The sequence below is a fragment of the Bacillus cereus group sp. MYBK101-2 genome (assembly GCF_051918845.1).
GTDB classification, from domain to species: domain Bacteria; phylum Bacillota; class Bacilli; order Bacillales; family Bacillaceae_G; genus Bacillus_A; species Bacillus_A paranthracis.
This window is the reverse complement of record NZ_JBQAIE010000007.1, coordinates 172,567-230,237: the sequence shown is the minus strand read 5'-3', so window position 1 is coordinate 230,237 and position 57,671 is coordinate 172,567. Positions and strand designations below refer to the sequence as shown.

Sequence of the window (57,671 nt, the reverse complement as noted above, 5' to 3'; positions counted from 1 at the left end):
TTTTTCCAATTGATATATCACATGAAGTATCCATACATACAATACTTTCACATATTCATACAGAAACAATATATGTAAGCATTGATAAAGATGTTTTAGATCCAAAAGTTACTATTACCAATTGGGATCAAGGGCACATGAAATTATCTAGACTTTTACAATTTATTCATTCTCTAATTATGAATAAATCTATTTATGGTATTGATATTTGCGGTGAACTCCCAGTTTATCCTTCTCAACTTTTCTTACCTAAATATAAAAATGCTATTCAGAAAAATGAACAAGCAAACTTACAAATTTTAAAAACAATTTATGAAACGAACTTACATATTCAATATGCATAAAAAGAACGAGTACCTTATAAGGTACTCGTTCTTTTTATGCGCGATTTTCTTTTAACCACTTCGTAATCGCATCTAATCTCGAAACATCAAAACGACTCTCTTCACACACATGTAAACTGTTTAAGTTATTTACAATTTCTAGTTCATTCGTTTTTACACTTTTCGCTTCAATTATTTTGCAGTACCCGTCTGTAATGGCATTTAAATTTTCATAATAACGTTGAAACGATTTTGATATATGTAAATGTTTTTCAAAGTTTCTTCTTCTTTTTGTCTCGTCAAATTCTTTCCGTTTTCTAAGTTCTTCATCATTCGTATATAAATAAAAATATTGATCAGGAAAACCAATTTCCCTATTAATCAGTTTTTCTTTATAAAAGTTTTCTATTAAAGATAATGGCTGATCAAATATTTCAAAATGGAAACACCAATTATAACTAAGCGGCTGATAAATGTCTCCATCAAGTATTATTAATTTATATTGCTCTGACTTCTGCATTGCTATTTTCCAGCGCTCTACTTGTTTTTCAAAATACCATGTTCTATGTTCATTTTTTGGTCTTTCAAATAATAAATTCACTTCAGGTATAATATAAGCACCATAATTCTTTTCTAACTCACGACACGTTGTGCTCTTACCAACCGCACTCGCTCCTTCAAACGCTATAATCCCCATAGTTTCTCCCTCTTTCATTAACTAAAATCTCGTTGTTTCGATTTTCTCCCCCATAACTGTTTCCATAAAACAATTGAAGCGATGGAGAGCATTATTGTTGTAATGATACTCCCCTCAATTCCGAATGAGCCTCCATGAAAGAGCTCCGATCCGTTTGCTACAGGTCTAAAAAGTGGTGTAGAATACATCTCCATTCCACTAACCGCAAAACCGAATACGTTATATTGTGCCCAATTCCAAATGGAATGCCACGCACATATACCCCAAAGACTACTGTCTTTCAAAACGTAAAAAGCTGCAAACACACCAACTAATATTATATTCGATATTGAAAGAATTGTAATACCTGGATTTAGTAAATGAAGAAAACCAAATAAAAAAGAAGTTACAACAATACCGACCCATATACGGCTTCTAACAGAAAGAACCGGAAATAACCAACCTCGAACAACAATTTCTTCTGTCGCACCTTGTATTAAAAAAGCAACTAAAGAACCCACAATTCCAAGCATAGCGGTTGGTGTAATTTGTTGCATTTGTAGTTGTACATTTCCAGTTAATAAAAGTAGCAAGACTGGTATTGAAATGAAAACAAAACCTATTAATGCACCTTTCAAATATTTTCTTATCCATTGATTCCTCCAAAAGCCAATAGATGCAATTGATCTTTTTTCTACGAATCTAATCCATAAAAAAACAAAAAATATAGCACCCCCAAATGTCAATATCATCTCAATATTGCTATAAATCGCCTTCATTAAAAGTGTTTCTGCTTTCGGTAAAAACAACATAAATAACATAAACAATTCACCTAAAGTTAAAAATAAAATTGCAAGTATAACAGCGAATACTGGATGAACTTTTCTTCTTCCTTCTTTGGCTGCTTCCAATATTTTGAATTGAGTAGACTGCAATATTCTCGCCTCCTTAATAAATCAACAATATTCTTGTACTCTATATCGTTTCCTTAATACAAATCCTCAATAAAAATGTTCTCAGTTTAGCATAAACCAAAATTAGGAATAATATATAAATAAAAGAGATGTTTTTGTGTCTTTTACCATCCTATTTTAGACTGGTATTACCAGCACTTGCTATTTCCCACCATTTGTTGTAAGATAGTAATTAAGGTCAATTTAACAGTATATTTTCTTTGCATATTATCAAGTATCAATCAGGAACATTTTATATTCCTTATGGGTTTTTGATAATATGTGAAATTTTATTTTTCATTCAAATAAGGCCGAACATATTGTAATCTTTTTAATTTTTAGGAGGCATTACCATGACATTAACAGGTAAAGTAAAATGGTTTAACAGCGAAAAAGGTTTCGGTTTCATCGAAGTTGAAGGTGGCAACGACGTATTCGTTCACTTCTCAGCTATCACTGGCGACGGCTTCAAATCTCTTGACGAAGGTCAAGAAGTTAGCTTCGAAGTTGAAGACGGTAACCGTGGACCTCAAGCTAAAAACGTTGTAAAGCTATAATTCAAACAATAAAAAGGTTGTTACCAGCACGGTTAACAACCTTTTTAATATATAACTAAAATTTTTTACATAAAAGGAGTGGTTACATGTATCGCAATCGAAAGAACGATGTAGCAGAAGTACCACCAGAACAAACCCCTGTCTGGGAATGTGAAGCAGAGGATTGTTTAGGATGGATGAGAAAGAACTTTTCATTTGAAGAAGAGCCTAAATGCCCTTTATGTAAAAGTAGCATGAAAAGCGGAGAACGTTTATTACCTAAGTTAGGTTAATTTTTTACTTAACCCCTCTTATTTAAGAGGGGTTTTTTATTATAAATTTATATCTTCAACATCCGTTCGAACTATAGAATACAATAATGCATCATGTTGCTTATTTCCTTGATGAATATATCCACGTAATAATCCTTCTTTATGAAAGCCTATTTTAGATAACATTTTACAAGAAGTAACATTTTCAGGGTATGTAATAGCACCAATTCTAAATAAGCCTAAATCTTGAAATCCATAACGAATAATTTCCCTGGCTGCTTCTGACGCATAACCATTCCCCCAATAACGAGGATGTAAGTCATATCCAATTTCAGATCGTTTACTCCATAATTGTAAATTATTTAATCCAATTGTACCTATTAAAGTATTTGTTTCTTTTAATACAATCCCCCATCGTATTGCCTTTTTCTCAAAGTAATTTTTTGAAAAAGATTCAATCATACGTGAAGCTTGTCCAAACTCTGTAAAAGAATTCATACCGTAATAACACGTTACCTCATCCAATGAAAAGATTTCATATATTTTTTGACAATAAGATTGTTCTATTTCAACTAAACGCAAACGTTCTGTTTCTAATATAGGAAATGTCATAGGATCACTCCTTTCTTTCTACTTATTCATTATAGCAGAAAAAATATTTATAATTAGGAAAGTCCTCAATGTCCCATTAATCAAATATTTCAAGAGTAGCCTCCCCTCTTAATTCAATACGAACTAAGAGTAACCCTTCTTGCATTTACATGATGCGAAAAATAAAGAGATGATTATAGTACACTGATCATCTCTTTATTCCATACTCACTTTTCCCTTCTAAAGCAACACCCTACCCCATACATTTATGGTGAAATATAGTCAATACATTATTTTATTGTGGAGGTGTAAATTTCCTTTGTATATATTCATCGGTTTATCCCTCTTACTCATATTACTCATATTTTTATTCGCAAAAAAGTTCACTCCAAACTCATTTATGATGACTAGTTTTAAAGGCAATAGCTTTAAAACATTTTTAATCAGCATTTTAATCGCCGCTACTCTTTCTCTTTCATATGGAATCTATCACGCAGCAACATATCAACCTAAACATCTAGATATCACATTACAAAATCAAAACTTTACTGTTTTCGGTAACGTTGGAGAGCTTGGATATTTCTCAGAAGAATTACTAAAAAAAGATACAGAAGTTAAGCTACATTTTGCCTCTTGGAAACCAATGCAATTAAATAATCCAGAAATAATAGTAAACTATCCTTCAGGTAAACAGGAAACATGGAAACCGAACATAACATTACTTCCTGCCAATAAATTAAAAGAGAAACATGGTATAAAAGAGCTTTATCAACTCTCATCATATTCATTTAAAGAATCCGGTAACATAACATTAATGATTACTGAGAATCATACAACGAATAAAAAGATCTCAATTCAAGTGAAATAAATAAAATGTCCCTCCAGCATAACGGAGGGACATTTTATTTATATATGTATGCTATATTAATTTGTCGGTTCATTTAATGTTGCAATTATCTTATTTGCAGTGTTCTTTCCATTTCCAATACACGCACCAATACCGACACCGTAATATGAGGCACCCGCTAAGTATACATTAGGATATAGATCCGTCATTTTTTCTTGTAATGTTTGAACTGCTTGATTATGTTCTAAATGATATTTCGGCATTAAATCTTTCCATTTTGTCACTTCAACTACTTCTGGTTCACCTTTAATTCCGAGACTCTTTTCAATATCATATAAAGCGACTCGTACTAGTTCTTCTTCATTATAATTTTTAATCGTTTCATATACCGGATTCGTACTCTTATAAAACATTCTCACTAATAGCTTTTGGTTTCCAGATGTATGTTTCCACTTCCGGCTTGTCCATGTACAAGCATCACAATGTAAATCACTGTTTTCTGTTACGATAAATCCTGTGCCGTCCGCTGGTAATTGTTCATCTAGTATGTCAAATCCTAAGTAAATACTTATAAGTGATGAATTTTTAAATGTATGAAACTGCTCGTTTAACTCATTAGACTGTAATAAAGTTTCTGCGATATCATGCGGAGTTGCTAAAACAACATAATCAGCTTGGATTGATTCTTGATTTGCAAAGGAGACTTCATAGCGATTACCTTGTTTACTTACAGCTGTCGTTACAACACCCTTCTTAACAACCGTCTCAGTCAGCACTTCTTCTAAACGATCAATAATCGTAGATAATCCACCTTTAAATGATACGAACTTTTTATTTCCTGCTGATTGAAACTGCTTTTTATTCTCTTCAAAACCTTTAATAATACTTCCATATTTATTTTTATAATCCAGTAAATACGGTAGTGTAGACGCCATAGTAAGCTCATTCAATTTACCAGAATATACACCTGAAAGCACCGGAGCAATTTGTCTTTCTACTAACTCTTTCCCTAAAAAGCTTTCTAAAAATACAGCAAGAGAAGTATCTTTTGTAAACTCTTTATTTTTCGTTATGAAATCTTTTAAAGCAACAATTTTCCCTTTCGTTGATACTAGCGTACTGCTAAACAACGACTCGACACTCATCGGTATCCCAAATATAGTGTCAGAAGGAATTGGATGTAAAATATTATCAGAATATATGTAAGAAATACCCGTTTCATTATACACCATTTCTTCTTCTAAATTTAAATCTTTTATAAGCGGCATGACATGTTCATTACGAGCAACGATAGAATCTGCTCCGGATTCCATAATAAAATCCTTTTCTTCTACACTATGGATTTTCCCACCTAAGTACTCTTCTTTTTCTACAAGGATTAAATTTAAATCTATATTATAATCCTTTTTTAATTTTTCTAAATAAAACATAGTAGAAAGTCCCGTTATACCTCCACCGATGACAACAACTGTTTTCATATGTATTGCGCTCCTAACCGATACAATTAATAATTCCTTTATTATTATACCCAAAAGTCCTTATATTCGACTAGCAACTTGCGCATTCTGTAAGAAATTAGACAATATATCTGAATAAATTTTCGGTTGATCATTATGTACTAAATGACCGGCAAACGGAATAACGGCAATATGAATATTTCCGTTTAATTGTTTGAACGTTGTAGCAGCTGTAACTTCATCTTCTGAATCTCCCCCAACAATACAGAGTGTAGGTATTTGAAGATTCGCTACATCACCAGTTTCATCGAAAGGATACCAATCTTTAACTTGCCACGATTCAAGCAATGCTTTCCAATCACTTTTTTCATGAATTTTATTCATATACGTTATAACTTCTTCATTTTTCATCAATTGCTGATGACACTTCGCTTCATACTCCAGAGACTCTTCCCAATTATCCCTCTTAACTGGAAATATACCTGAAAAAGTTAATGTTCTCACTTTCTCTGGATACTTTTTTGCAAATAATAAAGCGACTAATCCTCCTAGTGAAACACCAGCTATATGACATCTATCAATTTGTAGATGCTCTAACGTATCATATAAGTCCTTTACAGAACGTAGGAAATAGTTCTCCAATGTCCCCCCTGATTTTCCATGCCCTCTTAAATCAGGGCGAATGACTTGATAATTTTGTTCTCCAAAAAGTGCTGCCTGCTCTTCATATTCTACTAAACCTGTCATACCTCCAGAGTGTAAAAGTACAATTGGTTCTCCTTCACCTGAAATGTGTGCATGTAATATCATATATTCCCCTCTCATAAAACAGAATATTCCATCTATTATTAGTATATAGAATATACATCTGAATTTCCAAATAAAAAAGAACTATAACATTTTCACATCATGTCATAGTTCTTCCTATTTTAAAAACATAAAGTAATTAATTAATTTGTCTATTTCTTGACTTAATGCCAATACTTTTTCATGTTGAATTCCGTAATCTGATACTAAATATAAAAGTTCTTCTTTCTTTATTTCAATTACTTTTTCCAATTTTACTAATTCCATGTCGTTTTATTTCTCTCTCCAATACTAAAATGTATGTATTTTAGTATAGCCTATTTACATAATTAGTAAAAGTAAAATACTCATGTAAAATCTTACATATTTTAAAATAATATACTAACAACAAATAAATTTATATTTTGTACCTTAATACAGACCATTAGGCTTCATTACGTCTTCATAACAAATCGGAATTTCTCTAAAGTTATATCTTTATATTTTGGAGCCCTCTTAATATGATCAAAGTAACTATATGAGAATTTAAAGACATGTCCAAAATCCCAATCAATTGACAAGCCACCTTTTAAAACAGTTTTATTTTCCATCTTTTTATCCCCCGTAATAAAAATCACTTTATACTCATCCTAAAGATGGCGTCAATACAAATAAAATATGATTGGATTCATCACTTTTATTCAAAAAACGATGTTTCACATTTGGTGGGATACGTACAACATCTCCTTCTTCTAAGAAGTACTCTTTTCCTTCTAACTCCACATAAACTTCTCCTTTCATAACAACAGCAATTTCTTCTTTATCTTCATGTGAATAGTGATTTTCCGTTGTATTTGCTTGTTTATTTAGGTCCATCATTAACATTTCAATACGCGCTTTCATAAAATCAGGTGTTAATACATCGTATACGATGTGATCGTTATTTTCTCGATATACTTTCTTTCTATCTTTCTTCTTAGAAATGAGTGAATCTGTATCAATCTCATTAATAAATAGTGTAAATAGCGGTACATTTAACGCTTTCGCTATTAATTCCAATACACTTAACGAGGGATTTGCATGTCCTCGTTCAATTTGACTAATTAATGAAGTACTAATTCCTGCATAATCCGCAAATTCGCGAATTGTCATCTTATTTTTCTTACGATAACTTAATACAGTTTGTCCAAGCCTATCATGTATCATAGTAAATCCTTCCTTCGTCCATCATAATATATATTTTATCGCTTTTGTGCTGACTTACTAAACAAAGGCAAATAATCCTTTTCTATCGTCTCCGAGACTTATATACTTACCTTTGTACATTTTATCATATTTAGTTTATTATATTAGACAATCTATCGGAGGGACAAACTTTGAAATCACCTATTCTTTCATATTGCATCTTATTTTTCGGTGTATTCGCCTTATCAACTTCAGCGATTTTTGTAAAATTGGCAGATGCTCCTGCAACTATCATTGCTTTTTATCGATTATTTTTCGCTGCATTAATTCTGTTACCATTATTACTTTTTAATCGAAACAATCGAAACGAACTAAAAACAATAACAAGAAGACAATGGGGATTCGGATTCATTTCTGGGCTATTTTTAGCTGCACATTATGTACTATGGTTTGAATCGTTACAATATACTTCTGTAGCAAGCTCTACTGTTATCGTAACGTTACAACCTTTATTCTCAATGATTGGTGGTTATTTTTTATTCAAGGAGAAGTTTGCGAGAGGCGCGATTATCGGTTGTCTCATTGCTATTTCAGGAAGTATCGTTATCGGATGGCAAGACTTCCAAATTAGTGGAGAAGCTTTATACGGAGATATTTTAGCGTTTATTGCGGCCGGAATTATTACCGCATACTTTTTCATTAGCCAATATGTTCGTAAAGATTTATCACTTATACCGTATTCGATAATTAGTTATGGGAGTAGTGCCTGTTTTCTTGGTGTATTCTCTTACATGCAAAACGAATCTTTCATCCACTACTCTACACAAACTTGGCTGTGCTTTATTGGCTTAGCATTTATTGCTACGATTTTAGGGCAAACGATTTTTAATTGGTTATTAAAATGGATGAGTGCTACTGTAATCTCCATGAGCATTTTAGGAGAAACAATTGGGACTTGTATACTAGCGTACTTTATATTAAATGAGACTATTTCTTTACAACAAGGACTAGGCATTACAGTTATTTTTATTGGTCTTGCATTATTTTTATTACAACCAAATTCTAATAAAAAAGCATGACATTATACTGTCATGCTTTCACTATCCATTATGTACAATTAAACCATCAGGTCTAAAACGACTCATCATAATTTCATTAATAAACTTTCCGTGAGCTTTCAAATTTCCTATCTTTACTCCCTCTTCTACAAATCCGAATTTTTCATATAGAGTTTTCGCTTTAGGATTCGTTTCTAAAACACCTAGTTCTACTCTCTCTAACATTAACCAATTATCAGCCAAATCAAGCATTTTTGTAAGAAGAGCTTTTCCAATGCCTTTATTATGATATTCACTATCTACCCCGATAAACAAATCACCCGAATGAGATCTACGTCCAGGACTTTGGGTTAACCCAACAAATCCTACAACTTCCCCATCATACTCTGCGACAAATTCAAATTGATTTGGTGCTAAATTTCGAATTCTATTTTCCATCGCATCTACACGCATGCTAGGTAAGAAAACCATATAAGGTAAAACGTCATCTTGTATGCATATACGGTGAATCGCTCTGGCATCTTGTATTTCTACTGCTCTTACTTTGATCGTCATATTTTCTTCCCTCCGTATTCTTAACAATACATATATTCATTCTAGCCTCCTGCATGAAATCCCTTCTCTCCTTTATTTCTTTATGTTATTTTTATATAATTATTTCGGCATAATATTAGCTTTACGAACAAACTTATCTACATTAAACCGGTTAACTTTTTACTTTATTATATAATGCAAGCAGCTTTTCCATTGGAATACCATTTACTTTCATACCGGCTATATCACAATTTTCTATTTCAATATTCTTCAAGTTACTATTATGTATTACACTACCTTGTAAATCACAATTATCAAATAAAATAGGTTCCTTCTCATCTCCAAGACTTGTATCTTTAAATTGAACTCCACCTAAAGTCACCAAACTAAATTTACTGCCAGAAAGATTTAAATCTGCATATGAAGAACTTCTAAAATTAATATTTCTAAACTTGGATTGACTTACATTACAATTGCTCATATTCATATTCCTTATATTACTACCAATAAATGAACTATTTTTTAAATTTACTTGATAATACTCGGTATTTTCCAAGTTACAGTTTTCATATTGGCTATTTTTCATGTCTTCATTTTTAAATACACTTTCTTTGTTTGAGCTCGTCCCTATTCTTTTCACGTAACAATGCTCATCTTCTGATTCAAAAATTGTTTGGTAACCCATCTTTTTATAAAAATGATGATTATTAAGTTGTCTACTAGATGTTTCAAGATCCCAAATCCTTATGCTTGGATACTCCGCTTCTATTAATTTAATAACATTTGATCCAATTCCTTTTCCTTGATAAACAGGCTCTACAAAAATACGATCAATCCGGCCATATGACTTACCTGAGATCGTAACTATAATTCCCCCGATTATTTTTCCATCCATTATCACTTTGTAACAGTTCAATTTTCCTTGCTTTCACCATAATTGTTCACTCCTAACAGTTTACATTTCACCCTAATTGTTTATTTAATTATATTACATCTATAAGAATCAATTCACATATTTCTGGAAATCAATCCACATACTATAGATAAATCAAATGAAATTTGGAGGATTCACACATGAATAACAAAAATGTAAATAAAAAAGAAAATGTTATCGAAAACGCTACTTCTATTCAAAATAATAATACTGCAAATCTTACTATCGAAGAACAAGCAATGAACGGCTTATATGGAATGCCAGAAACCGATATTGAAGATGCTGATCATGCTGCATCTGATGATTTGACTTCAAAAAATTAATTACATTGAAAAAGCCAAGGAAAGTATCCTTGGCTTTTTCAACTACGCATCCACTTTTTGTATCTCTTCACTCTTCCTTGAAAGTTTTCCTGGCCAAAAAGCAAAGCGGCCTAAAACGACTGTGATTGCCGGTACAAGTAGTGGTCTTACAATAAACGTATCTAGTAATACACCAATTGCTGTTACAATACCAAATTGAACGAGCACTTGAATTGGAAGTGTTCCTAATACAGCAAAAGTTCCGGCTAAAATTAAACCTGCAGATGTAATGACACTACCTGTTTGTATAACGCCATTTTTTACTGCATCCAAATGATTTTGTGTCTTTCTGTTTTTCCATATTTCTGAAACCATAAAGATATTATAATCTTCACCTAAAGCAACTAGAAATACAAATGCGTATAACGGTATTGCACCTTGAATGGCCGGTGCTCCCATACCGAAGTGAAGTAATATCCATCCGGCTCCTAATGCAGAGAAAAATGATAAAACAACAGTTACAATTAAATAAATCATCGCGACAATTGATCGTAGGTAAACAAGTAATAATAAAGCTATAATACTAATCATTACTGGAATAATAACCGCTTCATCACGTTCTGTAATTTGCTTTGTATCATATAATGAAGCCGTTTCTCCGCCAATCCATAGTCGATCTTCTGCATTACTAAGTCCAGCGTCTTTTAATACTTTTTCTACACGAGTTTTCAATTTAGGGATTTGATCTAATGCTTCAATTGAGTATGGATTTTCAGCTAAAGAAACCTCATACATTTTAATTTGCTTATTTTCTTTCCCCTCTTTTGGGTCTTTCACTGTTTTTACGAAAGAAAATTTCTCTAGTTCTTGTTTAATAGGAAGCTCTTTTCCTTTCGTGTCAACAACAACTTTTACTGGCGCTAGTTCCCCAGCTGAAAAATGATCACTAATTAACGTAAACCCTTCGCGTGAAGGCATATCTTTAGGAAACGATTCTAATAAGTCATACGTGTATTGAATACGTGGTACAAATGATGCCAATCCACCTAATACAAATACAGTAAGCATAATGATTGTCCACGGTCTACGTACTACAACATCTCCAAGTTTTTTACTAAAGGCACCTTTTGATTTTTTAACTTTTACTACTTTCTTTTTCCTTCTTGCTAATTCCTCATTCATCGAAGTTGTTCTCGGTACAAACGGGAAGAATGCAGCTCTACCGAAAATTAATAATAACGCTGGTAAAATTGTTAAAGCAGCGATTCCCATAATAAATACAGCAACACTAAATGGTACTGCAAATCGATGGAAGGCACCATAATGAGCAAGTAATAATGTTCCTAATCCAAGTACAACTGTTAACGCACTCATTATTATTGCCCCGCCAGAAGCTTTAATTGCAAGTTGCAGCGCCTTATATTTGCTTTCTTTTTCTAACAAGTACTCCCGATATCTCGAAATTAAAAATAAGCAATAGTCCGTTCCAGCACCAAACAATAACACTGTCATGATTGATATCGCTTGGGCATCGACTTTAATCCATCCGTGATCAGCTAAAAAACCGAGTGTAGGACTAATAATACCGTATGCAAAGCCAACAACAAGTAAAGGTAAAATTGCTAAAATTGGTGAACGGTATAGCAAAATTAATAGGACTAATACAAGTAATACAGTAGCAACTAACAATTTCACATCTGCTTGACTAAATAAACTAACTGCATCTGTTTGAATGCCTACTGGTCCAGATAATCGAACATGTAATCCAGAATCACTTATTTTTTGTTTAAATGGATCTACATCCACCTTACTATTCACTATCTTTCTTAAATCATCAAGATTTCCTTTTAATATATCTGTTCCAGCTGACTTGTTAAAGAATACTGGTGTAACAAATGATGTACCATCTTTTGATGCACTTTTTGATAATACTTGTTCCGGGATTGTATCAAATGGTGGTAACGTTGATTGTTCCTTTAAAGGACTAGCTTTTAACTCTTTATAAACGTCTTGTATGAGTTTATAATCCTGCGACTGTAATCCACCATCTCTATACCATACTACTAATAAAGGATTCCCTGCATTATTCGGAAACTCTTTTTTCATAAGTGCTTCCGCTTGCTGCGACATAGCTGTTTCGGGTAAATTTTTCGGGTTCGGTTCTTTCGTACTATTTACTTGTGGTAACGTAAATGAAAGTAATAATGTAATAAGAATCCATACCGATAAAGTGATCCATTGCGTATTTTTCCCTGCTACAAGCCTCCCTAACATATGTAACGGGTGCTTTTTCATAAAAAACCCACCTTCCTTTTTTCCTCCACTATTAATTATATATACTGGTCGGTTAATTAATCAAGAATGAATAAAAATTATGTTATAATTATCTAAACAATACATGTCAGGAGCGAATGGATTTGGAACAAAAACAACGCCCTCTTGGAAGGCCTCGTCAAAATAAAAATATAAAATCTACAAAAGAAACCATTTTAGAAGTTGCAACTCGGTTATTTCTTACTCAAAATTATCAAGTCGTTTCTATGGAGGAAGTAGCAAAAGTTTGTGGTGTTACGAAAGCAACCGTCTACTATTACTATTCAACAAAAGCAGATTTATTTACCGCTACTATGATTCAAATGATGGTACGTATACGTGAGAATATGTCGCAAATCCTTTCTACAAATAAGACTTTAAAAGAAAGATTATTGGACTTTGCTAAAGTTTACTTACATGCCACAATGGATATCGATATGAAAAATTTTATGAAAGATGCAAAACTATCTTTATCTGAAGAACAATTAAAAGAATTAAAAAAAGCTGAAGATAGCATGTATGAAGTATTAGAAAAAACACTCGATAAAGCGATGCAACTTGGAGAAATCCAAAAAGGAAACCCTAAATTTGCCGCTCATGCATTCGTATCTTTATTATCAATTGGGAATTTTAAAGATGAAAATGACAATCCTATTCTTACAAATATAGATGAATTAGCACAAGAAATCGTTTCTTTTTATTGGAACGGATTAGGACGTTAAAATTACATGGGTTTCCTTTAATAAAAAAGCATGTTTGTATTTCTTCAAACATGCTTTTTTATCATTTAAGTATTTTATTTATATACCAACAATTAGACTACACTTTAGCATCCATTATTAAAAAATTATTATCTTCGACTTTTACAAATTTTGAAGTTGAATCTTTATATTCCCCTTACTTAATCCCCCATGGTAACAAACTACAGATTTAATATCTAGATTTAAATACTTCTTCAAAGACTCCTGCGCTTCTTTAATATTTAAAGTTGTTGGGGCGTGAATTCCTCCTAACTTTCCATTCACACTATACATCGAGTCTCCTGCAATAAGAGTTTTACTTTGTTTCAAATATAAACTAATATGCCCCGGAGTATGCCCTGGAGTATGGAGAATTAGTATTCCACCACAATACGGAAGTTCTTGCCCGTCAATCACTGTGTCACTCACTTTTCCTTTTGGTGGATTCTCTACATGTACATCTTTCAATAAAGGTAAATCTCCCTCAATATATGGCTTATCTAACTCATGCGCATATACTTTAATATCGCTTACACCATTCTCCAATACATCAGGAAGGCTACCTATATGATCTATATCCTGGTGTGTCAAAATCACAACTTTTAGCTTATCAACAGATACCCCAACTCTCTCCATCTCTACTTGTATATCTTCGAATTGTCCAGGAAAACCAGTATCTATTAAAACTGCCATTTCATCATTCCATAAAAGAATTGGGTGAATGATAAATTCTTGAAATTTAAGTTGTAACATTTCTACCCCTTTAGCAATCTCCATACAGCAATTCTCCTTTATAACTGAAGTTTGAAAATATGTACGAGTAAACTGAAAATATAAAGCACCGCTATCTCATAATATGTTTTGTCATCCCAATAGAGAATGCTTCAAACCCTATAGATTCATAATAAGATTGCAATTTTTCCACACACATAAGTTGCGGAATAACCTTGTTTTGTTCGCAGTGATGGATTAATCGTTTCACTATGTCTTTTCCAATACCAATATACTGATACTCCGGCATTACACATACACCGCAAATAACACCTGTTATTACACCATCTGATATAACACGCCCCATACCAATTAATTGTTGCTCTTTAAATGCGTATATTGCATACCAACTTTGTTTACACATTTGTTCTAATTCATTCACTGTTAATTTAAGAGAATTCCATCCTAAAGATTCATATAAAGCTAATAATTCATTAAATTTTGTAGGATGTTCACTTGTGTAATGTATACTATTTTTCATGTAAATACTCCCTATTCTATAGTTTGTTAATGTTCCATAAAATTCCCCTTATGAAAATTGCGATTGACGTGAAAATAACTAGAACAAACTTCAATAAGAAAGATAGAATTCCTTCTCAACCTAAAATAAAAAGAAGTTACCTCACTTGAGATAACTTCTTTTATGTAAGACTCTCATTATATTATTAACCAAAAATTATACAACTACATACGATAAGCACAAACAAAACTAATAAACCATTTGAGAAATAACCCATAGAATACTGCCCCTTTATTAAATTATGTAAAAGATTTTATCATAAAATGATTTACAACATAATAACTGAAAAAGACATTCTATTCATTAGTTACGTATATTTAGTAATATTTTAATTTCTAGTCATATTCTCATTGTTTTTTATTGTACTAGAAACTAAAAAGAATTCTCTTCTCCTTTTCATCCCTCACCTAAAAGTCCTTACTAGACGCTTCTATTCTATAGAAAATTACACTTTTATAAATCCAAAAAGATTAATATATGGTAAAATGGATTAAACAGCTCTACACTTTACTTTCAACAATAAGGAGACCTGCTTATGAAGGCGAATCTAAGTACAATAAAAAAATACTTAAACAGTGAGGAAAATATTCTTTCTACACTCTACTGCGTAATAAATTTTGGTTATATGAGCCGATCTGGTATTTTAGCTGCTACAAATAAAAGATTATTGTTCTGTTCTGATGCTATGTTTGGAAAAGGACTAAAATGGGAATTCAAATACACTGAAATAGAAGATTTCAGTCATACGGATGGGGTTGTATTAGAGATGTCTGCAATCCCTTTTATCAAAAAAATAACTATGAACCATGGAGACGATTTTATTGTATTTGATAATTTTTCAAGCCCACAAAACGTACAATCCTTTTTTAAGTTGGTTCAATCCAAGCAATAAACATATCAAGACTCTTACATATACCATATTCCTTGGCATGGTAAAGCTTATAGAATGTATAAAGAGGGTTGCATTTGCACCCCTCTTTGTACATATCACTGTTTTACTTTAAAATCTCTTTTTCACACATAGCTCTACTTATATTTTTTCTTTTGACTCATAATACCTTCTTAATTTTCATAATGTTTTCACCTAACTAAGCGTATGATTTAGATTATCTTCATTATGCATGCTACAATCTTTCAATAGATCACATTTAATATTATATAATTTTTATAGTTAGATAATACAAATTTATTTACGCTACTTTTACAGCTTTATTCTTCAAAATAAACTTTGCAAATAAGAAACGCACAAGTGGCCCCATAATAATTAATTGTAATGGATATGCCATTATGAAATTTTTAATAAAAATCGAAAAATAAATTGAAACAAATGAATCTCCTTGTAGTCCACCATGTAAATGCATCATAGCCATACCGAAAAATGACATAAAGAACACCATTCCGATTACCATAGTTGTCGCCATTGCAACGATAATATTTATTTTCTTAGATTTATCAAATGGAAACATGAATACAATTTTTTTCGCACAAGGTCCAACGATACATATTTCAATTAATAGCGCAATAATAAATGCAATTAGTAGTTCTAATGCGATCTCCTTAATATGAATTGGCCCTCCTGATCCATTCGTTAGTAAATTGTAAAACGTCATTACGATAACCATCCCAAGGCACATCATCATACCAAATTGGAGGTTTTCCTTTCTTGTTGTTGGCAAAATTCATCATCCTTTCTCTTTGAGTCTTTGTCATTATATCGATATTGGAAACCTCTTCGTAAGTGAACATTTTGTGAACAAATTTAAAACGTTTTCATATATTTTCTTTACTTTCAACACAAATTCTCACTTTTACTTATAAAGGTTTTATATATTTCAATGTTGAATTACTAAATTTGAACATTACTACTAGGAGGAGAACCATGAATGAACAAGGATTTTTCGTATATCATATCGTAACAAGGAAAAAAATGAAGATTGGACAAAGCATTCAATTTAATAAAAATCAAACGAATACGCTATTCCACTTCTTTTTTGAAAGAAAACATTTAAATTCTAGTGGTGAAGATTCTATACAAATTTTAAAAGAACATTATACAAATGAAGAATTACATATAAAAAATGAAAATGCTACAGTAGTTATGAATTACATGGATCAAACAATTAGAGCCATTAGAGAAACGATTGTAGAAATGGTTAGGCTGCAAGAATATCCTAATTATCCATCAAGATTGTCTTGTTTATATGCTGCTAAAAGCTATGAAGATGCTTTAAAATGGAAAGCATTATTTGATTCTTACAATCGAGAAGTTTTGCAGATTGTTAAACTACGAGTAATCGGAAGTTCTTTTGAAGGTGACGGGAATCTTTTACCGAAAGAAGATGCTATTCCTTTTTCTCAAAAAATGGAACAAGCTAGAGAATATTGGAAAGGAAATGTGAATAACGAACTCCCTGAGCTACTCATTAATGGCGAAATTGAAGTAGTCGAAATTATTGATGACTTTTCCTCAATTCATGTTTAATTTCTAACTAAATCAAATAGGATGGAGATTACAATGATGAAAAAAGTGTACTTCAATCATGATGGTGGTGTAGATGATTTAATTTCACTATTTTTATTACTTCAGATTTAACTATTGAAAAGAGTATTGAATTAAAGTTCAATACTCTTTTTGTGCAATTTAATTATATTGGATTCATGTCGTGTCTTATTGATTATTCATTTCATAACCATTTACAAAAAACGTTATTGTTTCTAGTTCATCTTCATTTAATTCTCTATCTATGTCTCGTTTATACGCTTCCTTTATCTTCCCTTCATCGCCTTTATGTATTTCAGTATAAGTTCCTACTGTTTTTAACATACGAATCTCTTGTAAAAACTCCTCTCGATTTATCGCTTCCCCATGAGAGAGAATATATGTCTCAGCATCAAATTTTTCTAATTCATCTATTAATGCAAACGTTCTTTTCGTCGTGTAGTTCCACTTCGAGGAAAAAATATCTGCATATATACAGTCTCCTAAAAACAATATCTTTTCTTCTTTTATGTACATAACAATTGAATCATGTGCATGATCTCCGCCCACATGTTTTAACACGCAGGTCACCTCACCAAGGTCTAATTCAATTTGATCCTGGAACGTTAAGGTTGGAAGAATAATTTTAATATTTCTCGCTTTTTCTTCAAACTCTTTTTTGATGCAATCCGCACAAAATGCAATTTCCGTACCCTCTTTTACGCGTGCGTCCAACGCTTCATCTGTCCATTCATAAGATACTATTGCCTGCATTTCTTTTTTCGTTTCAGCGTGTGAAATAGTTAATGCATTCTGTAATACAGATAATCCAAAAATATGATCCCAATGCCAATGCGTTAGTGCTACAAAATCAGGATTCGATACATTTTTTTCTTTTAACATTTCTAAAAATAATTGTGCATGTTCCTCTGAATTCCCTGCATCGATCATTAAAGTTTTTTCTTTTCCAATGACCATTCCTAATATAGGTCTATCTGTTTCGGAAACGGGTGTCATATACCAAAATGAGTTTCCTATTTTTTTAATTTGTTGCATCATTTGTTCCTCCATTTACTATTACTCTCTTGAATTATTATCTGTAGAACCTTTATCAAGCACATAGGGTGAAATTATATTGCTTTCTTTAAAACGTAATAACTTTTTCTATCCATTTAAATAAGTATCCCAATCATAGTCTTCAATCTTATAAAAACTACCTTTATCATTTCTTTCATATGCACATAAAGGTGGTTCCTCAAGAAATTTCAAAATAGTATCATCTATATTCAATATGACTCCAATTGAAATAATTTGAAAGTTTTTAGGATCATTCACATAGTCATCACTTTCATAGCCACTTAAAATTGACCAACCAGAGTCACCTTCTTCTCTTGAATCTTCTTTAAGCATAAAGTTAAATTCTCTTTTTTCAAGTACATCATTACTAACAATTACCTTCGTATCAAAATAAAAATCCCAATCTTTTGAAGATGGATCGTCATATTCCGTATCACATATATTTTCAATCCCAAATGAAATTTTATCACCTATCTTTAAATCTAAGCGATATGGTTCATTGCTCAGTTCCCCTACAAACTTCTTCTCATTTCTTTCAATGATTTCAACCCACATTCTTTCACCATTAAATCCATCTTCTTCCTCATTTTTAGATACAAAAATTAGCTTTACCAAATCCCCAACCTTTAATTTCTCCAAAACTTCTGAGCTAGGAAGGTAGAATGTATAGGGCGCTTCTTTATTTAATTCATAAACATTATCTAAGTACCAAGTCATTTTTTCCTCTCCTTAAAGGCTTTTCACATTCATATTTTTAAAATAATACTATTTTTTCTTCCGGCAGACTACTACCATAGAATAGCAATCTTCTCCCAACTCATTGCCTTCCCAATCATTATATATATGTAATAATTCTAAACCATTCGCTACTAATAATCTTTCTAACTCCTGCGGATATGTATAGCGAAGATCAATCGTTGTTTTTAGTTCATCTACTAGCGTATCCCCCTCATAAAACTTTCTTGTTGTTATGTAGTGCTGTATTTGCTGAATTGAATCATATGTCATTTCAGTATATAGATCACATTTCCTCCCCTTTTCATCACTAATTGTTGTCCAATATTCTTCTGTAGATGGCTGTATTAATTCTTCTTTTGAAGGAAAACGTGTATCGAATATAAATATACCATTCTCTGCTAACACATGATGAATAGATGTTAATAACTTATTTTGATCTGTATTCGTAAGGAAATGCTGGAACCCGTGCCCCACCATAAATGCAAACGGAATCGTTTCATTCATGCTTAATTGTAAACAGTCTTGTTGTAACCATTTTACCTTCTTACAATCCGTAATTTTTTTCTTCGCTTCAGCAAGCATGCCTTCATGTATATCTACACCAATCATTTGATATCCATTTTCTATAAATGGAATTGTAACCCTTCCTGTACCACAGGCAAGATCTAAAATCCATTCATTTTGTATATGTAGTTTTTGTGCCCATGATAGTAAAAACGGAAAATCTGATAAACTTTTATTTTCTATATCATATCGTTTTGGATTTTCACATTCCGATAGACTCCACTTTGTTTGCAAAATTATTCCTCATTTCATATTTACACTTAAATTTAATATATAAATTATAACGAATTATTAGTTTTTTCTCTATAATCAAACACAATTACTTGGACTAATCTAACTTTCCTTTTCGTAAGCTAAAAATAAGGTGGAAGAATCGGAGTGTGATACGATGGAACGATTATGGATTCCTATGATAGTTACATTTTTTTCATTTGGTGGCTTATTATTAGGCGGTGCTGTTGGCATTGCTACGCGCCAGCTAATTGAAGAAAAAATGCATCGTTTATATGCATTATGTGGCGGAATTTTACTTGGGCTTTTATCCCTTGAAATTATTCCTGAAACATTTTCAAGCTATGAAATGATTGGACCTATACTTGGTATAGCTATCGGTATTTTAATTATGAGCTTATTAGACAACTATTGTCACCATCCAATGATACATAAAAAAGATCAACAAGCATGGCAAACCTTCCTTTTTCTCTCTTTCGCTATATTTATTCATAATTTGCCGAGTGGATTTGCTTTAGGTACTGCTTTTATTAATCATGCTGACTCTGCCATACCTTTTTTAATAGCAATCGTCGTTCACCATATTCCTGAAGGCTTAGCATTAATTATCCCCTTTCTCTTTACAAAACATAAATATATTTCCTTTTTATTAACAACTTTATTACTATCTCTTATTCTCGGTACCGGTACAGTTTTTGGCATTTTAATGGAAGGAAAAGCGCTTCATTTACAAGGACTCATTATGGGAAGTGCTATCGGTTCACTTGGCTATGTCACAATTCATGAAATGCTTTGGAAAGCAAAGAAGCAGCTCTCTTTCCTTTCATTTTTAACATGGGCATCTAGTGGATTTTTACTAATAACAGTATTTACACTATTCGCTGGTCATCATTAAAGATAATAATATTATCATTTGTATATTTTTCCTTTTTCTCCAAAACATAATAGTATCTACCTGATTATAAGGAGGAAAAATTATGTTTGGGAAAACAGCCGGTGAAGCACTAGTTGACCTATTAATTGACTGGGGCGTAGAACACATATACGGTATGCCTGGAGATTCCATCAATTCTATCATTGAAGCTTTAAGAAAAAAACAAGATAAAATTAAATTCATTCAAGTTCGCCACGAAGAAGCTGGTGCATTAGCAGCGGCTGCCTATGCGAAATTAACAGGAAAACTTGGCGTTTGTATGGCAATTGCAGGACCTGGTGCTATTCATTTATTAAATGGTTTATATGATGCGAAACTCGATAAAGCCCCTGTTCTAGCAATTTCAGGTCAAGTAGAAACCGATTTACTCGGAACGGATTTTTTCCAAGAAGTAAATTTAGAAAGAATGTTTGATGATGTCGCGGTTTATAACCAGCGTATTATGTCAGCAGAGCAACTACCTGCCGTAGTGAATCAAGCAATTCGAATGGCTTATACGAAAAAAGGTGTATCCGTTCTTACAATTCCAGATGATGTCCCGAAATTCGAAGTAAAAAATGGTGCTCGTATTACAAATACTTCTTTTACTTTGCCTGAGTTGTTTCCACAAAAAGAAGATTTAGATGCAGCGAAATTCGCAATAAATGAAGCGAAAAAGCCTGTGATTTTAGCTGGAAAAGGAACAAAACATGCGAGAGAATCTTTACTTGCATTGGCAGAACATATTGGTGCTCCAATCGTACTTACATTACCAGCTAAAGGAATTATTCCTGATGAACACCCTCTTTGTATTGGTGGATTAGGATTAATTGGAACGAAACCTTCTTATGAAGCAATGAAGCATGCAGATACTTTAATTATGGTCGGTACTTCTTATCCGTTCACAGGCTTCTTACCTGAAAAAGCAAAAACAATTCATATCGATACAGATCCTGCCCAAATCGGAAAACGTTATGCGACAGATATTGGTTTAGCTGGTGATGCTGATAAAACATTACGATGGTTAATTGAAAATGTTGAAGAACACACAGACCATTCCTTCTTAGAACATCACCAAGACATGATGAAAAAGTGGGAAGAAAAATTACACGATCAAGAAGAAGACTCTTCCATTCCAATTAAACCACAACGCGTTATGCATGCTCTGCAGCAAGTGGCACATGATGACGCAATTCTATCAGTCGATGTCGGAAATGTAACAGTATGGACCGCAAGGCACTTCCGTATGACAAACCAGCAATTTGTCATTTCTAGCTGGCTCGCAACACTTGGTTGCGGTTTACCTGGTGCTCTTGCTGGAAAAATTGCATTCCCGGATAAACAAGTATTTGCAGTTTGTGGTGATGGCGGATTTGGAATGACGATGAATGACTTCGTAACAGCTGTTAAATATAAACTACCAATCGTTGTCGTCGTATTAAACAATAATAAAATTGCGATGATTAAATTCGAACAAGAAGTGATGGGTAATATCGAATTCGAAACAGACTTAACGAACCCTGATTTTGCAAAATATGCAGAGGTATGCGGAGGTATTGGATACCGTGTTGAGAATTTAGATGAACTACTTCCCGCTTTCGAAAATGCAGTAAAACAAAATAAACCGTGCATTATTGATGTAGTTGTAGATGCTAACGAAGCACCAATGCCAGCAAAAATCACATTTGGTCAAGCCGCTGGTTATACGAAGCATATGATAAAAGAATTATTTGAAGAAGGTAAGATTGATTTACCACCACTATAAACAGAAAAAGATAGCTGAAAACAAGTTGCTTTCAGCTATCTTTTTATTTTTGTATCTCTCTATAAAAAGAAAAGTCATTCGTAGTTGGTTGTACTTGTTTCTCTGCTTGCACTTCTCTACCTTTCCGCTCTGGCCTTCTCGTATTTCCTAATTTAATCGCATCTTGCATACTATTACTAACTAGGTTTCCTGCGAGAATTGTCATACTATAAAAAGCAATCGGTATAAGTACAATCCATGTATGTGTAGTTAAATGGCGGAAGTTTTGACCAATTAGGCCAGTCCATTCTTTTGTTACACTATCTGGATCCATTCCACTGAAGGTTATTGTTCCGCCAAAAAATAATTGTAACAAACCAAGATGTAAAAGAAGTAATAACGTACTTACAAATTGTTGTGCTACTAATAAAAGAAATGGTGGTAACATATGAGGCCATATATGGCGCTTCAACCTCTGCCACTTACTACCGCCGAGCACAGTGGCTGCCAACATAAATTCTTCTTTCTTAATACGTTTTACTTCTTGCGCTACATACAACATCACTGTTGGTACAGCGAGACATACAAGAACTATAATTTGAAATGCCACACGCAAATATAACGGCACAACTTCTGCTCCACTATCAAACGTTAATACTTCATTTAACATAAAATAAGAAATCATAACCATCGGTACAATACTAAAAGGGTCAAAAAAGGATGAAATAACTGGAAAAGAACGTTTACCATACATACCAAGAAGTAAACCAATTCCCCCTCCAACTATAACTCGTAAAATCGCTATAATTATACTTGCACCAACTGTCCATTTTGCACCTTCTATTATTAATTGAACAAGGTCACGACCTTTCACATCACTTCCAAACCAAAATTTACTTGATGGTGCAAATGGAGCTGCCTCTAGTTCCCCTTTTTCGTTATACATCATCGTAAGTTCACGAATATTCCCATCAAAAAACAACGTATATCCAATACTAACAATCATTAGTACACTCAAAAAAGTAATACCTATCCAAAATCTCACATCTCTTTTTACAACTTGCCACATGTTACACACGCTCCTTTATAATATTTTGTAAGAACGTATGTAATAAACGAAACAGTATAAAAAGCGGTACGTATAATATTACTAGACTCACTGTAAATATTTCTAATTTCGAATTTTCTTTTACAAAAACAAACATACCGTACGTATTAAATATCCATTCAATAATATATAAATTTGATAACATAAATAAAATATTTGTTTTTGCATAATAGATCGTTGTTAACAAAACATTTCTTGAAATATGATGTGTTAAAATATGTCTTAAACTAAGCCCTTTACTTTTAGCAAATAAACTATAATCTTTCTCTAATTCTTCTTTAAACCGTAATAACAACAGTTTAATAAACAATAATGTTGTTGGTATTGTAAGACATATAATTGGTAACAAGCGTATCCTTTCTTCCCCTAATCCAGCCAGTTTGATCGGCATAAATCCTGTTTTTTGAAACATAATTACGACAAAAAGTTGCGATAATAAAATAAGTAATATATCTGGTATACTCTCAAGCGTAAGAAAAATCCCGTTCCACATTTTCTGTTTCATATGAGAACGCTGTAATACCCAAATGACAAGTATATACGCTATAAGCAAAGAGAGTAAAAAAGCTGAAAGAAATACAATCATCGTTTCAATATAATGAATCCATATTTGCGGAAATAATTTTCTTGAATCCCGAAATCCATATGTAATTTCACCCGGTTGAAGTAACTTCCCTCCAAGAAATACAATCGTATTCCAAAAACCGATTAAATCAATTTGTAATCCCTTAAATAAACGTGGTAGCGCTCCTAGGCAGATTATACATAAAATTGCAGCTACTAGTTGTAAACAAGTAATCCCACACCATTTAACAATTCGCATCAACATAACAATTCCCCCTTACCATACAATAGAATATTCAGAAATAGAAAAACTAAATATATCACATCTCTTTAGCTACTGTATGTACTTGCTTTTGCCCACTTGGTAAAATAGCTTGATATAAACATGTAACAAACAATAATAAACCAAATAAAATAATATACAATGTATCTGCACGAATCCATTTTGGGAATAACATCGCTATCGCACCGAGAGATAAAAGCTGGAATCCTGTCGTTAATGGACTAAGTAAGCTTTGTACGCGCCCCATGAATGACTCTTCTACAATTTCATACATCCAGCCCATGATTGCAACATTAATAAACGGTAAAAAGAATGTCGCAAAAGCGATACATACGTAAAAAGACCATACGTGGTTTACAAAGTAACACATACCGAAAAAGACCCCTGATCCCGCCATACCAAATACAATAATAGGTTTGGGTGCATATTTCTTACCTACACTTGTTGCTACTATACTTCCAATTAGTAATGAAATCCCTCCAACCACACCGCCTACCATTGCTAAACTTTCATACGTTGCTGGTGCTAATTTATATTTTAATATGTAAGTTGTGGATACGCTTAAAATACCATTTAATAGTCCAAACACGATAAATCCTAAAAGTAATTTTTTTAAAGTGTCATTTTGATATATATACTTGATCCCTTCTTGAAACTCTGTTATTAACATTTTCAAATTAACTTCTTTCCATTTTGTTATACCGTTTGGCAAACGCACTTTTTCTGGAATGGAGATTGTTTGAATTAAAATACCACTCATAATAAAAGTGAGCGTATTTACTAAAATACTCCCGTATATTCCAAAAGTCCAGTACACCATCGTTGCAATTCCTACACCAAACAAAGCATACAAACTATTCACCATTTGATTCACACCTGCTGCTGCACCGTATTGGTCGGATTCAACTACACCCTGTATCATCGACTGTTCTGATGGAGAGAAAAATTGTATACATGCATTTTCCAAAAATAAAAATATAAAGACGAGTATAATCATCCCGTAATAAAGCGAAATTAGAATTCCAATATTACAGAGCGAACAACATATGTTACTTACCGTGCATATACGCTGTCTATCAAAACGATCCACTACTGTCCCTACTAATAGAAAAAAGATTAATGCAGGTAATGCCATCATAATTTGTGTCATCGTTGCGTAAACTGGTTGTTTTCCATATTGATCTAGCAAATAAAACATTAAAGAAACTCCAGCAATCATAGAACCGAGTCGCTCTAAAATATTTGCTAGAAAAAAACGTGCATACACTTTGTTGCGAAATAACTGTAGCATTTCTTTCATACTTCGTATCCTTTCTCTCGACAAAATTTTATTATTCTAGTCATTTCTTGGAAGTTATATTATATTTTTCGACTATTATCCAATCTTTTCCTTCTGTATAGAGAACATTATAAAAAAGACTCTTATTTTTTATACAAGAGTCCTTTTTATTTGATTTCGCTTTATGTAACGATACATCTCGCTAACGTTTTTAATTCTCTATAGTTCGGATACACTTTATTTATTTACGAATGTATCGCACATCCACTCATAAAACTTTTCCTTCTCTTCAAATTGCGGATAATGTGCGGATTTTTCAAAAGTAATAAATTCTTTTTGCTCTGCTTCAATCGTATCAAAATATGTTTTTGCCGCATGAAATGAAGTATTATAGTCATATTTCCCCATAAGGAAATAAAACGGTAACTTCAGTTTCTTCACCTTAGTAGGTAATGGATTCTTTAAATCTTTTTCTAATAAGACAGTCTGAGAGTGTGATAATCCAACGTTATAACGGATTACGTCTAACAAGTTATATTCATTACTGAGTAACATCCCGATGTTATCACCATCTGGATTTTCAATGAGTCTTAATGTTCCACCATATTTCGCAACATAATTCCGCGGAGTGTATGTATCACCATTTTTAATTTTTTCAGTTAATCCATTAAAATAGGAAACTTCATCTGTATTCCTAGCATTTTGTGCCTGTTCAATTACATAGTTTAAACTATCCATTTCACTTTCTACTGTATCACTCATCTGCCCTATCCCAACATATGCTTCGTATTTTTCAGTTGCTTTATTAGCAGCTTGCATTCCAATATATGTACCGTAAGAATGACCAATTAATATTACCTTTTCTTTTCCCATACGTTTTGAAATATACTCTGTCATAGCTAATACATCCTCTACAAGAAGATCTGATGTAAGATTTGAATAGTCCTCAAAGAAATGATACGATTTCCCGCTTCCTCTTTGATCATAATTAACTACGGTGAATTTCTCTTCCAATAATTTTTGATACTTTTGAGCATATGGTATTTCTGAAGAACCAGGTCCACCATGTACAAAAATAATAACTGGATTGTTCTTATCTTTGCCACGTATCATAATTTCATGACCACTTCCATTTATCTCTATTTGTTCTAATGTACTTATACTGTTTTCCCCTTTTATTTGCGAAGTCCATGTAGGAAATACTAGCGCTACCATTAGTGTTAGTGTAGTTATGACTCCAATAAATGTTATTAATTTTTTTATCTTCTTCATGAGATGCATCCTTTCTTATAAATTTGTCAAAATAACAATTTAATTCTATAAAACTACATTATTAATATCCCATACACTTCTTAACATTCCGATATATAAACTCTTAATATTTTCTTAATTTTCAATAGATTAATCGTAGAAAAACTTGATCACATGTATTACAAATATAGAAAAAAGCCCTTGTTTTCAAACAAGGACTCTTTTCATAAACTATTTAGCTACTTCTTCTTTCGGCATTACCATACCTTTATAAAGTTGAACAGTTATCCAGTAATAGATGAAATAAATGACTAAGAAAATCCCAATTGGCACCCACACTTTTACAAACGGGTCAACTAATATGAAGCTAAATAAGTTAAGCCCTACTAACACGTGAGAAATACCAATGATTGCTGGGAAGATAAATAAATATGAAATTTCTTTATATATACTTTTCGTTAACATACTACGTCTCACACCGATTTTTCGTAACATTTCATAACGGCGTACATCACGAGAAGCACCTGTTAATATTTTGAACATTAGTGAACTTGCCATCATCGCTAAAAAGGCAATTCCGAGGAAAAATCCCATAAACATTGTTCCGCTCATTAAACTGCTCGTTAACTGATAAATTGTCATTTTCGTAAATATGTCTACTTTTGTACCTGTTGTTTTTTCAATTTGTTCTTTTTGTCTCTTATCTATTTCAATCAACAACGGTTTATACTTTTTCATATCATCTACTTTTGCTAATGTTACACTATGTTCTGTTCCTTGAATCCCTTTATAATGCTCTTCATCTGCAATTCTTACTGGTTTTCCATTAAATTGATTATGTGTAATTTGTATTTCTCTTACAATCACATCTTCCCAATCTTTCGGCATACGAGGGAATTTTGCTACTTCAGGAGCTTCCAAAGCAGAATATATAGGTTCAGTTAAAGGTTCGGTCACCCGTTTACGCGCAGGCTCTTTTAAAGTTTTCGTATCAAAGCGTTCGGAAATTAGTGGTGGTTTCGCTGTTAAATCATTACGTAAGTAATAAACCGCTTCCCCATCTACTTTATACTTGTACTTGCTTTCTTCCACAATTTCCATTTCTTTTAAGGCCGCTTTATCTTGATCATTTGGATCATGAATTACGACATCATACACACGTGAGAAGTCTGTCATAATACCTACATTTTTTTGAAACGCCATACCTGCTGTCATCGCACCTGCCCCTAATGCAATTAACATCGCTACAGTGCCTAATACTCTCGATAAACTATTAACTCGAAAGCGTAGCTGTGCGTATGTAAAACTATTTAAGCCCGTTTCATTTCGTTTTTTATTTCCTTTAATTTTCATCACAAAAAATGGGAGCAATGAACTAAAGATAAAATATGTTCCAAGCGTTGTGACGATTGTCGCTATTATAAAACCGAGTTCAGCAAACATTTTTATATTGACTATAAAATAGTAGCCTGTACTTACTAGTAATACACCCAGTACAGTCATTATTACAATGCGAGTTTTACTTTTCTTCACTTCATCTAGTGTTTCATCTTCACGTATTAATTCTAATTCTGTTTTACGTAATAATCGGATGCTATTCATTAAACCAGTAATAAAAAATAGTATTACGAAGAAAATAGCTGTAACTAAGATTGCTGGTGTATATACAGATGAATAACTGCCTTTTGCAGAAATCTCCATACCATTCATTAAAAAGTTTCCTGCTACACTTGCAAGTAACATCCCTACTAAAATCCCGATAATGATGCTGACAATACCCATACCGAATGTCTCAATAAATAATAACTGTGCTACTTTTTTCTTTTTCGCACCGAGCATCATGTACATACCGAGTTCTTTTCTTCTCAATGTGAGTAAGAAAGAATTGGCATATATAATATAAAATACAGTTATGAAAGATAATAGTATGGCACCTACCCAGAATACGAGTCTAATACTACTAATAAGACTATTATCCTTCGTAAATTCACTATTCATCGCCATCGTTTGGAACATGTAAAAAATACTAATGCTAATAACGAGACCAATAAGTAAAACCATATAATCTTTTAACATCTTTTTCATACTATGACGTGATAATTTAAATAACATAATCTCGCCCCCTACTTAGACTCAACAGCTGAGCCCATGTGAGCGAGCACGCCTAAAATATCTTGGTAGAAATTTTCCCGCGTTCCTTGACGCTGTAACTCTTTATAAAGAAGACCGTCTTGAATAAATAAAATACGCTCACAGTAACTCGCACTAAATGCATCGTGTGTCACCATCAAAATACTTACATTATGATTTTCATGTAAATCTTGCATCGCTTCTAATAAGCTTTTTGCATTTTTACTATCAAGCGCACCAGTCGGTTCATCTGCTAATACGATTGCTGGATTATGTACTAAAGCTCGTGCTGCCGCTGTTCTTTGCTTTTGTCCACCAGAAACAGCAGTTGGATATTTCGTTAAAATTTCAGTAATCCCTAACTTCTTCGCAACCTCATTCACCTTTCCAGTAATCTCACTTGAAGGTACGCCTTGCAAAGAAAGTGGTAAAGCGATATTTTCATAAATTGATAAATTTTCTAGTAGATTAAAATCTTGAAAAATGAAACCTAATTTTTGAGAACGAAAATCAGATAACGCATTGCCCTTCATAGAAGTAATATTTGTACCAGCTATTGTTACACTACCACCTGTCGCTTGATCCAATGTACTAATCACATTAAGTAAAGTCGTTTTTCCAGATCCAGAAGGCCCCATAATTCCGACGAATTCTCCTTCCTTAATAGTTAATGATACGCCCCTTAACGCTTTTGACTGATTCTCATTTCTTTTCCCATACGTTTTTTCTACACTTTCTACAGTAACTACATTTGTTGGCATCTCTTTCACTCCATCCCTTTTGTATAAAATGAATTTCTCACATATTTCTTATCTTTTTCTCATGTAAACCCTTAAGAATTTTTTATTTTTCAATCAGTAAGGATTACACAGGTAACGTAAACCTTTTTTCTATTTCATATTCTCACTTTTCTACAACTCGTTCCTTCGATTTCGCTTACATTTATCTTACATTTTTGTAAGGTAAAAAAGAAACACACCATTTTAAAAATGATGTGTTTCAGCGTGAATTTAGACACTTCTCATTTAGCCTTTTCTACCTATCAATAACACAGATAATTAAACTTCTTTCCTTATCACTCTATTTTTAGATATACTTATTTCTATGTTAAAATACACTGTTCCATCAACCTTTCTAATTTACTGTTGGCTAACATATTTGCTTCTGGATGATTCCATTCTCTTTTGTTAAAAAATATTTTTTTCGGCTTTCCATAGCAAATTAGTATTACAATGAATGCTTCGTCCTCAATATTATAGTGCCATACTTTATTAATAATTTCTTTTCCATCACCATCTTCTAAAGCATGATCATTAATAATTTTCACGTATGTATTCACCGCACCTATCGCTTCATTTAAATAATAATTCCTCATTCGAATATTTCAGCTCCTAAGTTTAAATTAAACATCTTTCATTAATTAATATTCAAATTATATTTAAAAATACACAAAAACCTCTCCTAAACATGAAGTGAACCCTGAAAACGGGACACCTATCAAAACACCTAAACCATCTGTTCCCTAAATTCTTTAGGGGATAGGTGGTTTAATTTTTCTTGAATTCGCACACAATTGTAGTAATGAATGTATTCTAGCACAATCTTTCGCACAGTTGTGTTGGATACTTTTGTTATCTCTTGTGAATAGAAAGCTTCACTTTTCAAATGACCAAAGAAGCTTTCCATGACGGCATTATCATGGCAATTTCCTCTCCGGGACATGCTGGTGATCATGCCGTTTTCTTTGGCATACGCTTGAAATTCTTTTGCTGTATAAATACTTCCTTGATCCGAGTGAAGAAGGACATCTTTTACTCTTCGCCCTCTCATTGCTTGTTTCAATGTCTTCATCGCTAATGCCAGTGTTTGCGATTCGCTGATGACACAACTAATAATTTCACGATTAAAGGCATCCATGATCGTTGATAAATACAATGTACGCTCTCCAAATAAGAGATACGTCACATCTGTAAACCACTTTTCATTTGGTCTGGATGCATCGAATTCACGCTCCAATCGATGAGGGGCTACCATTGGTTCCGCACCATTGATATATTTCTTTTTCTTTCGACGTACTTTTGAAAGAATGTGATTTTGTCTCATGATTCGTAATACTTTTTTATGATTAACACACAGTCCCATTTTTTGAAGAGTAGCGGTCACTCTTCGATATCCATACCGAAATTTATGCCTAAGACAGACGTCCTTTACTTTCTCTTCTATATCATCTTTCCGATCTTCCGTTCGTTGTAACCAGCGATAAAATGTGGAACGGGGTACTTCTAATACGTTACACAATTCTTTTATCGTTATTTTTGTTTTTACATTTTTCCATAAAGTAACTACAGTTTCTGGTTTCAGCCCCTTTCGATTTCCAGATACTTTCCCCATACAAGTAATTTTGTTTTTAGATGCTTATTTTCTAAACGTAGTTGTTCTAATTCACTGAGCTCTTTTGGTCCTTTTCCATAAGAATATTGTTTTCCTGCAGGTTGTTGAAAACGATACGTTTGATCTGTACGATACCATTTCATCCATGTCTTAATTTGGGAAACATTTTTAATTCCGAGTTTCTCCATAGTTGTACGATTTGAATAACCATCTTTCTTCATTTCAATTACTTTCCACTTTGTTTCTTCTAGGTAATGAACTCTTGTCGTCATACGAAAAAACACCTCCATTGAATTTGCATACTTAGTATGCGAATTCAGGAGGTGTTTTTTTCATGTACCATTTAGTCGGGTTCACTTCAACATCAGAGAGGTTTTTTTATTTAATTATATAAAAGTTCTTTCACATTAAGTTTCTGAGTTTTATAACCGTATTTTGAAAATTTATAACGCATATACAATGATATATGATTCTCATGTGTTGATAAAATTATCTGCTTTTCTCCAAACTCATTTCTTAACAATTCAACGAATGATGCCATGTTCATTTCATCCATTGTTTGAATTGGATCGTCAATAAGAATAGTATTCAGTCCGCTATTGTTATAAACTTTATTTAAAGCTAGTGTGAAAGCTAACACAGTTGCTGATAATTGGCCCGAACTAAATGTATGAACAATATCATGATCTGTTTTTTGAGGTGGAACAAATCGAATTGTCTTAATTTGTTCTTCTTTTCCTTCATCTTCTTTAATAAAAACGCCAATACCCCTTTGATAATTTTGAATTATTTTACCTGAATAAATATAAAAAGGGATTTCCACTGCTTTTATCATTTTTGTTCGATAAGTTTCAATATTTTTATTATAAATACTAAGCGTTTCAGAAACTGTTTCATACGCACTTGTTATCATCTCATACTTTGATTTTAAATCTATATACTTTTGATATTTAATATTTGATTGAATATAGTATATATAATTAATATAATCTTTTTTCAGCTTAAATTTCTTTAAATCTATTTCAAATAGTAAATTCTCATCTTTTTCAAAGACATTTTCATACATATCTTTAAGAGCTATATATTGTTCATAATCAAAATCACCTGTACCTTGTAACTCTCCTTTTAACTTTTCAATTAATTGTTCTGTCCTAGACGTTAAATCATCCAAACTATTAAGCTCATCATATACATAGTTTTCAATATTAATACCTATTTCTTTAAAGAATTTATTTACTCTACTTTTATCAACCTTCTTGTCAAAATAAGGCTCCAATGTATAATATAAATCATCACTAACCAATAAATTTATGTAGTTTTTTATATTTTGAATAAGTTGATTAACATAGTTATCGTACAATTCCATTATTTTAAAACTTTCTTCTCTTGAGGAATGATCCTGTTGATTTTGATAAAACTTTGTTTGCTCAGAAATTTGAGTTAATAAATCTTCGTAATTTTTCCATTTCGCACCACATAAAGGACATTTTCTATCTTTCTGTTCTGAATCATTCATTAATTCTTCGAAACATTTTGTTAGTCTAATTCTGGTATTTAACAAATTCGTAATCATTCTTGAAAATTCTGTTGAATTATTTTTCAATTTTCTAATAATATCTAATTTATCCATTAGACTTTCTAACGGAATAGGTAAATTAAAATACTTATATATGCTTTCCCAATATATTTTTCCATTTAAGATATCTTTTTCTTCTAGCAATTTCAAAAATCCATTTAACTGCTGCTTCAATTTATACTCTTCTTTTAATATTTCTATTTTCTCCTTTAGATTATACAAAACTAATACTTCTTCGATTCTTTTCTTATTATTTATTGAAAGATTAATTTTTTCATTTTTATAGGCTGATTTAAATAAATCTAAATTAGTTATTAAATAACTGATGCCTTCAATTTGACTAAACCATTCTATTTTTTGTTCTAAACTAAATGACTTCAAATTTTTACTATCCCAATATATTTTCCGACTCACAATATCCGGTAGAAGTTGAATATAATTAACTTTCCCTTCATTCTCTTCCTTCAAAACCGATAAATCTAAATCTTTTTCTAAATCCATTATCCTATTGTTCAACTTATTCTTATTAGCCAAAATTTTATTTTTTATTTTAGTAATTTTTCTTCTTTCCGACTCTTCTTTTTCGATATTAAATAACTTACTAATTGCAGTCATACGATCATTCTCAGTTTTTTTAAATAGATGCGTACATTCTTCTTGTTCAACATAGTGATATAATCCATATGTGTTCGAAAAATCTTTTCTACAAAACACCTCATCTAAGTTAATATTTGTTCTATTCTTATTAACTAATTCGTCATTTATATCATTAAGTAGGTGTAGGGAAGAAGGAAATTCTCCAGGTTTTTTTTGTCGTTTATTTAAATGGCTATGATCAATTTTCCTTCCAAAAATGAATTCTTCATTTTTTTCTGCATCATAAATCTTTATTTTCACTACTATAGGAACATCTTGTTGTTTTGCAAATAAATAATCATTATACCCCTTATTTCCATCAACTATTTTAATTTCTGAGACCCTTCTAATACTTCCGGTTAATAATAATTCGATAGCGTCAAATATAGAAGTTTTTCCAAACCCATTTGGACCATCCAGTATCGATAAACTTTTATCTTCGAATTGCAAATGACTCCTTTTTATAGACTTAAAATTCTCTATGTATACTTCACTTATTTTATACTTCATTTAAATTCACTCCTAAAACACTAAGAATCTCATCCCATTCAGGATCATCACTTTCAATACTCAAGAGATTCTCAATAATTTGTTTATTATCATTCGGAATTTCATCTTCAATTTGTTTTGTTAAATTAGGCAGGGTATCTTTCGATATTTGAACTTGTAAGAATGGTAGCTTTATAAATATTTTTGAAACTAAATCGAATATTTCAACTTCCTTTTCTTCGGGTTCTTTTCCTGAATTTTTAAACAAATAAAACATATTTTTATCATTTATTATTCTATTTAATTGCGCTATTAAGTGCTTTTGATTACTAAAAATTCTCTGCAACATATACGTTTTTAAACAATCTTCTAAATATAGTTTTTGACTTTTAGTAAACGGTAATAAGAATTTTTTGAAATGATAAGGATTTTCTTCAAATTCATAAACCTTTTTATTAAATTCATCAGTTATTTCAATAGTATTTCTTTCTGTCAATAAAATCATAGACAAGTTTTTATCAACACCAGGGTATTTTTCATTTTTGAGTATTATTTCTAAATACTTTTTTATAATCAAATCTATGTTTTCTAAATCTAAATTTTGTTCTGAGACTTGTACTACCAAAAAGAAATCAAATTTTTCACCTGTTACTCTTTTTGCAAAAAAATTTTCATAATCTACATCTTTAGTATCGTAATTAATAATTTCAAAATTTTCTTCTTTAAATATATTTTGTATTATTTCAATCATCCTAATAACTCCTTAGATAAAGTATCAATTCTTACAAATCTAATCTTTTTCGTGGTTGTAATTGTTTCTTTTAGTTCTTCCTCCATTACAACTTCTGATTCTACATCAGTGTGAACTCTTATAATGCTGCCATCAAACTCATTATCAATAAGACTATTTATATAAGCGCCGATATCAAACAGCATTTCAAACATCTCATCATCTTGACTTAAATTCTTAAATATCTCTTCACCAATAATAGTATGGGCAACAGGCGAACTATCATCAATTGTTGAAAGCACATAATTAACTCCCTTGTTATTTATTATGTAAGAAGATCTTACTTCAGTTGTTATATCTATTTTTTCATTTAATTTAATTAAACCATGTAAAAAACTGTTTCTTACCCCTGTAGGTTCCATAATCTTTCTAAACTCTTCTATGTCAATCTTATTTCTATTTTTAATCTGTAATTGTGGTGTCAGTTTACGACATAATAATAAAAAATCATTCGGTTTTAAATTTTTCAAGTGAACCAAATATTTTCTCCATATTTCTCGCGAATACAAATCTTCATCTTCCACCCCATAATATTTACAATACTCAACAAAATCCTCCGAAATTAAATGTAATAGCATGTTAGAAATTGTCTTATTCGAAAAAGAAAATATACTTTCACTATCTAATATCTCTCTAAACTCGCAAAATCCAATTAATATTTTGCCTTCCTTTAATTTTTTCAAATGATCATTATGAACCTTTTCTTCTATCATATTAATAAGATTTGAGTAAATACGTTCTTTATTCTCTGTTGAAGAATATAAATCTTTAAGTTTTTGATTTGTACAATGATCATAGAATGTCTTAATTTCAGAAAGTATTAAATCCTTAATTTCGATCAGTGGGGCTGACCGTTCAATGGGCACTAATCCCGTATTGCAAGAAATCTTGAGTTTTTCATACATTTTATTGAAATTTGATTCCTCACAAGCTATCTTTTTATATATCTGTAATTGAGCTTTTTTTCCTTTCACATCAAAATCTAAAAGGTTTTTAAATAATTTTTCTTTTGTAAATGTTTTTATATCAACTGCTGTATGTAAGCTAACTTCCGAAACAGTTTTATATGATCCCATTTTTCCTAAAAGATTTAAAATTGCTTCATTATACGAACCAATAGTATTTGTTTTAGGCTTAGCTTTCACTTGATGAAGAGAAATATGTTTTTCATCTTTTAATATCGCAAAATCTTCTAGATATTCAATTTCTAACATATAGTTACTTATATCATTTCCCTCTTTATATAGATAATTAATATATTTTAACACCGTATAAATTGCTACTTTGCCTTGGTATAAAAATCCACTCCACGTGGCAGAAGCTTTATCTACATCTTCTGGATTGACTGTAGTCCATTGTGAACTCATAGCATCTTCTCCTTTTATTTTTTATTAAATATTAAATAAATGTATTAACAAAAAAACATTAATCTGTTTATTACATAATTATAATATTTTTTTGTAATTATTAACAATCATTTCCCCCTATTTATTATCTTCTCTAAACATTTTTCATCGTTATCACTTATATTTGTAATTTAATCCTATCCACAAATTGATTTTATACTTCCTATTTAAAATACTCATTAAAAACTTATATTATCTAAAACCAAATTATAATGAAAAACAAACCACTTTTTAGTGGTTTGTTTTTCATTTAGATATTCTATTATTCACTTCCTCTTTCATACTTTCCACAAACATATCTAGTTCAATTACACCTGATTTTTCTTCCCCATATTTACGTACATTTACAGCAACGTTTTCCATTTCTTTATCACCAATAACAAGAACATAAGGAATTTTTTGCATTTGTGCTTCTCTAATTTTATATCCTAATTTTTCATCTCGCATATCTCGTTCGACACGAACACCAGCTTGTGCTAATTTATCTGCAACCTCATCTGCGTATTGTACATGGACTGCATTCGAAACTGGAATGACTTTCACTTGAACTGGTGCCACCCATGCTGGGAATGCACCTCCAAAGTGCTCAATTAATATGGCTAAGAAACGATCTAAAGATCCTAATACTGCCCTATGAATGACAACCGGTCTTTTCTTTTCATTCTTCTCATCTATATAATTTAAATCAAACTTCTCTGGCATTTGGAAATCTAGCTGGATTGTTCCACACTGATGACTTCTATTTAAAGCATCTTTAATATGGAAGTCAATTTTTGGTCCGTAAAATGCACCATCACCTTCATTTAGTCTATATTTATAATTTAGCGATTGTAATACATTTTCTAATGACGCTTCTGCTTGCTCCCATAACTTATCATCACCCATTGAATCTTCTGGACGAGTAGAAAGTTCTACTTCATATTCGAATCCAAAAGTTTTATATACATAATCGATTTGCGCCATTACAGATTTGATTTCATCTTCAATTTGTTCTGGAGTTACAAATAAATGTGCATCATCTTGGCAGAAAGTACGTACTCTTAATAATCCGTTTAACGCCCCACTAAATTCATGGCGATGTACTTGACCAAACTCACACATACGAATCGGTAATTCGCGATAAGAATGCAATTTATTTTTGAACATTAGCATATGCCCTGGGCAGTTCATCGGTTTTAATGCAAAACTTTTATTATCCACTTCTGAGAAATACATATTATCTTTATAATGTCCCCAGTGCCCTGATCTTTCCCATACTTCTTGGTTCATCATGAATGGAGTGCGTACTTCTTGATAATTATATTCTTTTTGAATTTCTCTTAAAAAAGCTTCTAATTCATTACGAATAATTTGGCCTTTCGGTAAATAAAACGGCATTCCCGGAGCCTCTTCAGAAAACATAAATAACTCCAGTTCATTGCCTAACTTACGATGGTTTCTTTTGGCTGCTTCTTCAACGAAATGTAAATACTCTTCTAATTCTTTCTGGGAAGAGAATGCAACACCATATATACGCTGAAGCACTTGATTATTACTATCTCCTCGCCAATATGCACCGGAAACGTGAGTTAATTGAAATGCTTTCAAATAACCTGTAGATGGTAAATGTGGCCCTCTACATAAATCTACAAATTCACCTTGCTTATATAGTGTTACACTTTCCTCATCAGGAATTGCTTCTAAAAGTTCTAATTTCAAACGATCATTCATTTCTTGAAATAGTTTTGCTGCTTCTTCTCGAGACACCTCAACTCGCTCTATATTTATATTTTCTTTTATGATATTTTTCATTTCATTTTCGATTTTCCGTAAATCTTGTACGTTTACACTACTTGGAAGATCCATATCATAATAAAATCCATTTTCAATAACAGGCCCTACTCCAAGATTTATATCACCATACAATCTTTTTACAGCTTGCGCTAAAATATGTGCCGCAGAGTGTCTTGCAATTTCTACACCTTCATCTGAATCTAAAGTAATAATTTCTACTTCCGCATTTTCCTCAATATTTCGGCGCAAATCATATAACCCATCATTTACTTTCCCCGCGACTGCTTTCTTTTTTAAACTATTGCTAATGGATCCCGCAATTTCTTCTAAAGTAATTCCTTTTACAAATTCTTTCACACTACCATCTGGAAATTTAATTTCAATCATTTGTTCTTTCATTTTTCATCTCTCCATTTCATAATAAAAAGCACACTCATCCCTACAATAGGGACGAGCGTGCTTATACCCGTGGTTCCACCCAGATTCCCATCATAAAAAACATAATGGCTTCATTTACGGTAACGTCGTTTGCACGGCACTAGATACTTCATTTCCCCAGTGCAGCTCTAAGGTGGTAAGTTATTTTTCTGCGTTAGGAAGTTCTCAGCTTTCCTTCCTTCTCTGTATAACCGGGGAAAATAACTCGTGTCCTTTTCTTCGCTTATTTATTATGAAATTGAATGCAAAAAAGCATATTCATCCCTAAAATAGGGACGAATATGCTTATATCCGTGGTTCCACCCAGATTCCCATCACAAAAAACATAATGGCTTCTTTTGCGATAACGTCGCTTACACGGCACTAGATACTTCGTTTCCCTAGTGCAGCTCTAAGGTGGTAAGTTATTTTTCTGCGTTAGGAAGTTCTCAGCTTTCCTTCCTTCTCTGTATAACCGGGGAAAATAACTCGTGTCCTTTTCTTTGCTTTTTTTAAATACATCCATTAATTGTTATTTACTATATCTTATTCATTTTATTTTTGCAAGTGTTTGGAAAAGATTTTTTATTTAATAAAAAAGAAACCAAAAAATGTTTTTGGTTTCTCCTTCTCAATTTTACCAATCTTGTGGTTCGTAATTTAAGTCTGCAAATAGACGTCGTTTCTCTTTCTTCGTTAAATCTCTCCACTGTCCAACAGGTAAATTATTCAATTCAATATTCATAATTCTCGTACGTTTTAACGTGTATACTTGATAACCTAAAGCTTCACACATACGACGAATTTGGCGATTCAACCCTTGTGTTAAAATAATTTTGAACTCATATTTTGATAACTGTATGATCTCACAAGGAAGTGTTTTTGTACCTAGAATTTTAACACCCGCTGCCATTTTTTCTAAGAAATCAGGTGTAATTGGCTTATCTACTGAAACGATATATTCTTTCTCATGTTTGTTTTCAGCACGTAAAATTTCATTAACAATATCACCATCATTCGTTAACAAAATTAAACCATCTGAGTCTTTATCAAGACGTCCAATATGGCTAATTCGTAAAGGGTGATTCACTAAATCGATAATATTACCTTTTACTGATTTTTCACTCGTACATGTAATACCTACTGGTTTATTTAAAGCGATATATACGTGATCTCGAGCAATACGAAGTTGCTCTCCATTTACGCGTACATCATCACCTGGATTCACTTGGTCACCAATTTTTGCAACCTTACCGTTAATAATTACTCTTCTCTCATTAATTAATTTATCTGCTCCGCGTCGAGACGCTTTTCCAGCTTCACTAATAAATTTATTGATACGCAAATTAGGCACATCCTTTTCTAAAAAAATTTCAAGCTCACACTGCTTCTACCGTACAATACAAAAGGGTAAGCCTCCTATTATAACTTAAATATATTAACATGAAAGGGCATATAACGTCTTCTATTAATTACTTATTTATAAGAAAATATCTTTATTATACATTCATTTATACACTTTTTCCGTGCTTAATATACAAACCATTCTTCCTTACATACAACTTGTTGATCTCTCATATCTTCTATATCTTCATGAATATTAGCCAGTTTATACAACTCAGAGAAAATCTCTTCTACATAATTTTGATGCGCCATTCCATCTTTCCAATAAGTTAACACGATGTAACGATCTTCATTTTGTAAAGACTTCCCAACTACCCCACCTAGCATCCCTTTTATATTTTTCATTCCTTTATTCCAAATTGTTTCTTGTTTATGTAAAAATTGCTTTTCTTTTTCTTCCTTTACATCACATACAGCCGCCCTTACGAAGGATCCTTCTGTAACAACGTCTTTCAAAGGCACTTCTGCTATATCATACAATGTTTGAAATAATTCGATTTCACATGAAAGAAACGTATCCTCTTGATTACTATTTATATAAATTGTATCGTGAGCACCATTCATAAATGATTGATATGCATTTCTATCTTCCCATAAAGTAAATACACATGCCTCATTTTCATTCCATCCACCAAATTGTCCATAAAAACCATCTAGATGCTGTATATCACGCCATTTTTCTTGTGCTTTTGAAAACAATTCCTTTTTCTCTTCTTCCACCTTACAGTAGATTGTTTTTAGTAGCATTTTTTCTTCCACCTTTAGCATATAATTTATCTTCTTCTCACAACAATTAGTTCACATAATATTTTTATAATCACCCTAATACTCTTTATAGACATATAGAACTAATCATATTTATCACTACATCTATCAAAACATCTATCGAATTTAATTTCAAATAATTCAGAATACAAAAAAAGATGTAACTCTTAATGAATTACATCTTTAGCTAATCTCCCTTATTCATCTTTTTCTCAAATAAATAATACGTAATTTCTCCCGGATAATGTAATACAGTTACCTTCCGCTCCCCTTTTTTAAAACTAACAGTATGCCCGTTTTCACCTAAGTTCTCCCATCCACTTACCGTTGTAATAGGCATTACACTTATATATTTATAATCCTCTTCCTTATCATCGTTAATATGTATTGCTGACATTGGTATTGGAAAATCTTTAATTTTAGATTCTTTATTCATAAATATGAATGCAATTAAACAAACTAATAATATAGCCATTGAAATATTTGAAACTAGTTTTCTTCTATTCATTTCCACTAAAAATCCTCTTTTCTTACATATTATCATCATTTTACTAACTTTAATTATTTATGTATATAAAAAAATATATATTATATACTTTCTAACCTATTTTCTCTACTTAAAACAACATTATTGTTATATATTATAATTATAAGTTTTTTAATTTTGGAGGCGTTACATATTGCAAAAATTACTTTTTACTAAATGGACAGTTGTTATTTCTATTTTCATCATTTTCGGTACAATTTTCTACGTTACTAATGTTAAAAATAACAAAGAAAAAGCACCTGTAGAAACAACGGATACAAAAACTTTCAAAACGAAATTACAGCCTAAAATTAATGAATTGACTACTAATTATAATGATATCATCGAAAAAGATTGGTTGCCTGCCTGGGAAGAGATTAACACGAACAGTGATTCAGTAGACAGAGATAAACTATTAGTTACAATGAATGCTGTTTCAAAACAATATGAAAACATTATGAATGAAATAGACATTTTGAAAATTAAAGAAGATATATCGGAAGTACAAATACAAGAACAACTTCTTTATTTCACAACTGAATTTAAGGCTGCTTCTAAATTTATGAAAAACGCGGCAGATTTAATTATAGACGGAGCCACTAACTCTACTCTAAACAGTGCAACAATTGAAAATACGAAACATGCTTTAGGGCTTGCAGATCAACATATTGTCATCGCTTTATCTACTTTAACTGAAGTTGAAGAGAAATTAGGACTTTCGAAAAAATAGAATTCTTTACTATTTTAAAATAAAAAATGATTGCATTTCATTAATTGTATATCTATAATGTTTTTATTGATTCTATACACATTCAATACGTATAGGTTATTAATTTTATAATTCGGATGAACCATTCAGGAGAAGGTCTATTGATCTACCGACGGGGCAAAAAGTTGTTAACCGACTTTGAAACTCTCAGGTCTTGTTTACAAGTAGAACTGCATGGGGACGAATCTCTGGAGAGACTCCCTCTCGCTTTATATAGTGTAGAGGAAAACGAGCACCGAAGGAGCAAATCCGCTACTATAGCGGATAATCTCTCAGGTAAAAGGACAGAGACAAGCGAAAGAAAATGCCGATTTGTATCGGTTTATTTTTCTATCCCTTGTTTCTCCAGAGACCATTTCATTTACTTGAAGTGGTTTTTATTTTTTCTAAAAAAGGAGAATAAAGATGGAGACAGTAAGTAAAGTATTAGAACAAATCAATCACTATGTGTGGGGATTACCAACGTTGTTGTTACTCGTTGGTACTGGTATTATTCTCACAGTGCGTTTAAAAGGTTTACAGTTTAGTAAACTATTATACGCTCACAAACTAGCTTTTAAAAAATCAGAAGATACATCTTCCTCTGGAGATATTAGCCACTTCCAAGCACTTATGACAGCTATGGCGGCAACGATTGGTATGGGAAATATAGCTGGTGTTGCAACTGCTGTGACGATTGGTGGACCTGGTGCCATCTTTTGGATGTGGATTACTGCTTTGTTTGGTATGGCAACAAAATATGCCGAAGCAATTCTTGCGGTGAAATATCGTGTCAGTAATGAAAATGGTGAATATTCAGGTGGACCCATGTACTATTTAGAACGTGGTTTAGGTAAGAAATGGCTTGCAGTTTTATTTGCTATATTCGGTACAACTGCTTCTTTCGGTATCGGTAACATGGTGCAATCTAATTCAGTTGCAGAGGCAATGCGAATTAATTTCTCTTTCCCTCCTGCTTTAACTGGTATAGTAATGTCATTTTTAATCGCTATCGTTATTTTAGGCGGTGTAAAAAAAATCGGGAAAGTAACAGGATATGTTGTTCCTATTAAAGCTTTCTTTTATATCATTGCTGGTCTAATCATTATTTTCTATCACTACGATCAAATTCCTGAAGCATTTTCACTTATTTTTTCTGGTGCGTTTAATGGTACTGCAGCTGCTGGTGGTTTTATCGGTGCAACAGTTGCATCAGCTATTCAAATTGGAATGGCGCGCGGCGTATTTGCGAACGAAGCTGGTTTAGGGAGTGCCCCTATTGCCGCGGCGGCTGCAAAAACTGATTCCCCTGCAAAGCAAGCTTTAGTTTCAATGACTGGTACTTTTCTAGATACGTTTATTGTATGTACAATTACAGGGCTAGTATTAATTACTACAGGTGCATGGAAGTCTGGTAAAACTGGGGTTGAAGCTACAACACTTGCGTTTCAATCTGTATTCGGTACTGCTGGTAGTATGATTCTTGGTATCGCAATTATTTTATTTGCCTACTCTACTATTTTAGGCTGGTCGTATTACGGTGAGAAATGCGTGGCTTATTTATTTGGAGAAAGTGCTGTTAAATATTATAAAGCAATCTTTATTGTCATGATTGCTATTGGTGCGAATTTAAAATTAGGCATCGTATGGACATTTGCGGATATTGCAAATGGACTTATGGCGATTCCAAACTTAATTGGTCTTATTGGGTTAAGTGGTATTGTTGTTGCTGAAACGAATCGCTTTTTACAAGCAGAGAAATTGAAAGAAAATAATAAAAAACAGGCAAGTTAATCTATGAAAAAAGGAATGACTCATACATGATGAGCATTCCTTTTTTCATCCCCTCTTTCACTTTATTACTATCATTAAAAATATATTTATATCAATGTTTACTCCTTTTTATTCCTCCAAAAGTTTTTCATATAAATGTCATAAATCGTATGGTCTAACTATATAGTTGAAAAGGAATGCGACATTAAAGTGTCGCTGAAAAACTCATCCAAGAAAAGGGAGGAAAAATCTTTTGAAAAACAAAATCATTGTTTTCCTATCTGTTTTGTCATTTATTATTGGTGGTTTCTTCTTTAACACGAATACTTCAAGCGCTGAAACATCATCTACTGATTACGTTCCTAACCAATTAATCGTTAAGTTCAAGCAAAATGCATCTTTAAGTAATGTGCAATCTTTTCATAAATCTGTCGGAGCTAATGTCTTATCTAAAGATGATAAGTTAGGTTTTGAAGTCGTTCAATTTTCAAAAGGTACTGTAAAAGAAAAAATAAAGAGTTATAAAAATAATCCAGATGTGGAATATGCAGAACCGAATTATTACGTTCACGCCTTTTGGACTCCGAACGATCCATATTTTAAAAATCAATATGGATTACAAAAAATTCAAGCTCCACAAGCTTGGGATAGCCAACGAAGTGATCCTGGTGTAAAAGTAGCCATTATTGATACAGGAGTTCAAGGCTCACACCCTGATTTAGCTTCGAAAGTAATTTACGGGCATGATTATGTTGATAACGACAATACATCTGATGATGGTAATGGTCATGGTACACATTGCGCTGGAATTACTGGAGCACTTACGAATAACAGCGTCGGAATTGCTGGTGTTGCCCCACAAACTTCCATTTATGCTGTTCGCGTATTAGATAATCAAGGAAGTGGTACTCTCGATGCTGTAGCGCAAGGTATTCGAGAAGCTGCTGATTCGGGTGCAAAAGTAATTAGTTTAAGTTTAGGAGCTCCAAATGGTGGTACTGCATTACAACAAGCCGTTCAATATGCATGGAATAAAGGCTCTGTTATAGTTGCAGCTGCTGGAAATGCTGGAAATACAAAAGCTAATTACCCTGCTTATTACAGCGAAGTGATTGCAGTTGCTTCTACAGATCAATCAGATAAGAAATCTTCATTTTCTACTTATGGTAGCTGGGTTGATGTTGCAGCACCAGGTTCAAATATATATTCCACATATAAAGGAAGCACGTATCAATCATTAAGTGGTACATCTATGGCAACACCTCATGTCGCAGGAGTTGCTGCTCTTTTAGCAAATCAAGGATATAGCAATACACAAATTCGCCAAATTATTGAGTCTACTACAGATAAAATTAGTGGTACAGGTACGTACTGGAAAAATGGTAGAGTCAATGCATATAAGGCTGTACAATATGCGAAGCAATTACAAGAAAATAAAGCTTCTTAAGAAATAAAGTAAAACTTTAATCAGTTGATCTACCATTCATGCGGAATAAAATAGAAGGAGAGACTTCTACAACTAAAGCCTCTCCTTCTTATAAACTATATTACTCTCCCTGCTTTTTAACCATATGTAAATACAAAACAAAATCCATCATTGTCGACGAATGACCAAGTTGACGAATCATCGCTGTTATATTTCCTCTATGATATGTACCATGATTTACAACATGTTGTACTAACTCTAAAATTGAAGTTTCTAATTTTCCTGCATATGGATTCTCGATAACAAATACAGCATTCACATCTTGTATTGTACTTAAAAAGTCTTTATATTGATCTGCCATATTTTCAAACATTTTTTCTAATTCATGTAACGATTTGTTTTCCATTTGTTTTCGTAAATCTTCTCGGTCTTGTATTGCTTCATTCATACTTTTACCATGCAATATGTGTAACCACACTTGATCTGTAATATAAATATGGGCAAACGTATCCTTGATTGATGGAAATACGCTCTGCATCTGTTCAATAAAAATCGTCTCATAGTTTGGTAATTCTTTTAGTCGATTGAATAATCGTAGATTAGCCCAAGCATGGTAATCCACTTGTTTTAACATGTACTCTTTCAATCAAAATCGCCTCCTTATTGTATGAAACGAATAGTTTGTTTCTTTATTTCTGATTCTCTATCAGCTTTTGCAATTCCTTTTTCTTCAATTTCTTGTTTATTTATAGTTTTATATTTTACATACGTATGAAATTCCGTTTGAAATGGAAACGGTGTAATCCGAATTGTTTCCTTGTCCACCCATTCAGCTTGTATAGGTTTCTCCTCCTTACTATTAAACATTTCTGTTCCTTCAAAACCATCTTTAAACAAATCAATTTCCTCTTCCTTTTCTACACCTGGTTTATTCATACAGACATATAAAGAAAGTTCATCGCAAAACTTTAATAATCTATAATGTTTATCGAACATCGCAAATTGTTCTTTTGTTAGCGTCGTCAATATTCTTTTTTGTCGTTCTAATTCCCCTGTATAAAATGACATCATCTCTTCATCTTCCTCATTTAATGGAAATGATAAAAAATGCTTACTACAAAGTAATGCTCCGTATGGATTGGAATCCTCAATTTCATTCAAACCAATCGTATAAAAGACAAAACGTAATGAACTTGGACAATCCATAAATGTATATGGGATATTTTTAGCATCATTTAAAATTGGTACTTTATCAAGTTCTATCCATCCTCTATCATGCTCATATATTGCATCAATTGTCTCTTTTAAATATGTGTCATCTTCAAAAAAATCTTCTTTTATATGCTTTGCAATCTCTCCAGCTAAAAAACCATGATCATGTTGACGAATTAATGTACTTTCTTTCTCATCCTTTTCACGAAAAATCATCCGTATACTCCCCCTCATCCTCATATTATAGCGTTTTGTATGCATCATTTCTTAATTAATCCCTAATTATTAGCAGGGATTCAGTTTCCTGCAACGAAATTAACATAACTATATAGCATTCTTTCTAACAATATAAAGAGCTTTATCTTTCCTATCTATTATACTAAATCATTCATTCCAAAAAATTTTTTTATGAGGTGAAAACATGAACAAAACAGAATTAATTAAAAATGTCGCACAATCAGCTGATATTTCTCAAAAGGATGCTTCTGCAGCTGTACAATCTGTATTTGACACAATTGCTACTGCATTACAGTCTGGCGATAAAGTTCAATTAATCGGCTTTGGAACTTTTGAAGTGCGTGAAAGATCTGCTCGTACAGGACGTAATCCACAAACCGGCGAAGAAATTCAAATCGCTGCTGGTAAAGTTCCTGCATTTAAAGCAGGTAAAGAGTTAAAAGAAGCTGTGAAATAAACAAGAAACCAGCCATTTTATAGGCTGGTTTCTTGTTTTAATTTAGTAATTGCTTTATATTTTCTGCATGATACACCTCGCAAATATAAAATATGCATCTGCAGTTACTTACAATTTGATATTTTCTTGTTGGATACACATGCGCCGAAACAGAGCATCCATCGAACAATTCAATAATATTCCCAGAAGGCTGATATCCTTCATATAATACGTTCCTTCTTACTTCCATCTTTTCTATAAGTTTTTCAACTGGAATGTTTCCACTCTCTAGCTCCATCTTTATTGTATTTGGTAAAAACGAGGTATCCGCAAAAATGAGATTTTCAGATAATACTTTTCCTTTATAACCAACATTGGATACACGGTAAAGAAATGTTCCGTTTTTATCAAAGAAACTCTTTGCTTCTTTCGGGATATACTGTCTATCCAGCACCTCTTGTTCTAAAACATCAAACTGAACTGTATCATTCAATAACTTTTCTAAAGCATGAATAGATGATGTATCTCCAGAAAATAAAATATTTTTAATTGCTTGTACATTATAAGTGGATTCATTTGTTCTATTTTCCGCTACTAGCATGAGGAACACCTCTTCTATAAAGTATTTTATTAAACTTATTTATAATTTAAAAGCGCTACTGCATCCAGCTGTATGATTTCGGTGACTTCTTTACTACATATTGCAATTGAAGCTATATAATCTACACTTGGCCTTAAATCTCTCATCACTGTATTTTCTACTAACTCTTGTCTACCCTGAAAAACTAACAAGTTTGGAGGATCATTTGGAGCTGATATAGTAATATCCACTGGTGGAATCATTAGACCTTCACCTGTCGCTTTGAGCACAGCTTCCTTTCTAGTCCAATATGTTAAAAAACCTTCTATTTTTTGTTCATTAGGTAACTTCATAACTTGCGCTATTTCAATGTCGGTTAATACGCCTTCTGCCATTTTCATAACATCAACATCTAGATTCATTTGTTCAACATCAACGCCTACAGGTGCAGACTTTGTAAATGCAACTACAACCCACTCACCCGAATGTGAAACCGATAACTGCGGCATCCCCTCTGGTAATTGTGGTCTACCATGTTGTAACTTACATACTGGGCACATTCGATTAATTGGAACTTGAACTGGCGACATAGAAAGCATTTTACCTAGAACTAATCTACTAATTACACAGCCTATTATAAAACGGGCACGATCTGCCGAATGATGATATGAATTTGCTTTTTCTCGTTCAACATCATTTAGTAAATTGTAATGCCATGATTGTAAATCCGAAATCCTTCCCCACCATATTTGACAATCATTCTCATTCAAAATTGGTATAGAATCTACAACTTTACTTTCTATCATGTAAACTCTCTCCTTCTAAATACCCAATGTAGATTAATTCCAAAATACTATTACCAAACTTATTCATTGACAATTTCTTTCTCTTTTTGTAATACAGGTAACGGTTTTTTCTTCTTTTTTGACATTACCTCTTTATCAGAAATACGTAAAGAAAATAGTAATGCTACGAGTAAAAATATTGCTGATCCAATTAATGCTGCTTGATATGGCAATAAATCTGAATGAGTATTATGTTGTACACTGCTATTTCCAAAACCGGCTAGTATACTAGCTAAAACAGCAACTCCTATCGCTGAACCTAATCGATTTTGCACATTAAATATAGTAGTTGCTCTCCCCATAGAAGGCGGCGTTATATTGTTAAATGCAGAAAATTGAGCTGCTCCAACTGATTGGCCTAAGAAAATACCTATGCCAAACAATAATACCCGTATTTGCCAAGGGTTCGTATCGTGATTTACAAAACTTAATAAAATAAAGATAATCGCCGTACAAATTAACCCTATAGAAATTACCTTACGAGCTCCTAATTTCTTATATGACCATGGTACGATCTGTGACGATATCATTAATCCAATGGCCTCTGGGAATGTAGTAAGGCCTGATTCCAGTGCGGATACCCCTATTACATTTTGATACATAAGCGGAAAAACAAATAACATTCCTAGTAAACCAGCTGAAGAAAACAATGAAATAAGACTCATTTTTCTAAAGACTGGTTCTTTTAATAAGTTTAAATCTAGCATCGGTTGCTTTACTTTAAGTTCTACAATGATAAACAGTGTAATAAATACAATCCCAGCTATTCCAGTACTTATAACCTCTGTAGAAATCCAGCCTCTTGATGGTCCTTGACTGAGCGCATAGATTAGCATCGAAAACCCTGGTGCTGAAAGAATAAAACCGAGAGAATCAAAGCGACCAGCTGATTTTTCAATATGCTCTTTTAAAAATAGTAGACCGAATAGCAATGCTATGATTCCGAACGGTACATTAATATAAAATGCCCAGTGCCAAGACATTTGATCTACAAAAAAGCCCCCAATAATTGGTCCTACTGCCGGTGCGACAGCAATTGGCAACACAATAAATCTTGAAATTTTCGGCCTTTCCTCCGGTGAAAATGTTCGGAATAACATCGCCATCCCAACTGGTGTTAAAAGCCCCCCTCCAGCACCTTGCATAATGCGAAAAAGATTCAATGAAGTAATATCGTTCGCTATTCCACATAATGCAGACGCAGTTGTAAATACGAAAAGAGCGGCTAGAAATACCCTTTTCGTACCGAAGCGATCTCCTAACCAACCAGAAATCGGAAGGAAAACGGCTAAGCTAACTAAATACCCAACATTAACAGTCCCCATTGCAGATGGAGGTACTTGTAATTCTTTACTTATTGTTTGGAGTGCTACATTCACAATTGTTGCATCCATCGCAGCCATAAACATCGCTGTTATATATACGATGCTTACAACTACTTTTGGATTTATTTTTGCCTTCATTATCGTTTTCCTACTAATATTTTTTCGCCAACTTCATTACTTTTTGGATTCAAATCTTCCCAGTTATTTTCAACATATTGTAAACAATCATTTCTACTAGCCTCTTCATGTACAATATTCCAACCAATAGGTACATCAAGAAAGATAGGCCAGAGAGAATACTGGCCCTCCTCATTTTTTAATACTCTATATGTGTAATTATCATTTTCAAATGGATTCGTCATACTGTACTTACCCCTTTCTTATTCTGCAAATATTTTGCTAATACTTGTCCAATTTCTGTAAGTGGTCCTGGTTGACATAAATCTTTATGTCTACAATCAATATCGTATTGCACAATTTGCCCATCTAAATAATTTAGCCACGTATTTGGAGAAATAGGAGTAAACCAGTCTGGTATAACAGTAGATCTAAAGAATAAAATATCTCCGTTATAAACTTTCGGTACATATTTCCCTAACAATCCTACTGAATTTACATATGTTTCTTTCAAGTTCAAAATCGTCTCTTCTTCAAGACTTGCTAATGCACTTCCATCTTTACGAAGGATTTCAACTGCACTTTCCATCGTAAGTGGTTTACCATCCATGTTATCTGGATCGTATCCCCCTAAAGCCAGTAATGCGATTAATGCTTCTTCTTCAGTAGGTGCTTCCGTATTCGGTAAAAAGTGACCAGGATAAGAATCTAGCATAACGAGTAAGTCTACTTCTTCCCCTTCATTTTGCAGTTGCGCCGCCATTGCATGCACAACATTTCCTCCAAGTGACCAACCGAGTAAACGATATGGTCCGTGAGGCTGTACTTCACGAACGTGTTTTAAATAATCCGCTGCCATTTCCTCTAAACTTTTTGGAAGTTCTTCATTTTTAGCGATACCACGTGCTTGGACACCGTAGATTGGATAATTTGTTCCTAAAGATTTCATAAGTCCTGCATAGCACCAACTTAATCCACCTGCTGGGTGTACACAAAATAGTGGCAATTGGTCTCCGCTTACTCGTAATGGAAGCAACACATCGAGTGCACTTTGTCCATTTCCCACTTCAAGTCTTTCAGCAAGACCTGCAACAGTAGGTGCTGCAAATAAAGTTCCGATATTTAATTCGATCCCAAGTGCTTCTTTAATACGGCTCATAAGCTGCACTGCAAGAAGTGAATGGCCACCTAGATCAAAGAATCCGTCATCAATTCCAATTTGCGGCACACTTAAAACTTCTGTAAACAAGTCACATAACATTTCTTCTTGCGGTGTTCTTGGCCCACGACTAGAAGCTGATGCGATAAATTCTGGAGCCGGCAATGCCTTTCTATCTAATTTACCGTTTGGAGTTAATGGCAACTCATTTACTACTACAAAAGCGTATGGAACCATGTAATCTGGTAAACTACTTCCAGCAAATTGGCGCATTTCATTCGTATCAATCATTTCATTATTTGATGCGACGATATAAGAAACTAATCGTTTATCCCCTGGTTGATCTTCCCGTACAATAACGGCTACTTGCTCAACTGTAGGGTGTTTCATTATGACTGCTTCTATTTCCCCTAATTCAATTCGGAATCCGCGAATTTTTATTTGATGATCTGCGCGTCCTATATAATCTAGCGTCCCATCTTGACGCCAACGTGCTAAGTCTCCAGTACGATACATTCTTGTACCCGGCTTGCCAAATGGATCTGCAATAAAACGTTCTGCAGTTAAACCTGCTCTTCCTAAATATCCACGAGCAAGCCCAGCACCTGCAACATACATTTCTCCAACTACTCCAGGTGGCACTGGTTGTAAATAATGATCTAATACGTATACTTTAAGGTCAGGTATACTGCACCCAATTAAACTATTTGCTCGTAAAGAAACGGTACTCTCATCTAGCTCAATATAACTAACATGTACTGTCGTCTCAGTAATACCGTACATATTAATAAGCTTCGGTGCGTTATGAGGATGTCGACTATACCAATCTTCTAATCGACTTAGCTCAAGTGCTTCACCTCCAAAAACAACATATCGTAAAGATAATTGTTGGCCAATTTCTTCATTTTCACGATCTGCTTGCATCAATTGATAGAATGCTGATGGAGTTTGGTTTAAAACAGTTACCTTTTCTTTAACAAGAAGCTGTAAAAATTCTTTCGGCGATCGACTTACAGTATGTGGAACTACAACTAAACGCCCTCCATATAATAAAGGTCCCCAAATTTCCCAAACCGAGAAATCAAAAGCATATGAATGGAACATCGTCCACACATCGTTTCCATCAAACTGGAACCAATGATCAGTTGCTCCTAAAAGTCTTACTACATTTTGATGAGGTATCATAACGCCTTTCGGTCTACCTGTTGAACCTGATGTATAAATAACGTAAGCAATATGTGATGGAGTTAATGGCTTCACGCGCTCCATTTCATCAATATTGTCTTCACTATGTTTCTCAATTTCTTCTATTACTTTTACATTATCAACTAAAACTTTTAGTGCTTCATTACATTCAATTTCCACTTCTGAATTTGTTAAAACACATGATGGTTTCGCATCGTGTAGCATAAACGAAATACGGTCTGCTGGGTAATCTGAATCTAACGGAAGGTATCCAGCACCAGCTTTAAGAACAGCTAATAAGCTTACAACCATATTTAATGATCTTGGCATCGCTAAAGCAACGAGTTGATCAGGACCAATTCCTTTTGCTATTAGGAATCGAGCTATTTTATTTGCTTTTCTATTTAACTCTTCATAAGTTAATTTCTTATTTTCAAAGACGACAGCAATAGCATTTGGATTAATATGAACCTGCTTTTCAAATAATTGTGGCAATGTCATGTCTGGTGCAATTTGAAAACCACCATTCCACTTTTCTAACACTGTATTTTTCTCTGCTAAAGTTAATATTTCTAATCTGCCAATGGATTGATCTGGATTTGTCGCCGCATCATCTAATAACAAAATGAATCGTTCTATTAGTTTTTGAACCGTTTCATGTTTATATAAATCGGTACTAAACTCTAGTAATCCATGTAAACCGTTCGGAGTACCATCAACCCCGTTACTCTCACTAATTTCAAATGTTAAATCAAACTTCGCAGAGCCAACACTTTGAATTTCAAGTCTCGCTTCTATATCCGGGACATCAAAGATTGCTTCTGGCGTATTTTGGAAAGCTAACATAACTTGAAATAGCGGATGACTATTTCGAGTACGCACCGGGTTTAACACTTCAACGAGTCGTTCAAATGGAACATCTTGATTTTCATAAGCTGCAAGATTTGCCTGCTTCACTCTATTTAATAATTCTTTAAAACTTGGATCTCCTGAAGTATTTGTACGTAACACTAATGTATTTACAAATAAACCAACAATATCTGAAAGTACATCATCATTTCTTCCAGCAATCGGACTTCCAATTGGTATATCAGTGCCTGCACCTAATCTTGTAAATAGCGCACTTAGTCCTGCTTGCAATACCATAAACAAACTAACTCCGTTTTTCCGTGCGAGCTCTACTAACCTACTATGCATACCTGCATCTATATGAAAATGAATTGTTTCTCCTCTGTAACTCGTTTCCATTGGACGCTGATAATCTGTAGGTAACTCCAATTGATCTGGTAATCCCTTTAACTCTTTCTTCCAAAAATCTAATTGTGTTGAAATGAGACTTTCTTGTGTAGTTTCATCCCCTAACAATTGCTGTTGCCAAAGTGCATAATCTGCGTATTGAACTGGAAGTGTTTCCAGCTGTACGCTGTCACCTTGACATCGTGCTTTATATGCCGTTGTAAAGTCTCTCGTTAACGGTTGTAATGACCAGCCATCCCCTACAATATGGTGCAATAGAATTAGCAATACATGTTCGTTTTCATTCACTGTAAATAGTTGCAAACGAACTGCTGGCTCAACATCAAGGTTAAAGCTATATCTTATCGCTTCTGCAAGCACACTTTCTAATTCCTCTTTACATATTTTTGTTTTAATCATTTCTAGATTTAAATCTTCTATATCTAAAATTTTCTGATAGGAACTACCTAATACGTTAGGGAAAATTGTTCTCAGTGTTTCATGTTTCTCGACTACATCATAAAAGGCACCTTGTAATGCTTCCTCATTTAACTTTCCAGACAAACGAATGACTAACGGAATATTATAAGTAGGGCTTGGACCTTCTAAACAATGTAAGAACCATAACCTACGCTGTGCAAATGAAAGTGGAACTTCACTTGGTCTACTTACTTTCTTAATAGTTGGTCTAGCATTTTTTGCTTGATCCAATTGCTTCGCTAGTTCAGCAACAGTTGGCGATTCAAATAGTTTTCCAATTCCTAATTCAACACTTAACGTTTCACGAATTCTTGCCATTAAACGCGATGCAAGAAGCGAATGGCCACCCATTTCAAAGAAATTATCATCAATGCTAATACGAGAAACATCAAGTACTTCTGCAAATAAATCACATAATATTTCTTCTTTCGGATTTCTAGCAACTCTCTCATTGTTCATGCCATTAAAATCAGGCGCAGGTAATTTCTTTCTATCAACCTTTCCATTTGGTGTTAATGGTAATTCTTCTAGCAATACAAGTGCTGATGGTACCATATAATTCGCTAAACTTTCTGAAACATAAGAACGAATTTCTGAAAGATGAATCGTTTCCTTCTCTTCGGCAACAATATAAGCAATGATTCGTTTATCATTTGGGCGGTCTTCTCGTACCATTACTACTGCTTGCTTAATATTTTCATGGCGTTGTAATACCATTTCAATTTCAGCTAATTCAATTCGAAAACCACGAATTTTAATTTGATGATCTGCGCGGTTCATGTACTCTAAAACACCATCACTGCGCCATTTTACTAGATCACCTGTACGGTACATGCGCTGCCCTGGTTTTCCATAAGGATTTGCAACAAACCGTTCAGCTGTTAACTCTGGTTTTCCTAAATATCCGCTTGCAAGTCCTTCCCCTGCAATATATAATTCACCAATAACTCCAGGTGGAACTGGTTGTAACCCTGCATCCAATACATACACTTCTGTATTGCAAATTGGCTTTCCGATAGGAGGTATCCCCTTTTCACTTTTATCAATGTTCATGAAGGTAGACCAAATCGTCGTTTCAGTTGGTCCATATAAATTAGTTATTGAGCAGCCTAATTCTCTTAATTTATTTGCTAAATGCCCTGGAAGAGCTTCACCACCAACGAGCACATTTAGCCCTTGTATCCTCTCTGGATATTCAGTTACTAACGCCTGCCAGAGCGTCGGTGTAGCTTGCATAATTGTCACTCTTTCTTCTTGTAACAGCGCCGTTAACACCGAAGGTTCTTGAATTACCTCTTTTGGAGCAATTGTTATACTTGCACCGCTAATAAGAGGTAAATAAATTTCTAGAGCAGAAATATCGAACGCAAATGTTGTAACTGCTAATAAATGATCATGTTCATGTAACGAAAACTTTTGTTGCATAGCCATTAAAAAGTTACTTAAACCTCTCATAGGAACAATTACACCTTTTGGGTTACCCGTTGAGCCTGAAGTATATATTGTATAGGCTGGGTTTAAAAGTGATACATCATTCTTACATTCTATATTCATACGAGAATATGTATGTAATGCTAGTTTCGTTTCTTCGTCATCTAATACAATTTTTTTCATATCATTTTCTATAACTAACTTAGATGAAACAGATGAATGTGTTATGATACAAACTGATTTTGCATCATTTACTATATAATGTATTCGTTCAGCTGGATATTCTGGATCTATCGGTAAATACGCTGCACCAGCCTTTAAAACTGCTAGCATACTAGTTACCATTTCTATTGATCTTGGAAATACTAAAGCTACAAACTGATTTGGTCGTATTCCTTCTTCTACTAAATAATGTGCTAGTTCATTCGCTCGTTCATTTAGCTCTTTATACGTAAAGTTTACACCGTCACAAGTAATCGCTAGTTTATTTGGAGTTTTTTGCACTTGTTTTTCAAATGATATAGGTAGACTGATTAACTCATCGTCTTCCTTCGTTTTATTCCATTCCAATAAAACTTTATGATTTTCTTCAGGAAGAGTAATATTTATTTTTCCAATCGACTCGTCTTTTTGATAAGCATTTATCATTAATTCTAATAATTGCATAAATCTTTCTTTATGCAATGCTAGCTCCACACCATTATATACTTCCGGATTCGCATCAAAATGAATCATTAGCTCATTTTGATCAAAACGTTTATATACATTTATTGATAAATCATCGACAGGTCCTGCTGATAAATTATGTGTAATACCACGATTCCCACCAAAGTTAAGCCCGTAATCAAAAGGCATAACATTCACTAACGGTCCAAATAATCTTTGATTTTCACCTAATAACTTTAAGTCTCTTCTTAATTCCTCATGACGGTATTTATGATGGCGACGTACATCTTGGATTTCTTTAGAAACTTGCTGTAATAATTCTACGAGAGTTATATTTGGAGTTACAGTAAGACGAAGTGGTACTAAATTCATTACCATACTCGGTGTATGAATAGATGCAGAACCTAGACGCCCCATCATCGGTAAACCTAAAACAATATCATTTTCACCTGTTAATTTATGCATATAAATACTTGTTACAGCGACAATGAATTCCGGCCAACTTGTTAACGAAATATTGATATTTTCTAGTAAAGTTTTCGTACTAGAACTAGATAAATAAGCTGTTTCACGTAAAAATCCATTTGATGTTCTCGGTGCTCGTTCTGCCAAACTTACAACTTCTGGTTCATTCGCAAATTTTTCTAACCAAAAAGCACGATCTTCCTGAAATTGTTTAGACTCACGATATTCCATATCTTCTTGCACAACTTTTGCAAGAGAACCAAATGTCTTTTCATTCTTGTTTGTTTCTTCTATAAGTGATGTATACTCATTCGCTACCTTTTGGCTAAGAAGTGAAAATCCATAGCCATCCATCACAATGTGATGGATGCGCTGATACCAAAAGAAACGATTATTTTCAACTTGAATAAGTGCTTCAGTAAATAAAGTATCTGTTTTCAAATCGACTGGCATAGATAAATCATTTTTCATCCATGCTTTAGCAGCCTCTTCAGGATTTTCTTCTTTACGAACGTCAATAAAATGCATATGAAACTGTGATTCTTCAATAACTTGCCATGGGCCAATTTCATCCTCTTCGAAGCGAACATGAAGTGCTTCTGCTTCCATTACAACTTTACGTACAGCTAATTCAAAAATGTCTTGATGAATATTTCCGTTTATTTCTACATATTCCCCAGTATTATAAATTGGATTAAGTGGATCTAATTTTTGCGCAAACCACATACCAGTCTGCGCAGATGATAACGAATGACGAACCTTTTGACTATTAGGCATTCTTTACTACCCCTTTATTATGTAGTCTATATTAAAGTACACGTTCTGTTTGCGGAGATAATAAGCGGTACCAATCCACAATGGTTGGGTTCTCTGCTAAATCCGCAAAAGTGATTTCTTTCCCTTCGCGACGCCACTTCTCTACTAAACTCATAATTCTGACCGAATCAAGTCCTCTATTTAATAAATCTTCATCCGTCTCAACACTCTCTACCGGTTCGCGAAGTAATTGTGCAACTAG

The 57,671-nt window shown here is 33.0% G+C and carries 54 protein-coding genes, 2 pseudogenes, 1 riboswitch and 2 other annotated features (2 of these 59 only partly in view); of the genes and pseudogenes, 16 read left to right on the top strand and 40 right to left on the bottom strand.

Going from position 1 to position 57,671, the window contains the following annotated elements:
• A protein-coding gene (locus ACTFSI_RS16220; RefSeq protein WP_242260983.1) for an arginase family protein crosses the window boundary here: on the top strand, positions 1-344 show its end. It extends 439 nt beyond the left edge of the window; 344 of the gene's 783 nt are visible here — the last part of the coding sequence; the start codon falls outside the window, past its left edge; its stop codon occupies positions 342-344.
• Positions 345-378: 34 nt separating this feature from the next.
• On the opposite strand, the gene ACTFSI_RS16215 is transcribed toward ACTFSI_RS16220, so the two are convergent.
• Both ACTFSI_RS16215 and ACTFSI_RS16210 read right to left on the bottom strand, forming a co-directional pair.
• A complete protein-coding gene (locus ACTFSI_RS16215) occupies positions 379-1,038 on the bottom strand; it encodes an AAA family ATPase (RefSeq protein WP_130983644.1) in 660 nt (219 codons plus the stop codon).
• Entirely contained in the window at positions 1,038-1,934 is an 897-nt protein-coding gene (locus tag ACTFSI_RS16210; protein ID WP_275894087.1) for a CPBP family intramembrane glutamic endopeptidase, read from the bottom strand. Before ACTFSI_RS16210 ends, ACTFSI_RS16215 begins: the two co-directional genes overlap by 1 nt.
• Positions 1,935-2,305: 371 nt before the next feature.
• Here ACTFSI_RS16210 and cspD point away from each other — a divergent pair, with 371 nt between their 5' ends.
• Positions 2,306-2,509 carry a cold-shock protein CspD gene (cspD, locus tag ACTFSI_RS16205; RefSeq protein WP_000176368.1) on the top strand — a complete coding sequence of 68 codons (204 nt, stop codon included), beginning with the start codon at positions 2,306-2,308 and terminating at the stop codon, positions 2,507-2,509.
• Between the two features lie 86 nt (positions 2,510-2,595).
• Positions 2,596-2,781 (top strand): cold-shock protein, encoded by a 186-nt coding sequence (locus tag ACTFSI_RS16200; protein ID WP_000286198.1) that lies wholly within the window; start codon positions 2,596-2,598, stop codon positions 2,779-2,781.
• A 39-nt stretch (positions 2,782-2,820) separates the two neighbouring features.
• Here ACTFSI_RS16200 and ACTFSI_RS16195 read toward each other — a convergent pair whose 3' ends face one another.
• Positions 2,821-3,372, bottom strand: a complete 552-nt coding sequence (locus ACTFSI_RS16195; protein WP_044791107.1) for a GNAT family N-acetyltransferase — start codon at positions 3,370-3,372, stop codon at positions 2,821-2,823.
• A gap of 298 nt (positions 3,373-3,670) precedes the next feature.
• Between ACTFSI_RS16195 and ACTFSI_RS16190 the strand changes: the two genes are divergently transcribed.
• Positions 3,671-4,219: a hypothetical protein gene (locus ACTFSI_RS16190; protein WP_044791105.1), complete on the top strand. Its 549-nt coding sequence runs from the start codon at positions 3,671-3,673 to the stop codon at positions 4,217-4,219.
• Positions 4,220-4,275: 56 nt separating this feature from the next.
• Here the strand turns inward: ACTFSI_RS16190 and ACTFSI_RS16185 are convergent, their stop codons facing one another.
• The 5 genes from ACTFSI_RS16185 to ACTFSI_RS16165 all read right to left on the bottom strand — a co-directional run bounded on the left by ACTFSI_RS16185 (position 4,276) and on the right by ACTFSI_RS16165 (position 7,647).
• The gene (locus ACTFSI_RS16185; protein WP_044791104.1) at positions 4,276-5,676 is read right to left on the bottom strand and encodes a protoporphyrinogen oxidase; all 1,401 of its coding nucleotides are present in this window, start codon (positions 5,674-5,676) and stop codon (positions 4,276-4,278) included.
• Between the two features lie 60 nt (positions 5,677-5,736).
• Entirely contained in the window at positions 5,737-6,465 is a 729-nt protein-coding gene (locus tag ACTFSI_RS16180; protein ID WP_139896407.1) for an alpha/beta fold hydrolase, read from the bottom strand.
• A gap of 114 nt (positions 6,466-6,579) precedes the next feature.
• Positions 6,580-6,729, bottom strand: coding sequence for an aspartyl-phosphate phosphatase Spo0E family protein (locus tag ACTFSI_RS16175; RefSeq protein ID WP_000424361.1), 150 nt, complete (start codon positions 6,727-6,729; stop codon positions 6,580-6,582).
• A 167-nt stretch (positions 6,730-6,896) separates the two neighbouring features.
• On the bottom strand, positions 6,897-7,052 hold the full coding sequence (locus ACTFSI_RS16170; RefSeq protein WP_167495102.1) for a hypothetical protein: 156 nt from the start codon (positions 7,050-7,052) through the stop codon (positions 6,897-6,899).
• Positions 7,053-7,086: 34 nt separating this feature from the next.
• On the bottom strand, positions 7,087-7,647 hold the full coding sequence (locus ACTFSI_RS16165; RefSeq protein ID WP_000581022.1) for a helix-turn-helix domain-containing protein: 561 nt from the start codon (positions 7,645-7,647) through the stop codon (positions 7,087-7,089).
• 170 nt (positions 7,648-7,817) lie between these two features.
• Here ACTFSI_RS16165 and ACTFSI_RS16160 point away from each other — a divergent pair, with 170 nt between their 5' ends.
• Complete coding sequence (locus ACTFSI_RS16160) at positions 7,818-8,705, top strand: DMT family transporter (protein WP_000841790.1); 888 nt, start codon at positions 7,818-7,820, stop codon at positions 8,703-8,705.
• A gap of 21 nt (positions 8,706-8,726) precedes the next feature.
• Here the strand turns inward: ACTFSI_RS16160 and ACTFSI_RS16155 are convergent, their stop codons facing one another.
• Both ACTFSI_RS16155 and ACTFSI_RS16150 read right to left on the bottom strand, forming a co-directional pair.
• A complete protein-coding gene (locus tag ACTFSI_RS16155) occupies positions 8,727-9,239 on the bottom strand; it encodes a GNAT family N-acetyltransferase (protein WP_000153562.1) in 513 nt (170 codons plus the stop codon).
• A gap of 151 nt (positions 9,240-9,390) precedes the next feature.
• A pseudogene (locus tag ACTFSI_RS16150) lies at positions 9,391-10,137 on the bottom strand (GNAT family N-acetyltransferase); the annotation flags it as partial.
• A gap of 155 nt (positions 10,138-10,292) precedes the next feature.
• Between ACTFSI_RS16150 and ACTFSI_RS16145 the strand changes: the two are divergent.
• Positions 10,293-10,475, top strand: a complete 183-nt coding sequence (locus ACTFSI_RS16145) for a DUF4021 domain-containing protein (protein WP_138322035.1) — start codon at positions 10,293-10,295, stop codon at positions 10,473-10,475.
• A 42-nt stretch (positions 10,476-10,517) separates the two neighbouring features.
• Here ACTFSI_RS16145 and ACTFSI_RS16140 read toward each other — a convergent pair whose 3' ends face one another.
• Complete coding sequence (locus ACTFSI_RS16140) at positions 10,518-12,749, bottom strand: MMPL family transporter (protein ID WP_440045496.1); 2,232 nt, start codon at positions 12,747-12,749, stop codon at positions 10,518-10,520.
• A gap of 116 nt (positions 12,750-12,865) precedes the next feature.
• Between ACTFSI_RS16140 and ACTFSI_RS16135 the strand changes: the two genes are divergently transcribed.
• Entirely contained in the window at positions 12,866-13,489 is a 624-nt protein-coding gene (locus ACTFSI_RS16135) for a TetR/AcrR family transcriptional regulator (protein WP_275894085.1), read from the top strand.
• A gap of 141 nt (positions 13,490-13,630) precedes the next feature.
• Here the strand turns inward: ACTFSI_RS16135 and ACTFSI_RS16130 are convergent, their stop codons facing one another.
• Both ACTFSI_RS16130 and ACTFSI_RS16125 read right to left on the bottom strand, forming a co-directional pair.
• On the bottom strand, positions 13,631-14,284 hold the full coding sequence (locus ACTFSI_RS16130; protein WP_073543468.1) for an MBL fold metallo-hydrolase: 654 nt from the start codon (positions 14,282-14,284) through the stop codon (positions 13,631-13,633).
• A 67-nt stretch (positions 14,285-14,351) separates the two neighbouring features.
• Positions 14,352-14,759 carry a GNAT family N-acetyltransferase gene (locus ACTFSI_RS16125; protein ID WP_000797950.1) on the bottom strand — a complete coding sequence of 136 codons (408 nt, stop codon included), beginning with the start codon at positions 14,757-14,759 and terminating at the stop codon, positions 14,352-14,354.
• A gap of 574 nt (positions 14,760-15,333) precedes the next feature.
• Between ACTFSI_RS16125 and ACTFSI_RS16120 the strand changes: the two genes are divergently transcribed.
• Positions 15,334-15,690, top strand: coding sequence for a PH domain-containing protein (locus ACTFSI_RS16120; protein ID WP_044791090.1), 357 nt, complete (start codon positions 15,334-15,336; stop codon positions 15,688-15,690).
• A 298-nt stretch (positions 15,691-15,988) separates the two neighbouring features.
• Here the strand turns inward: ACTFSI_RS16120 and ACTFSI_RS16115 are convergent, their stop codons facing one another.
• Positions 15,989-16,474 (bottom strand): DUF2798 domain-containing protein, encoded by a 486-nt coding sequence (locus ACTFSI_RS16115; protein ID WP_440045495.1) that lies wholly within the window; start codon positions 16,472-16,474, stop codon positions 15,989-15,991.
• A 203-nt stretch (positions 16,475-16,677) separates the two neighbouring features.
• Here ACTFSI_RS16115 and ACTFSI_RS16110 point away from each other — a divergent pair, with 203 nt between their 5' ends.
• Entirely contained in the window at positions 16,678-17,280 is a 603-nt protein-coding gene (locus ACTFSI_RS16110) for a DUF2441 domain-containing protein (RefSeq protein ID WP_044791087.1), read from the top strand.
• 33 nt (positions 17,281-17,313) lie between these two features.
• Positions 17,314-17,388, top strand: a pseudogene (locus ACTFSI_RS16105) (nucleoside hydrolase); the annotation flags it as partial.
• Between the two features lie 78 nt (positions 17,389-17,466).
• On the opposite strand, the gene ACTFSI_RS16100 reads toward ACTFSI_RS16105, so the two are convergent.
• The 3 genes from ACTFSI_RS16100 to ACTFSI_RS16090 all read right to left on the bottom strand — a co-directional run bounded on the left by ACTFSI_RS16100 (position 17,467) and on the right by ACTFSI_RS16090 (position 19,890).
• Positions 17,467-18,333: an MBL fold metallo-hydrolase gene (locus ACTFSI_RS16100; protein WP_242260972.1), complete on the bottom strand. Its 867-nt coding sequence runs from the start codon at positions 18,331-18,333 to the stop codon at positions 17,467-17,469.
• Positions 18,334-18,441: 108 nt separating this feature from the next.
• Positions 18,442-19,071 carry an immunity protein Imm33 domain-containing protein gene (locus ACTFSI_RS16095; protein WP_000220341.1) on the bottom strand — a complete coding sequence of 210 codons (630 nt, stop codon included), beginning with the start codon at positions 19,069-19,071 and terminating at the stop codon, positions 18,442-18,444.
• A gap of 48 nt (positions 19,072-19,119) precedes the next feature.
• The gene (locus ACTFSI_RS16090; protein ID WP_410560881.1) at positions 19,120-19,890 is read right to left on the bottom strand and encodes a class I SAM-dependent methyltransferase; all 771 of its coding nucleotides are present in this window, start codon (positions 19,888-19,890) and stop codon (positions 19,120-19,122) included.
• Between the two features lie 154 nt (positions 19,891-20,044).
• Between ACTFSI_RS16090 and ACTFSI_RS16085 the strand changes: the two genes are divergently transcribed.
• Both ACTFSI_RS16085 and ACTFSI_RS16080 read left to right on the top strand, forming a co-directional pair.
• Positions 20,045-20,782: a ZIP family metal transporter gene (locus ACTFSI_RS16085; RefSeq protein ID WP_275894081.1), complete on the top strand. Its 738-nt coding sequence runs from the start codon at positions 20,045-20,047 to the stop codon at positions 20,780-20,782.
• Between the two features lie 82 nt (positions 20,783-20,864).
• Positions 20,865-22,565: a pyruvate oxidase gene (locus ACTFSI_RS16080; protein WP_000467229.1), complete on the top strand. Its 1,701-nt coding sequence runs from the start codon at positions 20,865-20,867 to the stop codon at positions 22,563-22,565.
• A gap of 43 nt (positions 22,566-22,608) precedes the next feature.
• On the opposite strand, the gene ACTFSI_RS16075 is transcribed toward ACTFSI_RS16080, so the two are convergent.
• From ACTFSI_RS16075 to ACTFSI_RS16005, 15 genes are all read right to left on the bottom strand, one after another.
• Positions 22,609-23,613 carry an ABC transporter permease subunit gene (locus ACTFSI_RS16075; protein WP_000267884.1) on the bottom strand — a complete coding sequence of 335 codons (1,005 nt, stop codon included), beginning with the start codon at positions 23,611-23,613 and terminating at the stop codon, positions 22,609-22,611.
• Position 23,614: 1 nt separating this feature from the next.
• Positions 23,615-24,481, bottom strand: a complete 867-nt coding sequence (locus ACTFSI_RS16070; RefSeq protein ID WP_000929006.1) for an ABC transporter permease subunit — start codon at positions 24,479-24,481, stop codon at positions 23,615-23,617.
• 55 nt (positions 24,482-24,536) lie between these two features.
• Entirely contained in the window at positions 24,537-25,799 is a 1,263-nt protein-coding gene (locus ACTFSI_RS16065; protein ID WP_000661752.1) for an MFS transporter, read from the bottom strand.
• Between the two features lie 216 nt (positions 25,800-26,015).
• A complete protein-coding gene (locus tag ACTFSI_RS16060; protein WP_440045494.1) occupies positions 26,016-27,050 on the bottom strand; it encodes an alpha/beta hydrolase in 1,035 nt (344 codons plus the stop codon).
• 210 nt (positions 27,051-27,260) lie between these two features.
• Positions 27,261-29,141, bottom strand: a complete 1,881-nt coding sequence (locus ACTFSI_RS16055) for an FtsX-like permease family protein (protein ID WP_440045493.1) — start codon at positions 29,139-29,141, stop codon at positions 27,261-27,263.
• A gap of 11 nt (positions 29,142-29,152) precedes the next feature.
• Positions 29,153-29,920, bottom strand: coding sequence for an ABC transporter ATP-binding protein (locus tag ACTFSI_RS16050; RefSeq protein ID WP_440045492.1), 768 nt, complete (start codon positions 29,918-29,920; stop codon positions 29,153-29,155).
• Positions 29,921-30,261: 341 nt separating this feature from the next.
• On the bottom strand, positions 30,262-30,534 hold the full coding sequence (locus ACTFSI_RS16045; protein WP_440045491.1) for a hypothetical protein: 273 nt from the start codon (positions 30,532-30,534) through the stop codon (positions 30,262-30,264).
• A 131-nt stretch (positions 30,535-30,665) separates the two neighbouring features.
• Positions 30,666-31,822 (bottom strand): IS3 family transposase gene (locus ACTFSI_RS16040; protein WP_440045490.1). Its coding sequence is split into 2 segments (ribosomal slippage): positions 30,666-31,570 and positions 31,570-31,822, totalling 1,158 coding nucleotides; the frame shifts between segments, so codons are not numbered across the junction.
• A 110-nt stretch (positions 31,823-31,932) separates the two neighbouring features.
• Positions 31,933-34,272, bottom strand: a complete 2,340-nt coding sequence (locus tag ACTFSI_RS16035) for an AAA family ATPase (RefSeq protein WP_440045489.1) — start codon at positions 34,270-34,272, stop codon at positions 31,933-31,935.
• Positions 34,262-35,002 carry an ABC-three component system middle component 1 gene (locus ACTFSI_RS16030; protein ID WP_440045488.1) on the bottom strand — a complete coding sequence of 247 codons (741 nt, stop codon included), beginning with the start codon at positions 35,000-35,002 and terminating at the stop codon, positions 34,262-34,264. The genes ACTFSI_RS16035 and ACTFSI_RS16030 overlap by 11 nt, the downstream gene beginning before the upstream one ends.
• Positions 34,999-36,408 carry an ABC-three component system protein gene (locus ACTFSI_RS16025; protein WP_440045487.1) on the bottom strand — a complete coding sequence of 470 codons (1,410 nt, stop codon included), beginning with the start codon at positions 36,406-36,408 and terminating at the stop codon, positions 34,999-35,001. The genes ACTFSI_RS16030 and ACTFSI_RS16025 overlap by 4 nt, the downstream gene beginning before the upstream one ends.
• 285 nt (positions 36,409-36,693) lie before the next feature.
• The gene (gene thrS, locus ACTFSI_RS16020; RefSeq protein WP_440045486.1) at positions 36,694-38,619 is read right to left on the bottom strand and encodes a threonine--tRNA ligase; all 1,926 of its coding nucleotides are present in this window, start codon (positions 38,617-38,619) and stop codon (positions 36,694-36,696) included.
• 44 nt (positions 38,620-38,663) lie between these two features.
• Positions 38,664-38,887: a binding site (T-box leader), on the bottom strand.
• A gap of 39 nt (positions 38,888-38,926) precedes the next feature.
• Positions 38,927-39,150 (bottom strand) — a binding site (T-box leader).
• A gap of 124 nt (positions 39,151-39,274) precedes the next feature.
• A complete protein-coding gene (locus tag ACTFSI_RS16015; RefSeq protein ID WP_139895474.1) occupies positions 39,275-39,982 on the bottom strand; it encodes a pseudouridine synthase in 708 nt (235 codons plus the stop codon).
• Between the two features lie 185 nt (positions 39,983-40,167).
• Entirely contained in the window at positions 40,168-40,788 is a 621-nt protein-coding gene (locus ACTFSI_RS16010; protein ID WP_440045485.1) for a DUF4937 domain-containing protein, read from the bottom strand.
• Positions 40,789-40,993: 205 nt separating this feature from the next.
• Positions 40,994-41,353: a hypothetical protein gene (locus tag ACTFSI_RS16005; protein ID WP_373995679.1), complete on the bottom strand. Its 360-nt coding sequence runs from the start codon at positions 41,351-41,353 to the stop codon at positions 40,994-40,996.
• Positions 41,354-41,486: 133 nt separating this feature from the next.
• Between ACTFSI_RS16005 and ACTFSI_RS16000 the strand changes: the two genes are divergently transcribed.
• From ACTFSI_RS16000 to ACTFSI_RS15990, 3 genes are all read left to right on the top strand, one after another.
• Entirely contained in the window at positions 41,487-42,062 is a 576-nt protein-coding gene (locus ACTFSI_RS16000) for a hypothetical protein (protein WP_001170886.1), read from the top strand.
• A gap of 217 nt (positions 42,063-42,279) precedes the next feature.
• Positions 42,280-42,399: riboswitch (glycine riboswitch) on the top strand.
• Between the two features lie 107 nt (positions 42,400-42,506).
• Positions 42,507-43,874 carry an alanine/glycine:cation symporter family protein gene (locus ACTFSI_RS15995; RefSeq protein ID WP_000451019.1) on the top strand — a complete coding sequence of 456 codons (1,368 nt, stop codon included), beginning with the start codon at positions 42,507-42,509 and terminating at the stop codon, positions 43,872-43,874.
• A gap of 232 nt (positions 43,875-44,106) precedes the next feature.
• Positions 44,107-45,300: a S8 family peptidase gene (locus ACTFSI_RS15990; protein WP_044791065.1), complete on the top strand. Its 1,194-nt coding sequence runs from the start codon at positions 44,107-44,109 to the stop codon at positions 45,298-45,300.
• Positions 45,301-45,400: 100 nt separating this feature from the next.
• On the opposite strand, the gene ACTFSI_RS15985 is transcribed toward ACTFSI_RS15990, so the two are convergent.
• Complete coding sequence (locus ACTFSI_RS15985) at positions 45,401-45,925, bottom strand: DinB family protein (RefSeq protein WP_440045484.1); 525 nt, start codon at positions 45,923-45,925, stop codon at positions 45,401-45,403.
• 14 nt (positions 45,926-45,939) lie between these two features.
• Positions 45,940-46,707: a DUF3891 family protein gene (locus ACTFSI_RS15980; RefSeq protein WP_000577275.1), complete on the bottom strand. Its 768-nt coding sequence runs from the start codon at positions 46,705-46,707 to the stop codon at positions 45,940-45,942.
• A 205-nt stretch (positions 46,708-46,912) separates the two neighbouring features.
• Here ACTFSI_RS15980 and ACTFSI_RS15975 point away from each other — a divergent pair, with 205 nt between their 5' ends.
• Entirely contained in the window at positions 46,913-47,185 is a 273-nt protein-coding gene (locus ACTFSI_RS15975; protein ID WP_001043907.1) for an HU family DNA-binding protein, read from the top strand.
• A 37-nt stretch (positions 47,186-47,222) separates the two neighbouring features.
• Here the strand turns inward: ACTFSI_RS15975 and ACTFSI_RS15970 are convergent, their stop codons facing one another.
• The 6 genes in view from ACTFSI_RS15970 to ACTFSI_RS15945 are tightly spaced (at most 59 nt apart) and all read right to left on the bottom strand, a layout consistent with a single transcriptional unit that may run on beyond the window.
• Positions 47,223-47,765, bottom strand: coding sequence for a cold-shock protein (locus tag ACTFSI_RS15970; protein WP_440045483.1), 543 nt, complete (start codon positions 47,763-47,765; stop codon positions 47,223-47,225).
• Positions 47,766-47,800: 35 nt separating this feature from the next.
• On the bottom strand, positions 47,801-48,550 hold the full coding sequence (gene sfp, locus ACTFSI_RS15965; RefSeq protein WP_440045482.1) for a 4'-phosphopantetheinyl transferase Sfp: 750 nt from the start codon (positions 48,548-48,550) through the stop codon (positions 47,801-47,803).
• 59 nt (positions 48,551-48,609) lie between these two features.
• Positions 48,610-50,052, bottom strand: coding sequence for an MDR family MFS transporter (locus ACTFSI_RS15960; RefSeq protein WP_440045481.1), 1,443 nt, complete (start codon positions 50,050-50,052; stop codon positions 48,610-48,612).
• Positions 50,052-50,276 carry an MbtH family protein gene (locus tag ACTFSI_RS15955; protein WP_000184076.1) on the bottom strand — a complete coding sequence of 75 codons (225 nt, stop codon included), beginning with the start codon at positions 50,274-50,276 and terminating at the stop codon, positions 50,052-50,054. Before ACTFSI_RS15955 ends, ACTFSI_RS15960 begins: the two co-directional genes overlap by 1 nt.
• The gene (locus ACTFSI_RS15950) at positions 50,273-57,430 is read right to left on the bottom strand and encodes an amino acid adenylation domain-containing protein (RefSeq protein WP_440045480.1); all 7,158 of its coding nucleotides are present in this window, start codon (positions 57,428-57,430) and stop codon (positions 50,273-50,275) included. Before ACTFSI_RS15950 ends, ACTFSI_RS15955 begins: the two co-directional genes overlap by 4 nt.
• Positions 57,431-57,461: 31 nt before the next feature.
• A protein-coding gene (locus ACTFSI_RS15945) for an isochorismatase family protein (RefSeq protein WP_440045479.1) crosses the window boundary here: on the bottom strand, positions 57,462-57,671 show its end. 684 nt of this gene lie beyond the right edge of the window; only the last 210 of its 894 coding nucleotides appear in the window; its start codon lies off the right edge, out of view — the gene reads right to left on this strand; the stop codon is at positions 57,462-57,464.

What these genes read in the sequence shown, in the direction of transcription:
- ACTFSI_RS16215 (WP_130983644.1), bottom strand. Translation starts at nt 1,038, where the DNA reads ATGAAAGAGGGAGAAACTATGGGGATTATAGCGTTTGAAGGAGCGAGT.
- cspD (WP_000176368.1), top strand. Translation starts at nt 2,306, where the DNA reads ATGACATTAACAGGTAAAGTAAAATGGTTTAACAGCGAAAAAGGTTTC.
- ACTFSI_RS16200 (WP_000286198.1), top strand. Translation starts at nt 2,596, where the DNA reads ATGTATCGCAATCGAAAGAACGATGTAGCAGAAGTACCACCAGAACAA.
- ACTFSI_RS16195 (WP_044791107.1), bottom strand. Translation starts at nt 3,372, where the DNA reads ATGACATTTCCTATATTAGAAACAGAACGTTTGCGTTTAGTTGAAATA.
- ACTFSI_RS16185 (WP_044791104.1), bottom strand. Translation starts at nt 5,676, where the DNA reads ATGAAAACAGTTGTTGTCATCGGTGGAGGTATAACGGGACTTTCTACT.
- ACTFSI_RS16180 (WP_139896407.1), bottom strand. Translation starts at nt 6,465, where the DNA reads ATGATATTACATGCACACATTTCAGGTGAAGGAGAACCAATTGTACTT.
- ACTFSI_RS16175 (WP_000424361.1), bottom strand. Translation starts at nt 6,729, where the DNA reads ATGGAATTAGTAAAATTGGAAAAAGTAATTGAAATAAAGAAAGAAGAA.
- ACTFSI_RS16170 (WP_167495102.1), bottom strand. Translation starts at nt 7,052, where the DNA reads ATGGAAAATAAAACTGTTTTAAAAGGTGGCTTGTCAATTGATTGGGAT.
- ACTFSI_RS16165 (WP_000581022.1), bottom strand. Translation starts at nt 7,647, where the DNA reads ATGATACATGATAGGCTTGGACAAACTGTATTAAGTTATCGTAAGAAA.
- ACTFSI_RS16155 (WP_000153562.1), bottom strand. Translation starts at nt 9,239, where the DNA reads ATGACGATCAAAGTAAGAGCAGTAGAAATACAAGATGCCAGAGCGATT.
- ACTFSI_RS16145 (WP_138322035.1), top strand. Translation starts at nt 10,293, where the DNA reads ATGAATAACAAAAATGTAAATAAAAAAGAAAATGTTATCGAAAACGCT.
- ACTFSI_RS16140 (WP_440045496.1), bottom strand. Translation starts at nt 12,749, where the DNA reads ATGAAAAAGCACCCGTTACATATGTTAGGGAGGCTTGTAGCAGGGAAA.
- ACTFSI_RS16135 (WP_275894085.1), top strand. Translation starts at nt 12,866, where the DNA reads ATGGATTTGGAACAAAAACAACGCCCTCTTGGAAGGCCTCGTCAAAAT.
- ACTFSI_RS16130 (WP_073543468.1), bottom strand. Translation starts at nt 14,284, where the DNA reads ATGGAGATTGCTAAAGGGGTAGAAATGTTACAACTTAAATTTCAAGAA.
- ACTFSI_RS16125 (WP_000797950.1), bottom strand. Translation starts at nt 14,759, where the DNA reads ATGAAAAATAGTATACATTACACAAGTGAACATCCTACAAAATTTAAT.
- ACTFSI_RS16120 (WP_044791090.1), top strand. Translation starts at nt 15,334, where the DNA reads ATGAAGGCGAATCTAAGTACAATAAAAAAATACTTAAACAGTGAGGAA.
- ACTFSI_RS16110 (WP_044791087.1), top strand. Translation starts at nt 16,678, where the DNA reads ATGAATGAACAAGGATTTTTCGTATATCATATCGTAACAAGGAAAAAA.
- ACTFSI_RS16100 (WP_242260972.1), bottom strand. Translation starts at nt 18,333, where the DNA reads ATGCAACAAATTAAAAAAATAGGAAACTCATTTTGGTATATGACACCC.
- ACTFSI_RS16095 (WP_000220341.1), bottom strand. Translation starts at nt 19,071, where the DNA reads ATGACTTGGTACTTAGATAATGTTTATGAATTAAATAAAGAAGCGCCC.
- ACTFSI_RS16085 (WP_275894081.1), top strand. Translation starts at nt 20,045, where the DNA reads ATGGAACGATTATGGATTCCTATGATAGTTACATTTTTTTCATTTGGT.
- ACTFSI_RS16080 (WP_000467229.1), top strand. Translation starts at nt 20,865, where the DNA reads ATGTTTGGGAAAACAGCCGGTGAAGCACTAGTTGACCTATTAATTGAC.
- ACTFSI_RS16075 (WP_000267884.1), bottom strand. Translation starts at nt 23,613, where the DNA reads ATGTGGCAAGTTGTAAAAAGAGATGTGAGATTTTGGATAGGTATTACT.
- ACTFSI_RS16070 (WP_000929006.1), bottom strand. Translation starts at nt 24,481, where the DNA reads ATGTTGATGCGAATTGTTAAATGGTGTGGGATTACTTGTTTACAACTA.
- ACTFSI_RS16065 (WP_000661752.1), bottom strand. Translation starts at nt 25,799, where the DNA reads ATGAAAGAAATGCTACAGTTATTTCGCAACAAAGTGTATGCACGTTTT.
- ACTFSI_RS16060 (WP_440045494.1), bottom strand. Translation starts at nt 27,050, where the DNA reads ATGAAGAAGATAAAAAAATTAATAACATTTATTGGAGTCATAACTACA.
- ACTFSI_RS16055 (WP_440045493.1), bottom strand. Translation starts at nt 29,141, where the DNA reads ATGTTATTTAAATTATCACGTCATAGTATGAAAAAGATGTTAAAAGAT.
- ACTFSI_RS16050 (WP_440045492.1), bottom strand. Translation starts at nt 29,920, where the DNA reads ATGCCAACAAATGTAGTTACTGTAGAAAGTGTAGAAAAAACGTATGGG.
- ACTFSI_RS16045 (WP_440045491.1), bottom strand. Translation starts at nt 30,534, where the DNA reads ATGAGGAATTATTATTTAAATGAAGCGATAGGTGCGGTGAATACATAC.
- ACTFSI_RS16035 (WP_440045489.1), bottom strand. Translation starts at nt 34,272, where the DNA reads ATGAAGTATAAAATAAGTGAAGTATACATAGAGAATTTTAAGTCTATA.
- ACTFSI_RS16030 (WP_440045488.1), bottom strand. Translation starts at nt 35,002, where the DNA reads ATGATTGAAATAATACAAAATATATTTAAAGAAGAAAATTTTGAAATT.
- ACTFSI_RS16025 (WP_440045487.1), bottom strand. Translation starts at nt 36,408, where the DNA reads ATGAGTTCACAATGGACTACAGTCAATCCAGAAGATGTAGATAAAGCT.
- thrS (WP_440045486.1), bottom strand. Translation starts at nt 38,619, where the DNA reads ATGAAAGAACAAATGATTGAAATTAAATTTCCAGATGGTAGTGTGAAA.
- ACTFSI_RS16010 (WP_440045485.1), bottom strand. Translation starts at nt 40,788, where the DNA reads ATGCTACTAAAAACAATCTACTGTAAGGTGGAAGAAGAGAAAAAGGAA.
- ACTFSI_RS16005 (WP_373995679.1), bottom strand. Translation starts at nt 41,353, where the DNA reads ATGATGATAATATGTAAGAAAAGAGGATTTTTAGTGGAAATGAATAGA.
- ACTFSI_RS15995 (WP_000451019.1), top strand. Translation starts at nt 42,507, where the DNA reads ATGGAGACAGTAAGTAAAGTATTAGAACAAATCAATCACTATGTGTGG.
- ACTFSI_RS15980 (WP_000577275.1), bottom strand. Translation starts at nt 46,707, where the DNA reads ATGATTTTTCGTGAAAAGGATGAGAAAGAAAGTACATTAATTCGTCAA.
- ACTFSI_RS15975 (WP_001043907.1), top strand. Translation starts at nt 46,913, where the DNA reads ATGAACAAAACAGAATTAATTAAAAATGTCGCACAATCAGCTGATATT.
- ACTFSI_RS15970 (WP_440045483.1), bottom strand. Translation starts at nt 47,765, where the DNA reads ATGCTAGTAGCGGAAAATAGAACAAATGAATCCACTTATAATGTACAA.
- sfp (WP_440045482.1), bottom strand. Translation starts at nt 48,550, where the DNA reads ATGATAGAAAGTAAAGTTGTAGATTCTATACCAATTTTGAATGAGAAT.
- ACTFSI_RS15960 (WP_440045481.1), bottom strand. Translation starts at nt 50,052, where the DNA reads ATGAAGGCAAAAATAAATCCAAAAGTAGTTGTAAGCATCGTATATATA.
- ACTFSI_RS15955 (WP_000184076.1), bottom strand. Translation starts at nt 50,276, where the DNA reads ATGACGAATCCATTTGAAAATGATAATTACACATATAGAGTATTAAAA.
- ACTFSI_RS15950 (WP_440045480.1), bottom strand. Translation starts at nt 57,430, where the DNA reads ATGCCTAATAGTCAAAAGGTTCGTCATTCGTTATCATCTGCGCAGACT.